Genomic DNA, 57,671 nt, shown 5'->3' on the forward strand with positions numbered 1-57,671 from the left:
GGCTTTATCCTATTTGATAATGAAATATATTCTGATGGGTATTATTGGATACTTAGGTTTATGATTGATGAGAGATTTCAAGGTAAGGGCTATGGGAAATCAGCTATACAGCAAGTCATTACTAAACTTAAGAATAGAAACGATTGCAAAGAAATTAGAGTATCTCATGTCTCACATAATATTGTAGCGAACTCAATTTATAAGAGTTGTGGTTTTCAAGAAACCGGAGAAGTAGAGGACTGTGGTGACCCAATATTAAGTTACAAAATATAAAGGTAGAAATCCTCTGCATGCTTATCATGAGGTCGAATAGATATGCTAGATAAATCGAAGATGCCGATTCCATCAGATAACATCGTATCTACGCTGCGGCCTATCGGCCTTGGTCTGCAAGAGGGATTTCTAGGATGCGGATTCAGCAGACAACCCTGCACCACCTAACCGCGTTGCGGCCAGTCGCTTTGCTCCTTTAAGGTGGAGAGGATTCGTAGATACCCAAACGTTAAGTGAAATCTCCCGTAAGACACTAGGAACCAAAAATAACTCTTTAGGTTATAATGAAAGCATAATAATGATTCAGAGGAGGGAAGTTCATTGAAGCGAGAAGATATTGAAAATAAATTGAGATCTGAAAAGCATTATTTGAAGGAACATTTTTATGTCGAGAAGATCGGGCTATTTGGTTCCTTTGCTCGTGATGAACAGACAGAAAACAGTGATATTGATTTGTTAGTTGAATTTTCTCGTCCTGTTGGATTTGAATTCCTGGAGCTGAAGCATTATTTGGAGACTATATTTAACCGCCACGTTGATCTTGTTACTCCTAATGCCATTAAACCTTATATGAAGGATGAAATACTTAGTGAGGTACAATATCAGTGAAACGGCCAATAAATTCATTAATGGACATTTTAGAGTCAATTCATCGGATAGAATCGTATCTCTTGAACGTTGGGTATGAGGACTTTTTATCAAATCAAATGCTTTTGGATGCAGTAGTACGAAATCTAGAAATAATTGGAGAAGCGGCTAGAAACATTAATGATGAAATAAAGAAAAAGTATCAGGAAGTTCCATGGAGGAATATGATTGGGCTAAGGAACATTTTGATTCATGAATACTTCGGTATTGATGAAAGCATCATTTGGGAAGTATCTACAAGAAATTTGCAAGAAATAAAACCGATAATTATGAAAGCTATTCAGGAAGTGGGAGACTTCACTTAACATAATATTCACGCTGCGATACCTTGCGGTCTCTTGGTTGTCAGATGAACAATCGAAGAAGATGCTCAGACAACAAACGACCCAGCCTAAGATAAGAGCTATCTAAGGCTGGGTCGTTTCGTGAATACGAGAACGTTATGAGAAATTCGGTGTGAATGGCTAAAGTTAAAACGGATCGATCAGTCATCGTTATGACTCCTCAGACTATTATGAGCATAGTGAATACTAAACTAAAGGAATGAAAATGATGAAGTTTTTAAGAAAAGAAAAGTTGCAAGCAGAAAAATATTTAGAATTAATTGATAATTTAAAACTGAAAGAATCCAACAACATATCTAGTAATATAGTAAAGCTAAATAAATTAAAGGGTCTTTTTACTGCTTATAACGTAGCTGATTTGCAGATAATACGAACTGAAGTTAGCTCTCTGGTAGAAGATTATAAACAAAATTCTTTATTCACTAGTATGATCACGATCATGTTAGCAGTTTTCACATTTGCTTTTACTATTGTAAAAGAACTATTGGGTTTATATAAGCTCACTGGATTATTCTCACCAATATTAATTTTACTTATCGGATATGTATTGATACAGATGCTTTTGATGTTTAAAAGTTATTCAAGAAGCTCAAAAAGTTTAAATCAATTATTGAGTATTATTGATTTAATAATAGAGGAACGTCGGAATATGGATATACTACATCAAGAAGCTTATAAGGATTTTCTCAACGAAGAAAGTTAAGGACTAATACAATAAAATAATAAGCATAATCGAAGAAGACCGAACATCTCATAACAAAGTATTCACGCTGCGGGCTGACGACCTTGGTCCGACCGAAGTTAGAACAAAGGAAGTGGATTCAGTCGGACAACCCTCCGAGCCTAAGTCTGGCGACCTGTTCACGTTGTTCACTTAAGGCTCTCGGGTTCGTGAATACAAGAACGTTATACGACAGTACGTAGAAAAATATTGAGTTGGAGGGTACATAGATGTCTGATGAAACTATAGAAAATTACAAAAAACTATCCAGTGAACTAAACAATCTAATTAAATCTGAGAAAGCAATCCCAACAATGCATGCATTCACAGAAATATATATAAAAGTAATAGAAACTTTGATTGAAAAAGGGATAAGTATTCAACCTTTTGAAAACTTCAGTTTATTGAAATTTAGAAGATCACTAACTCCTGAAAGTGACAGGGGTTGCGCACTATTAGCAGTAGCATTCCTCGATAACTTAATTCAAAAGCTACTACAGAAGTATTTTATAGATAACAAACAAGTTGTAGATAATATTTTTACAGGGACCGGAGCATTATCATCATTTTCTTCTAGAATAGAACTCGCATATTTACTGGGGTTAATTAGTCCAGATACTCGACGTGATCTTAACTTATTAAGAAAAATCAGAAATGAATTTGCACATTCAATGGAAATCCTCTCTTTTCAGGATCAAAGGATTGAAGCAAGATGTAAAGAATTGAAGAATAACATTCAAACTGATGAACAAGATGCTCGCAGTATGTTTGTAACAACAGTGTTTAGAATAGCTGGAATTATATTTGGTGAAACATTATTGATTAATAAAAAAAATCAGAAGGAAAATGAAGGCGTGGACAAAAGTGCTCAAATGATGACAGAAATATTATCAATGACACTTGATAGAGTGAATCAAATTGAAAATTCTGAGAAAGAAGATGAAAGTTGAATCAAAGTTCCGTCGTATAACACCATATTCACGCATCGGGCATTCGCCCTCGGTCCGGCACGAAGTTAGAAGTAGATTCTAGGAGGCATTTAAGTTTCGGGGAAGCTAGGGCAGCCGGACACATCCCACCACCTCACCGCATCGCGGCCGCCCTTCGGGCTTAAGGTGGTGGGACGTCGTGAATACAACAACGTTATCCGAAAGAACTAGGAATTTAATAAATATAGGCTGTTTTCGCATAGATTGTTTATTTACCGATACTAATAGGACCTTGCTATAATTGCGATCTAGGAGGCGGTAAAAATGTGAGAAAGTATATTTCAAGGTTTCTCGGAATTATCTAAATCAGAACAATTTAAGTTATATAATGCGATTAAGTTTCTATTGTTTCGGGCAGATCAAGGAGACGTAGCTAAAATAATTAAAGATATCCGTGAAAGTCGATTTCACGAAGGCCTTGCTTGTTTACATTGTGGAAGTGTCTCAGTTAAAAAGAACGGAAAATATCGAGGAAGGCAACGATACCTCTGTAAAGATTGCGGAAAAACGTTCAATGATATGACTAACACTCCCCTATCGGGCACCTATTACCTAAGTAAATGGATGGAATACTTTAAGATGATGGTTGAGGGCTATACGTTGCCTAAAATCACTTAAGTATTAAAAATTCATATCTCAACTGCTTTCTACTGGCGGCATAAAATCCTTAATGCTCTTAGGTCATTAGGCCACAGTACATTAAAAGGAATTGTCGAGAGTGATGAAATTTACTTTTTAGAAAGTCAAAAAGGCAAATAAGATATCTCCCACCGGGAAGCCCGTAAACGAAGTGGTGCAGCTACAAAAAGGGGCATTTCTAATGAACAAATATGTGTGCTTGTAGCCCAGGACAGAAATGGACAAGTAATTTCAGAAGTGGCCGGCACAGGAAGAATTAAAAGTACTGAGATAGACCGTGTAATGGGTCAATTTATAGATCATAACGCTTTGTTATGTTCTGTTAACGCAACTAATTATAAAAAGTTTGCAGCAGAAAAAGGGATAAAGCACGAAATTGTAAATATTCAAAAGGGAATTTATGTAAATGAGTCAATTTACCATATCTAACACGTCAAGGCCTATCACGCTCAACTCAAGAAATTTATGCAAAGGTTTCAAAGTGTGGCAACCAAGTACTTGGATAACTATCTTTTCTGGTTCAAATATATTAATCAAACAAAAACTATTGCCAAATCTGAACGGGTAAAACAGCTACTTTTAGGTTCTTGCCGGAATTCAAAACATTCTACAGTGGAGATGTTAAGACCAGCGTATAAAATCTGTTTTTGATGGTTTCTTTGGTGTGCAAAAATTTGATTTAAGCCGGCAACCTATTTAAGAGCTTATGTTAAAATTAGAATAATGGAAATAATCTTGTTTAACTAACGGGGCAGTAATATTGAATAGGGTAGGTATTTAGGCTTGTGCTAGTAAAATTCTTTTTCAGAATGGGAAGGTGTCAAAATGAATATTGCAGAGGAAATCATAATTTCTCCATTAAAGGATGAATTAATTGAGGACATTAATAAAACAAGTGATTATTTTAAAGTGTTTGGTAAGGTTGTACCCAGTTTTCAATCAGGAAAATGGTCTTTTGAAGAGAATCTATTTGATGAAACTAAAGAAATTCGTTTCCCAGATGATAAACTTGATTGGAGCCGATATATAAACCGTGAAGATAAAGCTCTATTTTTAGCTTATAAGAATAATAATTGCATTGGGCAAATTAGAATAATCAACGATTGGAATCGCTTCTGTTATATTGAAAATATCGCTACAAAAAAAGAATTTAGAGGATATGGAATCGGGAAGTTGCTCTTAACTAAAGCGGAAGAGTGGGCAAAACAAAGAAAACTTATCGGAATGTCTCTAGAGGCTCAAGATGATAATCTTGGAGCGTGCAGGTTTTATGTGAAACAAGGATTTATACTAGGTGGAGTTGACACATTGAAACAGTCATATAATCCAAAAATAGAAACCACTTTGTATTGGTATAAGTTATTCAAGTAAGGGGTGCTTTAGCTGAAGAAGCAAATCCTTAATTAACAAAAACTCGTAATTTTTCTAATGCGAGTTTTCTTTGTTATAGCCTTATGGTATAGCAACAATATTTACGAAAACAGCCTAAATATAAGAAGATTCAGAATGCTGAAAAGGCGGATATGTGGAATATTTTTAAGAGGCATTCCGGAGAAGCGGATGGAAAACCGACTCTAAGTAGGCACTTCGGAGAAGTGAATTGAAAGCGATTGAGGTTGACTTTTCAGAGGTGAATTAAGTGAGGTTTGTAAGCAATTCGCAGAAGTCAGTTCCATCGGATAACACCATATTCACGCTGCGGGAGCTGAGGCTCCCTTGGTCCGGACCGTGGAACTTCACAGAGGCAAAATCAGCCGGACAACCGCTGCGAGCCTAAGTCTAGCGACCCGTTCGCTGCGCTCACTTAAGGCTCTCGGGTTCGTGAATACAAGAACGTTATCGGAAATCATAATTATCAGGGAGGAAGAAATATGAAAAAAAAGAAAACATCAAACATTCTTAATGAATATAATGATAAGCAAGATCTGTATAAGGATTTTGCTAATAAACTCTCATCACTCATCAGGGACATTCTCTTAACTAATCACATTACTGTTCATTCTATAACTTGTAGGGAAAAACATTTTAAGAGCTTGGAAGGCAAGCTTCAAAAAAATACAAATAAATATAATAAACTAGAGGACATTACTGATCTTGCAGGATTAAGAATAATTACATATTTTTCTGATGAAGTTGATTTAATAGCAAGTTTAATTGAGAGAGAGTTTGAATTTGATGCTGAAAACTCAATCGACAAAAGAAAAATTTTAGACCCTGATAGATTCGGATATTTATCGATGCATTATGTTATTAAGCTTAAAGATAATCGCGCTTCACTGCCTGAATATAGTAGATATACTGATTGCTATGCAGAGATCCAAATTAGAACAATATTGCAACACACTTGGGCAGAAATTGAACATGATTTAGGCTATAAGAGTAAACTAGAGATTCCAAAAGATATAAGAAGAAATTTTTCTAGACTAGCTGGATTGCTAGAAATTGCAGACTCTGAATTTTTAAGAATCAGAAATGAGTTGGAAAATTATGAACAAAAGGTGTCAGAACAAATCATATTACAGCCAACAATAGTTTCTATTGATAAGGTATCGTTGGATTCGTTTGTAAATAATAATTCAAAAATTTACGAGATATCTAAGGAGATTGCACAAACTATTAATTATGAATTAAGGAACACCGCTGTATTATTAGATAGGTATATTGAACGCTTTCATTATTTAGGGATTGAATATATTTCTGAAATTGAAGCTTTATTAGATAAGTATAGTGCCACTATGATCAAGTTTGCTGATAAGTGGATTGATAAAGATCAAAAGGATGAAGATCAAGAGATTAGGTCAGTAGATTTAGGTATCTCACTTTTCTACTTATGTTATATCGTTGTCGCTGAAAAACAATCTTATGATGTTGCATTTGAGTATTTCTCGAAGTTTAGTATAGGTGATGATGACGAACGAGATAAGAACTCGAGAGCGTTGGTAGATATATACAAAGAAATTGTGGGTTGAATTATGACATCCGATAACAAAGTATTCACGCATCGGACCATTCGGCCCGGTTCGGCAGTGGGATTTCGGGGAAGCTGAGCAACCGAACACATCCATTCCCCTAAGATAAGAGCTATCTAAGGGGAATATACGTCGTGAATACAAGTACGTTATAGGAAATCAGCGCAAAACAACTATTAGATAATACATAGAGATTGAGTAACTATTAATATTGGTTATCAAGATAACTAGTTGGAGGCTCGCCCATGGAAATTGCAAATGAAGTAATCGAAAGTATGTTGATTAAGTTTAACTCGGAGAGGAAATGGACTCTCCAAGCGATTGGACAATTGTCAGAGGAAGATTTAACATGAGTGCCTAACTCTGAAAGTAATAGTATTACTAATTTAGTTGCTCATATTCGAGGTTGTGTTCATTCCAGAATAGAAACAATCTTTTATGATATTCCAGACACTAGGGACAGAGACAAGGAATTTGAACGTGGGCTCAAATATTCTAAAGAGCAAGTTTACAACATGACAAAAGAAGCATTTGATATAATCATTCAATATCTCGAACACCTCAAGTCAAACCCTGAATTGTTATTATCACAACCGTTTATCAATCGTCCACCTCTTACATATAGCCAGGTAAACAATGAGACAACCGTTCTAAATCTTATGATAGCAATGATTAGAGAAATGCATTATCATACCGGGCAAATAATATATGCAGCAAAGATTAGAAAGGGACAACTTGTATGGAATTATGACTAATATAAAAGTGTATGAATGTTAAAGTGTTTCGAAAAAGGCACTGACATCCTATAACAAAGTATCTACGCTGCAGGCCATTCGGCCCTTGGTCTGCTAGAAGTATTTCCGAGAAGTAATTCAGCAGACAACCCTACGAGGCTAAGTCCGTCGGACCCGGCGCATTCGCGCCTTAAGCCTCTCGGGTTCGTAGATACAAGAACGTTATGTGAAATACCGGAAACCGTTTATTTAAGAGGGTGAAACTATGCAGCAAGTGGATATAACCACAACTCTTGAAGAGTTGGAAGAGGAAAAGTGGAGTGAACCGAATTTTGCTTCTCGATTAGTTCTCCAAGGACATGAATTAAGAAAGAAACCTCTCTGTGAATTGAATAATGAAGATTTAAGGCTTTTGATCGGGCAACAGATGAGTCTAGATCTTCTTTTGCCTCTAGCTTTAGAGAAATTAATGGAGAACCCATTGAGATCAGGAGATTTGTATATAGGTGATTTATTTTGTTCGGTACTTAAAATAGGGCAAGAATATTGGGAAGAACATAGAGAATTAAAGAACGAATTAGATGAAGTGATCAGAACATATGAAGAGGAGAGAGAGACATTAGAAGATCACATAAACCAATATAGAAGTGATAATTTGTAAGTCGATTCAAGAAGTCCGGTACATCACATAACATAATATTCACGCATCGGACATTCGTCCTCGGTCCGGCATTCGCCGGACACCCAGCATATACTGGGTCGTGAATACAGGAGCGCTATGGGAAATTCATGCAAATCAAATGTGGAAGTAGGAAGAACAATGGAAGATAGTCTATTCTTTACAGATGAGTTATTAACGAATATGAATAAATTCTTTACTGGGGAAGTAGTTCTTTTAGGAAATTTGAACAATGTAGAAGAAGAACGAATTAAACTAATCTATCCTCTCCTAGTTTCAATAATTGATAACTCTAAGTCTATGTCTATATTAGGTGAATGCAATTTAATTAATGATATGTATAAGATAGCTAGGTCTTATGTTGAAAGAATGATTAACTTTATGTATTTACAGGTTTGCAATGAAGGTGAATTTAAATCATTCCAATTACATACAACCCAGTGGATCGTTCAATCGAAACAACAAGAGGCAGGGTTAAAGTTGACTATACAGGCAAGGACAATGTAACTCTTCCGAATTTAGATGAAGCATTAGAGCGATTTACAAGTAAATCAGGCAAAGAAATAACACACTGGACACCAGTTTCCTTAGATAAACGAATTGAAACTATTAGCGAAAGAACTAATATAGATCCCAGTATCATGATGATGTGTAAGCTAAATATTTATGAGGATGCATCGGAAGCATTGCATGGCACATTATATGGTTCACTATTTCACTTAGGGATTTTCCACCAGGAACAAAGTTATCGCATCCTAACGATTTATTACAACATTATAATTCTTTAAAGACTACAATTTATTGGACTTGTGGATTACTAACCGATGATTTATTTGCTTTACTTAACGAAAAGTACTCAAATTTAGAGGGACTGTATATTAAATCGAAAGAATATACAAACAGAGCAGTAGATGTAATGAAGAAGGCTGCGAAATACAATGAAGAAACTAAAAGATTTGACTGATATTTCGATGAAGGCTTGAACATCCCATAACACCGTATCTACGCTGCGGGCTGCGCCCTTGATTCGCAAGATGAGGTAGGCAGAGAAGTGGATTCAGCTCACAACCCTGCGAGACTAAGTCCTGCGGACCCAGTCGCATGCGCTCCTTTAAGCCTCTCGGGTTCGTAGATACATCAACGTTATGCGAAATCAATTTTAAAGGAGAATCGAATATAATATGGGTAAGAAATTAACTATATTTCTTGTTGATGGATCTGAAACAGGACCTAGAACAATTGAAATTGGTAACTGGTCTGGCAAAGCAGTATACTCGCAAAGATCATCACTTCCCAAAATTATAGAAAGGCAGGAATTCAATCGACCGGGTGTTTACATATTAAAATCAATGCCCAATAACGATAGTTATAACGAGCGAATGTACATAGGTGAAGCTGAGAACTTAAGAAAACGACTTAAACAACATTTAGCTGATTCTGATAGAGATTTTACAGAAATTGTAGCTTTTATTAGTAAAGATGAAATGCTTACAAAATCACATATTAAGTATTTGGAATCCAGGATTATTACTTTGGCCAAGGAGGCTAAGACTGCCGAAATTGATAATACCGTTCAACCAGAACTGACAACATTACCTGAGGCAGATATCTCAGACATGGAATACTTTTTGGATCAAATCAAGCTTATTTTTCCTGTAGTGAATTTTATGTTCTTGGTTCCTTCCACATTAAAGCAATCTGAGAATGCAACTGTTTTAGAGCAACCATCAAACAATAGTGAGATGGTTTACACAGTAAGAAGCAAGAAGGTAGCAGCAAAGTTAATTGAAACAGAAAAAGGCTATGTAGTATTATCCGGATCTCAAAGCAGTAAAACTACATCTAATTCTATTTCTGAAGGATGGATCAAACAAAGAAATAAGTTAATAGAAACAGGGGTGCTCATCGACGGAGGAGAGTTTTATATATTCAAGGATAATGCAATTTTTTCAAGTATTAGCGCAGCAACAGCTGTAGTATTAGGTCGGCAAGCGGCAGGTCCAGTAGAATGGGTTGATTCTGCTGGAAGAACGTTTAAACAAAATCAGGAGAAGAAATTTGAAGGGGAACTCAATGATGAAAATTGACATCGCATAACATAATATTCAAGTTGCGGCTCCTAACGGAGCCTTGGTCTGCTTGATGGCTTTCTAAGATGTAGCTCAGCAGACACATCCGACTACGTCGGACGTCGTGAATACGGGAACGTTATGCGAAACCCCTGTACAATTATTATTAGGAACTGTAAAATTTAACTATTGGGAGGGTCTGAAATGAATAAAAAGTACCTTATAAGTATTAAAGATTTGGTCTATTTAATTGTAATATTAATTGGAGTGATTATAACCCTGCTTACTATACGTCTTGGTGATAACGGATCAGTAGTAGATTATTTTGGATTCGCGGGAACCCTTATCAGTATAGTATTGGCTGTGGTTGCACTAATCTACGCTTTCTTTCAAAGTATTACTTATGGAAATGCAAACAGCAAATTGGAGGAATCAGCAAAAAAGATAGAGGAAGTCACTGATGATCTAAAGAAAGTTAGCAACATTGAAAATCTTACAAAAGATCTAACTTCTTCGGTAGAAGAAGTTAAAAGTAATATTCACCAAGCTATCGCAGGAATTAACGAAATGTCAGCAACTTTTCAAAATAATATTATTGAATTTCAAAGCTTAGTTAGTAATCTAGATATCATACATACTAGTGTTGTAGAAACGCGGCAGGATATTCTAACAAAATTAAATGTTGTTGGTAGTGAAAATACTAATAAAGAAACTCCAATAGTTGCAGTCAGGGAAGAATGGATAGGAATTATCGTTTCGGCAATGCACAGGTTTCATATATTGTATTTATTTTACTTGTCGCTTGTTCATGATAGTGGTGTGAGAACAAACTGGCAACAGTATGTGGAGTGGGCGTTAAATAATGATTTAGCCTTTTGGAACGAATTGTGGAAAAATGAACATGAAAAAGCGGACGAAGAAAGGGATACTAACAATATTCAAGTAGTTTTACAGAGAAATATTGGCGTACTCATGTCAATACACCCTAGCTTAGTGAACAATGGTTGGATAAAAGTTTCAGGTAAAATATACGATGTAGAGGTTAACGAATATAACGACATATTGAAAGAGAGTGTTAGAAAGCGAATAGAAGAGTTAGACTTAGACAAGTCATCTGAGATAATCGAACTAATCAACAATAATAAAATAGTAAAAGAATAGATAGTATTATTGGTCCCTAGCACTAGGGACTGTTTATATATTTGGTAGTGGTTCCATGAGGAGCGGGGCATCGCATAACACCGCATTCACGCATCGGAGCTAACGCCCCTCGGTCCGCAAGATGTATTTTCTAAAGTAGCCTAATCGGCGGACAACCCTGCACCGGCTAAGTCTTCGACCCGCGCTTCGCGCTTAAGCCGGTGAGGGTTCGTGAATGCCATAACGTTACGCGAAACCACCTAAACCAATTTAAAAACCAAGGAGAATCATCAATGATATGGGAGTCATCTTATTGGAAAGAGGATCTCTTGGCACTTTCAAAGAAAATTAGTACTAAATATCGAGTAACTCCTTTTTCTGAAGAATTAGCTGTAGAATTCGAAAAAGATATAATGATCGCTCTGTATTCTGTCCGGAAACTTGAAGAAGCCCGTAAATTATCTTCAAATACAAAAAGTATTCAATTAAAAGTAAAGTCATACAAAAACCTTAAGAATGTTACTCTTTTAAACTGGCATCGAATTGAAGAGTTGTTTGACTTAGATAATCCCATAAATGAAAAAATTCGAGCAAATCATTTTTATAATCAAATCATACATAGTTATATTTTTCTTATTTCCACGGATGAATCAGATTCAATTGATGGATTTTTCTTTTGTTCAGACAGAGTGCGTAATAAGAGACTGTATTATGTTGAATTAATTGAAATAGAAAGATTCGTATCATTTGTTGGAAATGATTATCCAACCAAACAAAGTTTTGATTACGACGAATCATTACAAGATTATACAGTAAATACACCAACATAAAGATCAAAATTAGTATTCGAAAGAAGAGGTGGCATCGGATAACAATATATTCACGCAGCGGGCCGGCTGAAGCCGTCCCTTGGTCCGCCCGAGGCATTTCGAGGAAGTGGATTCAGGCGGACAACCCTGCGAACCTAACCGCAGTCGCGGCCGGCAGCTGAAGCTGCCTTAAGGTTCTCGGGTTCGTGAATACGGGAACGTTAGGCGAAATTCGGGTACTATGCAGCATGATTCATTGAAGTGTATGTTTAATACTAGTATTAATACAATCAGCTAATTGATCGATTATATTGTCAAAGTCGAGTTTAAGTTCTTGTTCCCAGACTCGAATAAGAGTCCATTCTTTTTCTAGATAGTATTCAGTTACTTCTTTGTCTCGTTGGATGTTTCGAGTAATTTTCTTTTCCCAATATTCAGGATTTTTTCTGGGTTGCTTATAGTGAAGTGAACATCCATGCCAAAAGCAAGAATCAATGAAAATTACAATTTTATATTTTTTGATTGCAATGTCAGGTTTGCCGAATAAGCATGTTACATTTTTCCGGAATCGAATACCTTTTCTCCAAATCGCTTTTGAAACAGATTGTTCAAGTTTTGTATTTTTTCCTCTAATTGAACTCATGACTAGGAAATTCTCTTTATCGTTTCTTTTGCGAGGCATAATTACCCCCCCTATATCAATGGGAACGTTCGTTCTAATAATAACTTAACGATGCTAAAAAGGCAATCTTCATACGCCACACAGAGATGTCCCGAATATCACATAACACCGTATTCACGTATCGGGAGTATCGTCCCTCGGTTGTCAGATGTATAATCATGGAAGAAGCTCAGACAACAAACGAGCCAGTCAAGATAAGAGTTATCTATGGCTGGTTCGTTTCGTGAATACAAGAACGTTATCTGAAAGGAACGCAAGATTTTTAAAGACTTTACTAACTATTTCGTTTGTTCATGGAGGTCCAATCAATGTATGCTGTTGTTGCGAATGTGGTAAAAGACAATCAACTTAGAGTTGGAGCAAAAGTTTATATTTTATTTTGTCACGGAATGGCTGAGAATCCAAAAGTGTATCTAATGGCTAAAGGCGGAATACGAATAGAGAAATATATGCCGTATAAACGATTAAATAAATTCAGGACGCAGTGGCTTCCGGAGCATATTAGAGAAAGAGTAATCTGGAAGTATGAAGATAAAGGAGTAGCAGATCAAGTGGCAAAAAGACTTGAGTTGATGTGGACTAATGTTCGCTTATTTGATGAACAAGGAAATCAAATCAGAGAAGGTGTTCCTGCAAGTGAAGCCTTTAATATAGCTGAAAATATTAAATTCATTGATAAGACTTATAGATTTAATGAGGTTTATAAGCCCAAAATCATTAATAAGACTTTTAACAAGATATAAATAAAAATGAAAAAGAGAACATTTGATGCCAGTGAACTCGAAGAAGGCGTTCCCATCAGATAACAACATATCTACGCTGCGGGTTTCGCCCTTGGTCCGAAAGAGGAGGAAGGCATGGAAGCGGAAACAGCTCACAACCCTGCGAGGATAAGTCCGTTGGACCCGGCGCGTTCGCGCCTTAAGCCTCTCGGGTTCGTAGATACGGGAACGTTAGCTGAAGGATACGCAAATCTTATAGGTGAGGGTGATTCGTTTGAAGCAAGGACTCATTGTGTTGATGAACGGAACTTCAAGTTCAGGAAAGACTAGTATTTCTATGGAACTGATCAATCAGAAAAAGATTCTTTTTCATCATTTATCCATAGATGATTTTTTTTATAATTACAATGATTTTATCGATAATAAATTTCCAGATATTGAACCTACAAGAGAAGTGGATAATCAAGTTGTCGGACAAATACTTTTTGATCCCATAATCTCAGTGTATTATGCAACAATTAAACTGTTTTCAGAAATGGGTTTGAATGTAATCGTCGATACCGTAATCGACAATGACAAGCGGTTTAATGATTATCTTGATGTACTTTTTGATCATCCTACATTATTTGTAGGAGTACTATGCTCGAAAGAAGAACTCATAAGAAGAGAGCAAATAAGAGGAGATCGAGAGATTGGACTAGCAAATTCCCAGTTCAATAAAGTATATTGCTTTAATGAATATGACCTTGAAGTAAATACTGAAGACTTGGATCCAACAGAATGTGCCGAAAAGATATTAAGTTTTATTAAGTCCGATAAGGATTACTCGGCATTTAAGAAATTAAGTAAAAGAGATATTCGTGTTTCATAGAAGGCGAATCCATCAGATAACAACCTATTCACGAATAAGGGCTATCGCATTGCCCCTCGGTCGGCCCAAGGGTTTTCGAAGAAGCGGAATCAGGCGGACACATCTGCAAGGCTAACTGCACTCCGCGCAGCCGGTTTGGTTGGAGGTCTACGCCTCTCCAGATCCGCACCTTATGCCTCTCGACGTCGTGAACACACGAACGTTAGGTGAAATCCCCCTAAACCATTTTAATTACAGGAGATTCTATGAAGCGAACTATAATGATCAGTGATATTCATGGCTGCATAAATCAATTAAATCAATTGTTATCTCAAATCTATTACGATCCGAATAATGATCAACTTATTTTACTGGGTGATTATGTTGATAAAGGACCAAACAGTAAAGAGGTAGTTGAAAGAGTTATTGATCTGATGGGGAATCATAATGTAATTGCGTTACGTGGAAATCATGACCAACGATTGTTTGATCTAATTTATACCGAAAGTAGTATTGTTAGGTCCAAGTTCATAGAACACGGTGGCATTCAAACTATACAAAGTTATTGTGATATAAATACTGAAATCAATGAAGAGCAATTGAATAAGGCGATAGAAACTATTAGAACTCATTTTAAGCATCATCTTGATTTTTTAGGTAGCTTACCTCTATACCATGAAGACAATAACCACATTTATGTTCATGCTGGATTGAATCCAAACTATACAGATTGGAAGAAGCAACCTGAAAGGGATTTTATGTATATAAAGGACGAATTCATTAGATCAAATTTTGAAATAAACAAGAAAGTTATTTTTGGGCATACCAGGACAATTGATATACATGGAGTACCCGATATATGGTTCAGTGAGGACAAGATAGGAATAGATGGTGGGTGCGCATATGGAATGCAATTAAATTGTTTAATCTTTCAAAATGGAACATATACAACGGCACAGGTTAAGAGATCTTGAGATTAGTTCAGGATGCAGGGAACATCGCCAACACTATATTCACGTATCGGGACGACTCTGTCGCCCCTCGGTCCGGCAGTAGATTGATGTAATTCGGTGAGGCATTTCAGTATTACGCATCAAGTGAATTCAACCGGACACATCCCACTACCTAACAGCATCGCGGCCGCACTTCGGGCTTAAGATGTAGGACGTCGTGAATACAAGAACGTTATGTGAATATCGCTAATGTTAAAACCAAGGAGGAACAAACGGTGAGTAGAAGACAAATTCTAGCTAAACTAGCAGAAGAATTAGCTTCAAGACCATTGATAGGAAATAAAGATAAATACGGTCCAGATTTAGAACCAATTCTTAGATGTTTTCCAAGAGATAACCCGAATATTGGTTTCGATTGGTGTGCTGCATTTGTATATCATTGCTGTACTGAGGCAGGCGTGAAGTTACCAGTACGATATCCAGAGCCGGTTTCACGTAATTTTGCATGGGTAGAAGCTTGGTTGGAATGGGGACAATTATATAGTTTTTATCATCATAAAAGTGATCAGTCGTTCATTCCAGATCAAGGGGATCTTATAATATTTGATAACATTTTAGGGAATGGACAAAACGATCATATCGGAGTGGTAGTAAAAATAGAACAGGGTAAAATAATAACAGCAGAAGGGAATTATTATAATAAATCAGGAATATTTCAAAGAACTATAGAACAAATAAATGGATATATAAGAATTGACGATACCTATTAATAGATTTTGAAAGAGTATTCATAGAAGGCGATAACATCACATAACATTGCATTTCAGCATCGTCGCTGTCGCTCTTTGGTCGGCAAGGGGATTTTCGAAGAAGTGGAATCAGGCGACACCTTCAACCGGCTAAGTCTGGACCCGTTCCCTTTGGGCACTTAAGCCGCTTGAACGTCAGGAATGCCGAACGTTATAGGAAATCAACGCAATCGATGATAAGTCAAAGCCATCTCATCCCTAGTTGTGATTAAACAAACGTGAGATTAGTGGAATAAAGAGGAGGAAGACTGATCACGGAGATCATTATAATTTGTGAATTACGCGACCACGGCCAAGCTTAATGTATATACATTAAAAGAAGGGTGTAATTGTAGGGGAGAGTAGCTAATTGTGAGGAGATCCTACTTATTTTTACTTATTATGGTTATTTTTCTTTTATCGGCTTGTCAATCATCAGAACAATTAAAGCCGATAAAAGAAGAAACAATTGATTTCGATTTAAACACTGCAATTGAAATGGTTGAGAAGAAAGAAAAAATGATCATTGATTTAGCATTGAGAGATAAGGTGTCAAAACTGGAGTATAAGGAATTAGAGAAATCTTTTACCGAAGAGTTTGGAGACCATGCTAAGGGTATTTTATCTATACTATTTATCAATAATATGGACTCCGATCCGGAGTCAGATATGTATGTACACCAGAACACATTATACCCAACTGTCTTTCACAAAGGAATAACTATAACAAATGCGGTTATTTATAAGAGTTACTTCGAGAATGAGTTTTTTAATCAAACTAGATTAAGCATTAAGGAAGAATATGTTGGTGATGATGAGAACTTAAAGGATTGGAAAAGAGAATACATTTTTACTCCAAACAAAAATGGAGAGTGGGAATTAAATGGATTTTCTGGAGTGATGAATTTCTTAGGAGAAGATTATAATATGAATTATTTAGAGTTGAAGAGGTAAAAAGGGCCTTGGTCTGCAGAGATTAAAAAACATAAAAAGGAGGATCATATGAAACGAATAGACGTTGCGTATTCTTTGATTACAGACAAAGACAAAACAAAAATCCTCATGGTGAAGAATCATAAAAACGGTACTTGGTCATTACCAGGTGGAGGCGTTGAAGAAAATGAGACCTTAGATGCGGCTGCAATCCGCGAAGCAAAAGAAGAAACAGGATATGATATTAAAGTCCACGGTGTAGTGGCTATCAATGAAGCAATATTAACAAAACATGATGAACACGTAGTGTTTATTACTTTTAGAGCTGAAATAATTGGCGGACAACAAGAGATAACTAGACCAACCGAAATTAGTCATGTTGAATGGGTAGATATTGATAGAGCAGATGAATTTATGCCTTATTATCAAGAAGGATTAAAAAATATTGCAAAAAACGAGATTGAAATCAAGTATTTTAATGAAGGAAAAGTTTAAAGGAATTGTAAGTAAATCGAGGAGGACATGTCCCTTAGATAACATCATATTCACGCATAGAGCCATTCGGCTCTCGGTCCGGAATGAGGGATTTCGGGGGAGCGGGATCAACTGGACAACCCTGCACTGGCTAAGTCCGTCGGACCCGGCGCATTCGTCCCTTGGTTGTCAAAAGTTCAGGCATAGAGGAATATACAGATAACACACGACCCGGCCCAAGATAAGTGCTATCTAAGGTCGGGTCGCGTCGTGAATGCAATAAATTTCATTGTTGGCAAAGGAACTTACTTGGTTGCTTATCATAACGAGGGTTATACTAATATTAATGAAGCCTATCTTAGGCTGCTGCGTTATGTCGAGCATCATAGCTTGGTTGTAACAGGCTATTTCTACGAGGATCTCCTTCTGGATGAATGATCTATTGTAGATGTAGACTACGTACAGATTGAAGAATAGGAACAGCTTGAATCGAACAAAAAAGTGGTGATTGAATTGGGGTAACCGTTAAAGATTTACTGCAGCTGCCTTCATTTAGAGGAGCTCAGGTGGTCACTGGAACAAGCAGGCTGCATCAGACCGTTTCCTCTTTATCTGTTTTAGAGGTAGCGGATGTCAATTTCTTCTCGCAAATTATTCAAACCGTTCAAGAAGAGTGGTATGCCGAAGAGCTGGTCATTAGCTCTTTTTATTCCATTAAGGACAGCGTGGAACAGCAATGCAAAACGGTTCAATATTTGCATGACCTTGGTGAAGTGGGATTGATTTTGTACTATGTTGGCATTATCATGCCAGATATAGCCGATGAAGTGCTCGAGCTGGCCGAATCACTGAATTTTATTATCATTTGCATGCCGAGAAACGATTACTCTCTTAGGTATAATGAAGTCATTTATGAAGTCATGGAGGCGATCGTAAGCAATCAGAATGTGAATGAGCATTTCGTGAATGAATCACTGGAAAAGGTCTCGCTGCTGCCGGAACATTTGCGGAGCGTGGAAATTACCCTTAAACTGCTGTCGGACCGGATGAAAGCGAACATCGTTCTGACAAACAGCAACTTGGATATCATCAATCGTGTCATGTGGCCGCGCAATTCATCGCTCGATGTTGCGAATCTAATTCGGTCCATGGCGCCTTCTATTTTGAACGGCAGAATGGGAGAAGGAGAGCTGGACTCGTCCTGCTTTGTTGAATACAAACGTGTTCATCAAAAAAACGGAGAGGTCCTCTACCTGTTTCTCATTAAAGAGAATACGAAGCTGCCTCCGAAGACGATGGATCAAATCAGCGAGGTGGTGCAGGTGGCCATCAATTTGTGGGGAGATAAGCATAACGAGGTCAGCGAATACGCTTTGGTTAAAGCCATCGTGAATGATGAAAGCGAAAAAATGCGCAGATTGGCCAGTTTACTCTATATTGACGTTTCCGCCATCCAAATGATGTGGCTCGTTTACGTTCGGGATTTGTCGGAGGAAAGAAGGATAAGGGAAGACTTAAAAGCGCATCTCTCGCAATATTATAAAACCGCGGTCATTCAAACGATCGATCACTGTGTTGTCGTTTTGCTAGGGAATTGTTCATATAAATACAATGAGTTTGAAATCGCAGCGGAATATATCGAAACCACGAGTCTCACCGCTGACATATCAAGCATCGTTTATTCTCCGAGGATGCGGAACACACAGGACGTACGCCGAATGTACCAGCTCGTAAACGGAGTCTCGAAAGAGGTTCACCGCATCTATCATAACCGCAAACTATTCACCGCGGCTGAAGTCCGTTCCATGAAACGGGCCATAGACCTCAGCAAACAAGGGGAAGAGATCACTGAAGAATGCTTGTCCGTCATAGAGCCAATTATGGACGACCCTGACGCATTGAAAACCCTGATGACTTTTCTTCTGGATGCGAAGGGGAATATGGATGACTGCAGCAAGCTGTTGTTCGTCCACAAAAATACGGTGAAATATCGCATTAAAAAAATTTGCGAGCTCATAGGATATGATGTGACCATCAATTCGGAATCGTACGATGTTTATACCGCCTGCATGGTCTACCGTCTCATCCATAACTAAAAAGTTCCGATGTTTTGTCCAATAAGACAAAAACATCGGATTTTTTTTTGTTTTCTGAAAAAGACGTTGACCTACTTCATCTTTTACAATAAGAAAACAATATTCGAACGAACAGGATTGGGGGGATCATATGAAAGCCGTTAAAGAGCATCAATCCTGGTTCAGTCTCGGGATCATCTGGGCTGGCGCGGTCATCAGCATCCCGAGTTTGTTGGTAGGGAATGCGCTTATTGCAGGCATGGGACTATCGAAGGCATTGCTTGTCACGTTAGCAGGTTATTCCATTATTGTGCTGCTCATGATTTTGCAGGGTATTCAAAGCACGGATTTAGGAAGGCCGACGGTTCAGGTTGCAGGTCAGGTGTTTGGCAAAAAAGGATCTCGGGCGATTCTTTCGATCATCCTCGCCATTGCGTGCCTCGGATGGTTCGGAATTCAGGCGAATGTGTGCGGTGCGGCCTTGGCCAATTTGTTAGCCGTAGGTGGAATGAGTGTCCCGGTTCCGCTGGCTTCTCTCATCTGCGGTCTTGTGATGGTGGTCTCGGCGATATATGGCGTTAAAGTGCTGCGCGTCATCAGCTATATCGCCGTTCCTTTATTGGTGGGAATCAGCATATTTGGTCTTATCGAAGCTTTGACCGGTGACTCCCTGCAGATCATTCAGCATTATAAGCCTGAGGGAGCTATGAACTTTACGGACGGGCTGGCGATAACGCTGGGTTCATTTGCCCTGGGTGCAGTCATCGCAGGAGATTATTCGCAATTTTCAAGAAAACGGTCCGATGTCCTGAAAGCCGCTCTATTCGGGATTGTTCCGGCAGGCTTGCTGATGATCGGTGCAGGAGCTGTCCTGACGATTGCTTACCAAGCCAGCGATATTACAGCAACCTTTTTGAGTATCACGACTCCGTTTGTTGGCGGCGTGGTTTTGATCTTGGCTACGTGGAAGACGAACCTTGTGAACGCTATTTCAGGCGGCTTTGCTCTCATTAACGTGTTCAACGTATCGAAGGAAAAAGAGAAATGGGCCGTCGGCATCGCGGGAACCATTGGGACCGTATTGGCCGTCGTCGGTATACTGAACTATTTTACTCCGATCATGTCCATCCTGTCGGCCATGATTCCGCCGGTTGCAGGCGTGATGATTGCATCTTACTGGGTACTTGGCAAAGGGGATAAGAGCCGCTGGCATGAAGTCGAAGGCGTGAATACACTGGGTGTCGTTTCCTGGCTATTGGGCGCGGTTATTGCTAGTACCCCTGTTGTGTTATCCTTGTTCCCAAGCTTGCCGCAAGTACCGAATCAGCCGTTGATCGGGATTGTCATTTCTTTTGTCGTGTATTATGCAGGCTATCGTTTATCGGCTCAGAAGACAGTTATATTGGAGGAATAATGAATGAGATATTTAGATAAAGCAGCTGTTGAAAACATCGCCGTCGGCGCAGCATTTCTGGGAACCGGCGGAGGGGGAGACCCTTACATCGGAAAATTGATGGCTCTCTCGGCCATTGAGAAGTTTGGACCTGTAAAACTATGCTCAGTCGATGAGATTAAGGATGAGGACTTTTTCATTCCGGCCGCAATGATGGGGGCGCCTTCCGTATTAGTGGAGAAATTCCCTAAAGGGGACGAGTTTGTTAAGGTGTTTCAAAAATTAGCGAATTACTTGGGAAAAGATCAGATCGCCGGCACGTTTCCGATGGAAGCGGGAGGCGTCAATTCCATGATTCCCATCGTCGTTGCAGCGCAGCTGGGATTGCCTCTGATCGACTGTGACGGTATGGGGCGGGCGTTCCCGGAGCTTCAAATGGTGACGTTTAACCTGGACGGCATTCCGGCGACACCGATGGCGATTTCGGATGAAAAAGGGAACATCGGCATCTTTGAGACCATTGATAATAAATGGACGGAACGGCTCGCCAGGGTGGCCACGGTTGAAATGGGCGCCAGTGCTTTAGTAAGCCTGTACCCGGCAACGGGTGCTCAAATAAAGCAAAGCGGCGTTCATCATATTGTGACCCTCTCCGAACAGATTGGAGAAATCATTACATCGAAGAATCGGGACGCGGGCGATAAGCTTCAAGAACTGCTGAACCTTGTGTCCGGCTATGAACTTTTCCAAGGTAAAATCGTGGATGTCATCCGGGAAACCAAGGGCGGATTTAATCTTGGACGAATGCATCTCGAAGGAATCGAGGCGTTTAAAGGCGGAGAGATGAAGGTTCATTTTCAAAATGAAAACCTGGTTGCCGAAAAGAACGGTCAAGTCGCTGCGATCACCCCGGATTTAATCTGTCTGGTCGATTACGAAACCTTGTTGCCAGTGACCACGGAGAGCCTGAAATATGGGAAGCGCGTACGGGTGGTCGGACTGCCTGCACATGAAAAGTGGAGAACGGAAAAAGGGATCCAGACGGCAGGACCAAGATACTTCGGGTATGATTACGATTATGTTCCTATTGAGGATTTGGTGATGAAAAAGGCGGTGGTTGAGAATGTATAGAATCGGGATCGATGTAGGCGGCACCAATACGGATGCCATCATTTTGGATGAGAATTATCATCTGGTTCATGCGGTGAAATCACCAACAAGCCTGGATATTAAAGCGGGTATTGAAACCTCGCTCCGGAATTTACTGCAGGAATCGAAAATTGATAAAACCCAAATAACGCATGCCATGTTAGGTACAACACAGTGCACGAATGCCATTGTTGAGCGCAAAAAGCTGGCCCAAGTCGGCGTCATTCGTCTGGGTTACCCGGCAACGGCTTCCGTTGCTCCGTACACGTCCTGGCCTGAGGATATGGTTCAGAAGCTGTCGGGTAAATATGCTCTCGTTCATGGCGGATATGAATATGACGGCCAAGTGCTTGGAGAAGTCGATGAAGCTGAAATTACAGCCCTTTTAGAGGAATGGCGGAGCAGTGTCGAGTCCATCGCAGTCATCGGGGTGTTTTCATCCATTAAAAATGATCAGGAGCTCCAGGTTCGCGATCTCATCCATCAAGTGTATGGAGCGGGATTCCCTGTTTCCTGCTCTTCCCTGATCGGTTCTGTCGGTTTAATCGAACGGGAAAATGCGACCATACTCAATGCAGCCTTGTGTAAGGTTATTGAAACGACGACCCAAGGATTTGTGCAGGCGTTAGAAGAAGAAGGCATTACAGACGCAGCGGTGTTTTTATGCCAGAATGACGGTACCTTAATGTCGATAGATTTCGCTAAACAATTTCCGATCCTAACCATTGCATGCGGGCCAACGAACAGTATACGCGGTGCCTCTTATTTGGCGAAGATCAAAGATACGATGGTTCTCGACGTGGGCGGGACGACATCGGACATCGGGGTTTTGCAGGACGGCTTCCCGAGAGAATCCTCGGTTGCGGTCGAGGTTGGCGATATTCGCACGAATTTCCGCATGCCGGATATTATCTCCGTTGGGCTGGGCGGCGGAAGCATTGTGCGCTCGGAGAACGGCAAAATTACGGTTGGCCCCGACAGCGTAGGATACAAGATTGGACAGGAAGCGCTGGTCTTTGGCGGGCATACGCTGACTACAACAGACATTGCCGTTCGGCTGGGTCTCGCGGATGTCGGGGATAAGAGCTTGGTAGCGCATCTGGATGAAGACTTCGCTAAAAATGTGCAAGCTGAAATTGCAACCATCATTGAGCAGGCCATTGATAAAATGAAGACATCGTCGGGAGACGTTGAGCTTGTTTTGGTAGGCGGCGGCAGTGTCGTTATACCGGACACGATTCGCGGGGTATCCCATATGATTAAGCCTGAGAACGGGGGCGTAGCCAACGCCATTGGCGCTTGTATTGCCCAAATCAGTGGACAATATGAACAAATTTATATCTATTCCACAGAGCCCCGTGAGGAATCATTAAGAGATGCGCAAGAAAAAGCCGTGAAGCAGGCGGTGCTGGCTGGCGCTGATCCGGCTACGGTGGAACTCGTGGAAGTGGAAGAAACCCCGCTGGCTTATCATCCGGGAAATGCAACGAGACTGAGAGTGAAAGTCGTAGGAAACATGAAGTAGAAGAGAGGCTTCACATGAGTTTATACAACTTGTGTGAGGCTCTTTTTTTTGTTAGCGGTGAGGTGCAATGTGATGAGTGGAAAAGAGAGATTTCACTTTTAATTGAACAATACGAATTGGGAAGCTAATATAGTTATGATAAATGTGTATTAAGTTAACCGTAAGAACCCTAAGTGAGAAGGTAATCCAGTGCAAGGATTTCCAGCAAGCGGCTGCTGATGGTTGAGCTTAACCTTAGAAGGGATGGAAATGAAGTGGTCGTGTACTGGCTAAGTTTATTGTTGTTCACCTCACTCGGAAGTTTTATTTTGTGGATTTTCCTCTACAAAATTGTATGGAGAACTTGGAAAACTCGAAAAATAAATCAACGAAAAAAGAGTATGAGAAAGGTTATCAAACGGACGTTTTTCGGAAAGGTGAAACATGTTATCGGGGTTGGATTATCTTATGTTTTTATGTTTGCTCTATTTATTGGCATACCTATCTTTTGTTTCTATGTTGCAGTTCCGACTTGGTTAGACCTACCTGCTGTGTTTACAGGTAACTATGCCGAAGTGACAGGTCATTTAACTAACAATGTCACTGTTGATATGTCAGGTAAGTCATGGGGTTACCCATACTATGCTTATATTGATGGAGAATTCTATTATTCTCTAGTACCGCTTGATTCTTTTGAGGATCTAACAATTACTGTGAATTATCTACCTCACACGAAAGTAATTGTGGACATACTGTAACTGCTCTTAACGATCAGCTGTTTTTGATGAATTGTGGGAGGGAGCAGATAACACCATATCTACACGGTGTCGCTAACGCTCCTTGGTCTGCCCGAGGGTTTTCGGGGGAAGATGACCTCAGGCAGACAATTCTGCGAGGATGGTGCAATAGGAAAGACAGTTGAATCTTGGGTGGGCATGGTTTCCCTTCGAAAGGAGGTGAGGCCATAGAAGTAAAGGATGCTTTGACGATCATGTTTTTATTTGGATCGTTTATTCTTGCCCTTTTAACATACATCAATTTTAACAACAAGAGAAAGTAAGAACCTCCCCAAGGTTAGAGCCAGAGGTGGGTTTTTGGTCCTTTTTAACTCAGAAGGGATGACCCATCCAAGCCAATTGTTGAGCCGAGTGTTAGCCGCACGCAGCTTCTTTCAAAGTAAGATAACACAATTGGAAAAGAAGTGAACAGGAAATGGATTAAAGAATATTGAAGCATAATAAAGACGACAAAACTAGAATAGAACAGCGTATTACAGGCGTGTTAAGACGTAATACAACATAATGAAAGACAAGCGATTGGCAGAGGAGCAGAATCAGTGGACAAGAAGTAAAAGAGGTGAGTACAAATGAAGGTAATAACACTATGTGGATCGACAAAATTTAAAAAAGAATTTGAACAAGCCAATAGATACTTAACCCTTAAAGGGAATATTGTTTTTAGTTTAGCTTTTTTTGAGCAAAGCGAAGGAATCGAGATTACCAAGGAACAAGCAGAATTGTTTGAAGAAATCCATTTTCGTAAAATTGACATGTCAGATGAAATATTTGTTATCGATGTTGGTGGTTACATTGGTAGTAGCACAAGAAAAGAAATTGAATATGCAATTGAAAAAGGAAAGATAATTAAGTTCTTTTCAAAAAGCGAATTAGTAAAAAAACGGCAAGACAAACGAATTAATCCGAAATAATATTGGTGGTAATCAGAGAAGTCGCTATCATCTCATAACAAAGTATCTACGTTGCGGACCGTTCGGCCCTTGGTCTTCAGAGGTTGGGTCAGGCAGAGATAACCCTGGAAGGCTAAGTGGCGAAGCCACCCAATCGCTGCACTCCTTCAAGCCTTTCGGGTTCAGGAATACAAGAATGAGGCAACGATAATACCCGGTTTGAAACCATTCCAACTGTTCGTCATTCGTATAGCTGCTCAATGCTTTTAATCGAGTAAATGCAATCAACCAATAGCTAAAAGTAGAAACTTGATTTCAAGTGAAACTTTTAATACTACAAAATTAAAAAGATGGGAAAATGTTGAGTTTATATGGTGATGAAGAAAATTTATAAACTCTGACGTAAGGAGAGAAAGAACATATGGGCAAGAAGAAAAAAACCTTACCGAAAAATTTTGATGAACTAATTAATGCAGGCGATATATCAGCATTAAAAGAGGTATTTACCCGATGCGAATTTGATGCCCGAGGCGGTTACAGTAAATCAACAGCCTTGAGCTTTTACGAAGTACCGAATGAATTGGTTCGCTGGCTCGTGGAACAAGGTGCTGATATAAATGTTAGAGATAATTACGGAGCAACGCCTTTACACAAACATGCAATGAGTTGGTGTGGTGATACGGAGTTGCTGCTTGAATTGGGTGCAGATATAGAAGCCACTGATTATCAAAACGAGACACCTTTATTTGCCGCCGCAGGTTCATTTAAAGCAAAAGCGGTTCACACGTTGGTTACTAAAGGCGCAAATATCAGCGCAAAAAATAAGATGAGACAGACTCCATTAGAAAAAGCTTTGGCATTGTGCAGGAACGCGGATATTGTCAATATGGCGGAAGTTGCCGATATTTTGCTTAACGCTGGAATAACTGTAACGCCGGAAATGAAAGATTCTATTAAGCGAATCGGAAGTGACTTTGAATTTCACAGAGAAGGATTTAATAAAGAATATTTGAATCAAACCGATGAGGCACTTTTACGTCTATATGAGCTATTTGATGTTACTCCAGTAGAGAAGCGAAAGACGCACGACGGCGCCTCTTCAATAACAGTATCAACAAAGGGATGGCAGGCACAACATAATGAACTCTGGAATTTACTTATCCCTTCAAAAGGACATGCGAAAACCATACAGGGTGAGGTTATCCGGATTACTGGTAAAGTATCGTACGAAATTTTAGATAATGGCGGTATTAACTGGGATAATCAATTTTTTAAAATTCTCAATAGTTTAATTCATTACTTTAGCTTGGGTACACCATTAAATCCCGCTTCACTTCAGGAGGCAGTAACATTAGCGAAAGAACTTCACAACGGAAATGGTAGTGATGAACCTGCGAGACTGTGCGAACTAGCAGTGCATTGGGTACTAAGCAATCCGAATCCTATTACTCTGGAACAGCCTGACTATAAGCGATAACAAGGGGAAATTATTTTAATTCAATACAATAAGAAATGTAAAGAACGGAGTGAAATGAAATAACTGATGAAGTGCGTTGTTGAGTAACAAGACAATCATATCTGATAACACTGTATTTACGCGGCGGTGCTTACGCTCCTTGGTCTGCCAGAGGCATTTCGAAGAAGGGTGATTAACAATTTGATTATAAAAAATAAATGGATTCTTTGCACAAACCTTCGTTCAGATCAAGAAGTTAGCAAAGGTGACTCATTAATTATCTACGATGATTTAAAGATCAAAGGTATACCACGGAAGCAACTGCGCAAGACACTTTGCAGATCATACAGCATGGTAAAACAAGAAGACATAGTGATTGATACAGACAATGATCGTATCGACAAACCACAGTACTAAACAAACTTAGAACGGAGGAAGATAATAAGTACGAATATATATTTGTTGACGCTAAATTGGGTGGTTTTTTTTCAGAAGCAACACATCAACAGACAATTATTGAATATGCAAGAGAGGGTTGGCGGTTAGTCCAAGTACTTCCCACTAAGTATGATGGAAATGGAAAGCCAACTCATTACGAGATTATATTTGAAAGACCAGTACAAAAGAGTTAAAGATTGAAAGTTTGTGAAGTGTTAGCATCTCAAAGAGGGAGTGATGGGACGTCGTGAACACGGGAACGTTAGCTGAAATTACCTTAGATTAAATAAACTTAAAGGTTGATTCTATATGGATTTACAATTTAAAGATAGTCTGAAAAACACGTGTACTGTCCTTTTGATATATGTTGGAAACGCAATATAGACCGTGGTGACAGAACAGAAGATCAATCAGATTGGCAGAGTAAAATAATGGATTGAAAACATTAACTATAGTTGCTCTGTCAATACCAGTTTGAATACATCAGAAGAATGTGCTGAAATTGGCCTCCTCCAATTGCCGGGCGGCACTTTCCATTTTTTCTGCCGAAGGGCTGACGCTTCACCGAGTTCAGGGAGGTCCGTGTCCGCACGAAGTGCGTCTTTCTCGTTTCAGCGGCTTCAAAGGTTCGGAACAGAATATGTACTTTTTTTAAAAAATAATGGTTACAGTAGGTATTCGCTTCGCTCTTGTTCCAAACTAAAAAATAATGTTCCGGTGAGCATATTATTTTTGAACGAGAAACTCCAGCACATGGGTAAATACTGTTTCAAGAACTTCTTTCTTTACCAAAAACAGATTTCCTTGTATTACATTTTAAAGAGAGCGTCCTTCAGCCATCTACATGGCTGAAGGACGCTCTCTTTTAAGTTCTAAATATTCCGATAATAAAAACTTTCATTATCAATTTTAATCGCTTACATTCATGACTAACTCCCTCTGTTTGCGCAGAAGGTCATTTAATGGTTACTTGTATACAAAATGAGCGGGAGAAGAACTTGGAATATTTTGTGGAAGACTCTTGTCTTAATTCCACTCTAATTAATTATTCGTGAATCAGCTCAATCTATTGGAAGGTCGTCTGCTTGTAAGGAGGGAGTAATTATCGTACTGCCTCTTTTTGGCTTTTGTAATTGCTCCGACAGTCATAGAAGAAGTAACCAGTAAATTACCAAAATCCGGTCGTTGACGAATAGATATATTATTAATTTTATGGTGCTTATAGATATGAGGGAAATGCTAGATCGTGTACGGAATGATGGTACTGTAGTGCAACCTTACTTTCTTTACTCAGTTTCTTCCCCAAGTAAATACCCCACAGAGATTTCCAAAGCTTTGGCGATCATCACGACTTCATAGTCTTGAACGAGACGATCTTGACCCTCCAGACGTGAGAGACTGGTCTGACTGATATCTAGCCCTAATGTTTGCAATCTGGCGAGGAATTCTCTTTGCTTGATCCCTCTACTTTTCCGGATAGCTATCACTCGGGATCCGATAATATTTTTGTTCCCAGGTGGTTCTTGTCTATGCTTCATCAGTAACACCCCTCATTTCATCCAAATTGTAAGAGAAATTACGGTTGTTTTAATGCGAATATCGAATTAAAATAAAATAAACCGATAATCGCATTAAAAAGACTGCTCCTTCTAGCATTAACAAGAGAAGATGAATTTTAGACCCATCGGAGGTGTGGATGGATGAGCCGGTTGCACAACTTATTGGAGGAGGAACGGCGAAAGCTGAATAAGCTTGGAGAAGAGTCAGTGAAGCAGTCGATTCCGTTATCCGATAACCCTGAGGTTCTGGCACAGAGCCGAAGGGTCGATGAACTGGTAGCCCGATATGAAGACATGAAAGCGAGACGTAATCGGGTTGCACGATGAGTACTGTAAATGAGAGGTAGGGGAGGCAAAACAATGGAATTTCCACCGTGGTTTCAACAAGCGGTTCAAAGCAGACTGGATGAAGTGTCTGCACGAATCGAACATGATCCTGAATTAAGTCAGGTATGTGGGGAAGCAGACGAGGCGTTTGAAGCGTTGTTTGCAGGCAAGGACGTGAAGCGGATGCCTGAATATGCAGAGTGGGAGAATCATCATATCATAAGCAAAGGGATACAGAATGAGCTGCTGTACATGCAAGGGCTACGGGATGGCATTCAACTCACTGTATCCTTTCTGAGTCATTCGATGAGATCAGATGGAGAAAGCGAAAAGCCGAATGTCCATAAAGCGAAACAACCTTGAATTGAACTAAAATAAGCCGAAGTCTCAGTATTACACGCTTCGGCTTATTTTATGTTCTTCCTTATTTTGTCCCTTACTTCATTTATTATCTCTACTCACCGACTTGAACCACTCATACACTACTTGGGTGATCTGGTCACCGCCATTGGATTTTTCCAATGGGTAACAAATTGATATGATGTATTATATTACGTAGCAGCCTTACCAATGTGTACGAAATAGATTTGAAATAAGCTTTGAAATAAAAGAAGAAATAAACAAGACAAAATGGAATAAAGAATAGGGTGCTTTACTCAAAAGGTCCATCGTATAACATCGTATCTACGCTTCGGGGGACAAGAGAAGTGAATTCAACTCACAACCTTGTGAGGCTAAGTCCGTCGGACCCAGTCGCTGGCGCTCCTTTAAGCCTCTCGGGTTCGCAGATACAGAAGCGTTATACGCAATCGCCTAAAGCAAAAGCATGATAAAAAAGAAAGGCTCTGTTAAATTTAGTTGTTGATAATCGACTTTTGGGAACTAATGTTCTATAATTGAACCGACTACATTAGGGTTGGTGATGATTGTGAGGGCAACTGATATCCTTAAAGCCATTCAAAAACTAAATCCAGCAGAGAAACACCGTTTACGAGAATATTTAATTGATGCACTTACTGAATCAAGTTCGACTAGAACTGTTCTTCACAAAATATCTGAGCGTAAAAACAAGATTGGTTATCAATGCCCAGATTGCGAATCGGAGCATATTGTTCGATTCGGTAAATATACAACAATCGTTGATGGCGAAGAAGTTAAAAAGCAACGCTATCGATGTAAGGCTTGTAAAAAGACATTCACTGACCTCACAAATACTGTTCTTTATCGAACTCGTCACCTTAACCAGTGGATTAAATTTGTTGAGTGTATGATTGAAGGTTATTCTCTTCGTAAGTCCGCTGATTTAATCGGGAACATCACTAAACGTCACTTTATTTTATTGGAGACATAAACTATTATCATCGTTAAAAACAAATGGAAATACCAAATTTCGAAGGTATCGTTGAAATGGACGAGACCTATTTCCTGTACTCGGAAAAAGGACAAAGAAAAATTAAAGATAGAAAGCCTCGCAAACGTGGCGGTTCTGCAAAGAAGCGTGGTATAAGCAATGAACAAGTATGTGTATTGGTTGCAAGGGACCGTGACAAGACCACTTTTTCGCAGATATTGGGAATGGGTAGGTTAACGAAATACCAGTTAGACAAAGCCATCGGGCATAAACTTTCAAATGAAAATGTATTATGTACAGATTCCTGGCGTGCATTTAAAACATACGCTGCTGACAAAGGCATAGATATTTACCAATTCAAGTCTGACGGTAAAATTCGTACAAAAGGGCTTTATCACATTCAGAACGTTAATAATTACCACAGAAGACTCAAGGGGTGGATGCAACGATTCAATGGTGTTGCAACCAAGTATTTAAACAATTATCTTACGTGGTTCCAAGTGTTAGAAAGCATCCAACACCAAAGAAATGAAGTAACAATGAATGACTTGAATATTAAAGGGAATTTAGTACAGAATTCAGCAACTTTTGATAAAATAAGGTTAACTAAATTTGCTGTATAAACACTGATACTTATTATTATTTCTCTTAGAGAGTATATTTTTTGTTAATGCAAGATATTTTTTATTCAAGAAGTAAAATACGATATTATCTAATAAATTTGAGAAATAAATAAACTAAGAGGTAGATTTTAGCTTATTTAAGGGGGGATTATATGGAGGTTTTTGGAATTATAGGATTCACTTTCGGAGCTATGGGATTTATTTTTGGACTTATTGCTTTTACAACGGCATTGACTAATAGTAATAAAGTAAAAGAACTTGAAAAGAGGATTGATGATTTAGAGGGAAAATCATAAACAATCATTCAAGTAAAGGGTGCTTTAATTGAATTAAGACATTATTAAAATTAAGAACTTCTAATCTCTGGGAGTTCTTAATTTTTTATCTTATATCAACACTAAAATTTAACAGAGCCAAAAAGAAAAGAAGATATACTTATGTGGGTTCCTTATGAAACAATAAGAAAACATCCTCCAGATTTTCTTGTACAGTATCGTTTTTATACACGAGCATTTTGCATAATTCAATTTTCGATTCGAAGTCAAAGTCTGGCCGCATCCAAAGCTCCGTTTTTGAGATTTGGGTTATAAATGGGCAGACGGGCAGAATTTCGGTGAGGCTTAAATTTTAAGCAGCGTTTTGAACGCGTTGCTTCGCGATGGCAAGTGCAGAGGCAAGTAACACAATCGCATTCAAATATTGGTGGGTCGTCACTTTGTGAATCCCGAAAACATGGAGTTGGTCTGCGGTTAAATAGGTCTTCATTCGAGAATTACAGCGTTCCACACTGGTTCGTTTATTGTAAAGTTCCTTCCAGCCTCGGCTTTCTCGATGAGGTAGTGCATAGCGCCTGAGATCCGTTTGACTGTTGATTTTGACGACCACTCCATAATTGGAGGATGAACAAGCGGCCATGCCTAAAGGGCAATCCACTTGACCTGTCGCATGCGGACAACGGAATTTCAAATGTGCCTTCTCCTGCCCCCAATACGTCATGGGAAAGCCCATCGAACAACGGGGTGTGCCTTTGCCGGTGATCCCCGCGGGCGGTTCCTTTTCATTTCGTGGATTCAGCGGGATAATGGCTTGTGCCTTGACGTTCCGGGCTGCCTCGTAGTTTTTCATTTGGTCGTAACCCGCATCCAGCATGAAGAATTTCGCTTTGGATTTCGCAGCGGCAAGCGTCATGAGAGCAGGCCCTTCATCTCCGTCGTTTACATGGGCAGGCGTTACCTTGAGCGCCATCGGAAGTTCACTTTTGGTATCGACGGCCAGATGCAACTTATAGCCAATCCATTTGACTTTGTTGCCAAAGGTATCAAACTTCGCTCCCCAGTTGGCATTGCCGGTGAGTTCGCTTTTTCGCTTGGGTTCTTTTTTCTCGTAGGCGTGAATGGCTGCGCTGTCGATGGCAACATGAGTTCCGTCGATGATTCCAGCTTCTTGGCACTGAACCACAAGCTCCTCAAACAACTGTTTTGCAAGGTTTTTGTGAGTCAACTCGGCAAAGACTCGGCTTAATGTAGAAATGGAAGGGGCAGAGAGATCCAGCCGAAGTCCACATTGGTAACGGAAACGAAGGTCAAACTCCAGTCTGCGCTTTGGACCGGTGAACGTATCGATGTTCACTAAGGGAGCAGCGAGCAAGGCGCGAAGAATACCTTGACGACAGTGTCCATCCGTTCCTCGGGGTGAGGAATTTCTCAATTCTTTCGCGTAAGGTCGTAGGTCCAGTGCGCTGAAAAAGATAGGCAATCGCTCTTTCGATTCGATTTTTTGAAGCTCCTCAAAGGAAAATAGACTTTCTTGGAGAATATACAAAAAGGGGCTTCCTCCTCTTGAGTGTTTTGGTGTCGTTACCAAAAAACTTCTTCAAGTTGGGGTGAAGTCCTTTTTTGTACCCAAAATTCCTTTGTGTATCAAGGGCTTAGATTAATGCAAAATGCTCACACCTGAAGAAGGTGGTAGACGAAATCTTTTTTCTCAAGGATATGGACAAATTCTTATATAGAAGATCATTGAAATTAGCAAGCTTGCTCAAAGAAGAAGTAACTAAGAACGTTATCTGAAATCGTCGGGATAAAAATATGTTTAAACGCCAGGATCTCAAGATATTAGTTCAAATAGAATATAACCATAGTCAGAATTTATATTATTAATGTTCGCAACTTTTGTAATTAATATATTGGGCGGTGTGAATATGGAAGTACGTGAAATTGAAGTAAATGATTATCCTGAGGTAGTAACATTATGGATTAATGTGTTAGGAAACCGCAAGGTTAATCTTGATAATTTTTCCGTAACGCTAGAGAGAATGAATAAAGATGGGAACTATAAAACATTTGTAGCATTATTTGAAAATAAAGTTGTTGGTTTTATAACAACGGTACAGGCGTTATCATTTGGAGATGAAATTGGTTACTTACACATCCAGGGTCTTGCTGTGCAAAAAGAACTTCAGAATAAAGGAATAGGAACAAAACTGCTTAAATATGTGGAGGATTATTCCAAAAGGAAAGGGATTTCAACCATAATCTTATGTAGTGGATTCAAACGCACAGATGCCCATGCCTTTTATGAACATAATGGTTATGACAAAGATTCATACTGCTTTGACAAAGGTCTTTGACTTTGTAGAAGAGAATTTGTTTAACAGGCTTTTCAGAGAAGTTAATAACGATTATCAAAGAATCGACGACTTCAGGTAACATCGCATTCAACGCTGAAGGCCGCTTGGTCCGGGAGAGGCAATTGGAGGAGCAGATTGTGAAGTAAGATCATTTATATTACGTGGAGGCAATCATATGAACAAAACTATCAGCAATATACATAACACGAATAAGATTTATTGGGACGAGAATGGTAATGATTTTTTAGAAGCAATTGTACTGCCTTATTACGGTTGTAATACTTTAACGGAAAATGAATTAAACTTATTTGGTGATGTAGCAGGCAAAAAACTTTTAGATATTGGATGCGGCAACGGTGAATCTCTTAAATATCATGGCAGTAACAAGGCCGCTGAGCTATGGGGAATAGATATTTCTAAAAACCAAATTGAGAAGTCAGCGAAATGCCTTTCAGAAAGTGGCTATACAGCTAAGCTGATTTGTGGGGCAATGGAAGAGGAACACGGACTACCATCCGATTATTTTGATTATGTTTATTCAATTTATGCAATTGGATGGACAACGGATTTACAGGGTACATTTAATAGGGTTGCATCATATTTGAAAAAGGATGGCGTATTTATATTCAGTTGGTCGCATCCTATCCATATGAGCGTGGCATTTGAAGAAGGAAGAGCCTTTTTTAAAAATAGCTATTTTGATGAAACATGGTCTGAGCGAGATCTTGACGGGAAAAATGTTTTACTTTGCTCCCGAAAAATATCAACTTACGTGAACGCCTTGGCGAAGGCAGGTTTTGTAATTGAGCAATTGATTGAACAGACAAACGACGAAACTTTGCAATTAACAGGCGAACTTAGTGATTGGAACAAAAAATCGCAAATGGTTCCGTTAACAGCAATTTTTAAAGCAAGGAAGCTGTAGTCGGGTGATATCATACTTGCAAATGGCTAGTACGAGATAACTCAGACGACACACGAGCCGACCTAAGATAGGTGCTATCTAAGGCCGGCTCTCGTCGTGAATGCGGGAACGTTAGAGGAAATTATTGCAACATTTGAAGCAACAATAATTCATTAATAACCAGGAGAACAAAATGAAGAGAATAATGATAATTGGATCTGGAGGATCAGGGAAATCTACATTTTCAAGTAAACTCTCTGAAGTTTTAGGGTTACCATTGTATCATTTAGATGCGTATTATTGGAAACCTGGATGGATTGCAACCCCTAATCATGAGTGGGATGATTTTCAAAGAGAGCTTATTCAAAATGATGAATGGATTATTGATGGAAATTATAATAGAACATTAGATATTAGAATTTCGAGAGCAGATACCATAATTTTCTTTGATTTACCTCCGTGGATAACTACTTATAGAGTCATTAAACGAAGAATTAAATACCATGGAAGAACGAGACCTGATTTGAATGAGGGATGTCCTGAGCAATTAGATTGGGAATTCATTAAATGGGTGTGGAATTTCAGGAAATATAAAAGACCAGGAATACTCGAAAAATTAAAAAAATATGAAAAAGAAAAAAATATAATAATACTTAAAACACCAAAGGAAGTAACTAACTTAATTGATCAATTAAAAAGTGAATTCGAAGAAGGCAACAACATCCTCTAACATTGTATCTGCTCATGGGAGCTGACGTTCCTTGGTATGCAGGAGGGATTTCAATGAAGCATATTCAACAACCCTGCGCTGGCTAAGCGCGGTCGCGCCCGGCTTCGCCTTAACCCAGTGAGGGTCATGGATACTGAAACGTTATAGGAAATAGCCAAAAAAACTTTATATAAGGAGGAGCAATGAAACAATTTGAATTAGTTAGCCTTGACATGTTTCAAACACGCAGCGGATTCACTATTGCTTAAGATTAGAATTATGTGGGGTAAAGTTTACTTATGTTTGATGCAGGAGGTTCTGATATGAAAAAAACAATATTGATTTTTATGATATCTTCGCTAGTGGCACTCACAGGATGCAAACAAACCCATGATATAAAAGACAAAGCATTAAGCAAAGAAACTCAATCAGTTCCAGCTGAAACCAGTAAGGCATCCCTCGAGAAAAAGACAAAGGATATACTAAACCAACTTGAAAATCAAGACTTTTTTATTCAAGGTGAACATCTTAGTAATGCAGATGACGAAACGATTATAGAGTTTGGGAAGGCTTTTGTAAACTTATTTAACGGTGCAGTTGCAGAGCAAGAAAAAGTATTATTTGAAAAATATATTTCGAACAAGAACCTACGAAAATTCGCAGATAAAATGTTGGAGATAACGCAAAAACAGGATTTACAAAGTGGAAATTCTATAAATTACGGGTTGAAAAATGAGTTTAAACAAGCCAAGTTACAACATACAGAAGATAACTTTTGCTATCTTGAATTGGCATTTCAATTTGAAGGTTCAGGAATGGGAAGTAAAATGCTGATTACCGTCGAAAACAAGTCTTTAAAGATTGTGGATTTCTACTTTGGAAGTAAGGACGGCGTGGATACGTTTGCCACAGGTCATCCTGCGGAAAGAGAGATGAGCAACCCGAATTTATGGTTGGACGAGGAATGGCTAAAGAAGGTTTTTGATAAATTGGAGGATTTTGAGGCAGGTTTGACTCTTGATGTCACTACGTCATCGCTGATGTTCTCGTCACTAAAAGGCTAGGGCGTTTCGTGAATGGCTAACGGAGTAGATTACTTCAGTTATAATTGAACTTTATCCCCTAACGATTGGAAATGCACGGTATAATTTATTTAAGGCCTTTGACAAGCATAAGTATTTCATTGTGTCGTAAATTTTTTATTTTATGGGGGATTGAAATGGAAATTGTTTTTAGAAATTTCGATAATTCTTATTATGATAAAGTTTGTGAATTTTTGATTGAATTATCAAAGGATGATCGTAATCATATAAATTGGAATTGGGCAAGGTGGGAATGGATGTTTTTTCATCCTGACTTTAATAGTGACTTAATGGATAAGATTGGCTTGTGGTATTGTAATGACGAGATAGTAGGAATAACAACTTATGACCATTATTTCGGCGAAGCATTTTTTGCAACTAAACAAGGGTATAGAGAATTGGGAAAAGATATACTGGAATATGCCATTGCTACTTTTAGTAATGATAAAGGCCTTGGGATTGCGGTGAATGATGCGGATACTCACACTCTAGACTTATTACGTAGCAAGAAATTTGTGAAGAATGATCAGACTGAAAATGTACTAGAACTTGAACTAGAGAATGTTAGTCTTGAATACATAACTCCTGAAGGCATAACAATGAAAAGTCTCAATATTAAAAATGATTTATATAAGCATCAGAAATTACTATGGAAGGCATTTGACCACGAAGGACTTGTGCCTGTTGATGAAATTACTATTTATAAGCAACAAAAAATGTTGTCAGCAGCGAATTTGAATCCATTCTTACATATTGTTGCAGAAAATGAAGATGGGGAATATGTTGCATACTGCGGCTTATGGTATAGTCAGAAAACGGATTATGCTTACGTTGAACCAGTATGTACGATTCCAGAGTACCGGCATATGGGACTTGGTAAAGCGGTGGTTTTAGAAGCCTTAAAAAGAAGCTGTTCCTTAGGTGCTAAGAAAGCATACGTTATTTCTGACAATCCTTTTTATAAGTCCATAGGATTTCATCAACATTCGCATTATACCTTCTATTGGCATAACATCTAATAGTTTAATCTTGGATTTATGGTTGTTCATCTTTTTATATTTAGTATAGCTTAATTAGATTTGTGTCATTGTTATAGGGAGTTTGGGAAAACCATAAATGATAAATTCAGAAAACGAGGAAGTGAAAGTTTCACAATGCAGCATCAAATCATAAATACTGAACTAGGTGTAATCTCAGGTCGAGATGCAATCTACCTAGATAAGTTGAATTTTACATCTACAAATGAGGTAGAACTAATTGGAGAAATAAATGCAAGTCTCTGTTCACAAGTGAATGATGAAAAATACATACCATATAAGTTCATAGTAAAGGGAATTTACTACTTCAATATGGTTGAACTAGACATAAGTTATACAAATGTATTGAGAGACGTTGAAGTGAATTCAAGTTTGATTGAAGTAATTGGATCAGATCTACTGACAACAATTAAAGAAGTCAGAGGGCTTAACCTTAGACATCTCATTATCTGTACATATGATGAGATTTTTGAAATAGCTTGTAAAGAGTTTGAAATGAAATTCAACACAAACGATTAGTAACTTGCCCTTCGAGGAAGCATATACGAGGCTAAGTCCGTCGAACCCGGTGGCTAAGCCCCTTAAGCCTCTCGTGTTCGTAGATACAAGAACGTTATCACGACAGAATCGAATGCAACAAGAGCCGAATGGCTCTCAATCCAATGATATATGTAATTCGTTATGCAGATGAAGTGCGTCCTTAAAACCTTGCAAATAAATCTCACGTTCTAAAATAGCTCGTAGAGAAAGGTCTGCATCATCGTAAAGGAATAGGGTCTTCTGTACATTCTCTGGTACTCCTTCATGTAACTGCTTAAAGTAGAGTTTCCGTTCGGATGAGAACTGGTTGTAGGTGGAGTTGTTTTTGATAAGCTCGCCATATAAAGACTCGATTCGATTACGAATCAGGGAATCTAGTAAGATTTCTTTATACAAAATTGAATAACACCACATTCTTTTAACTTTACGAAGTAAAATTCAACTTATTAAATTTTATTTTGACACATCGAACAATCGAGTCAAGATATATCGAAGATGTTTTTGATTAAGGAAACATACTTTCATATAATTAAAGAAAAATTCGCTTTGTGTGTGAAAGGATTATCATATGATTAGTTACAAACCTTTTCAAAAGTTGCTGATCGACAGGGAAATTAAAAAGCAGGAATTACTTAAAATGACGGGGATTTCATCTGCTACAATGGCGAAGCTTAATACTAATGAATATGTTTCGTTAGAAGTCATTGATAAATTATGCAGCGCTTTAGGTTGTCAGCCAGGAGATCTGCTAGAACATATAGCGGAGCACTAAGTGAACGGAATAAAGAGAAAGGTCCGGCCAATAGGAATATGGCCGGACCTTCTTCGTTGGTTATTATGACACTTGGTAATTTTAGAGGTTCAATTCGGTTCTATATGAACATGTACGTCATAAACGCCGTGTGTTTCTTTTAATTCATGTTCCACCTGGTCAGAAATATCATGGGCGACCCGGATATCCAGATTCGACCTCACCAGGATGACGATGTCGACAACCGTGTTGCTGCCGTAATTCCTTGCCCGAATGTCCTTGACACCCTTAACGCCAACCACTTGTTTTACGGTTTCTTTGTAGTCTTTGACAATGTTTTCATCGAAGCCATCGGTTAAATGATGAGAGGCATCGCGGAATATATCCCAAGCGGTTTTACATATCAGGAAGCCTACCAATACGGCGGTAAGCGGATCGAGCCACGGCAGATGAAATTGAGCGCCGATGATACCCACAACCGTACCGATGCTTACCCAGGCATCCGAGAGATTGTCCTTTGCCGATGCCATTACGGCTTGACTGTTTACTTTGGTTGCCAGGCGCTTGTTATAGCGGTAGACCAAGTACATCACAATGGCGCAGACAATGCCGGTCCATGCGGATATGAGATCAGGCGATTCATGGTTTCCTTCAAACATGGAAGAGACGGCCCCGAACAAGACCTGGATCCCGACGGCCATCATAATAAAAGAGGCGATCAAAGAGGCTACCGTTTCCGCTTTCCAGTGACCGTATGGATGATCCCGGTCCGCAGGTTTTTGCGATAATCGCAGTCCGATCAATACAGCAATGGACGCCACGATATCTGTAGCATTATTTAAACCGTCCGCCCGCAGGGCCTCGGAGTTCGCGGTGTACCCTATCCATAATTTAATTGCAGATAAACAGATATAAGCAATGATACTGATGATGGCACCTTTTTCACCCAATTTTAAATCATGATAACGTTGTTGTTCCAAATCTAGCCGACTCCTTCCGCACGTCCCAAAAAATAGTACCTGACTATATTACCAAGCAGAGCAGGGGTGGGTCTAGAGCAACGTTTTTTCCTATCACTTAATAAGTGACAAGGGGCAAAAAGAGTTGCACCAGACTAAGAAAGATAGAGTGACGCTAGGATTTTAAGCACATCAAAATAGCGGGCGAGATCATCTCTCGGCACCGCTATGGATTGATACATATGTTCTTACATGATCTTGTTCAAATGAAGCATATATTCACCGCGGTTTAGCGGGTTGACTTGTCTCCGTTTATTCTCAGGGACGGTGGCTTGCACCTTCACGTAGCCTCCTGGTTTTACGGAGAGCATGCCCTCACCGCTAGTTAGAGAATGGACTTCGGCTTTCAGCAAGTCGGTCGTCCGTACGGGGATGGTACCATGAATGTGTACGGCATGATTGTGGAATGTGGGTTCCTGATAGGTCCCTTCCAGTGCCGCCAATCTGGATAATGCTTTGCTCAAACTGGTTTCCGGAAGAATGAATTGGATCACGTTTATGGGCTCATATACTTCCGTTCCGGCTTTGTTGAGCGCAGCCATGAGGACGAGCGGGGTCAGACTGCGAAAATCCTTTGCCGTCGATACCGGACTTGCGTAGCCGGTATGCGTCAGTGTCACGATCACATCGGTCACGGACCAGCCATACAGCCCCTCTTGCAGCACCTCAATCACGGTGTCTTTAATCGCTTTCTGAAAGGATAAGGGGAGGGAGCCCAGTTCCACTTCCAGTCGATACTGGAGTCCGGTTCCTCTCTCGCCAGGTTCGACTCGTAAGCCAACCGTTGCATAAAAAGGACACTCGCCCATATATTCAACAGCCTCTCCGGTCGCAACAGGCTTCTCGATACAAATGACCCGAGGAGCTGAAAATACAGCTTCGATGCCGTATTGCTGCTGGATGGTTTCCAGCAGAATTTCTTGCTGGACTTTGCCGAATACGTGGATGATATGTTCCTTGGTATTAGTATCCTGTATATATTGCAGGAACGGATCCTCTTCGGTAAGATCGCTTAAGGCAGTGTGAAGTTGATGCTCCTCCGCAGGATTCTTGGCTGACACTTGGACTTGAATCGGCGGCTTCTGAAAGTGGACCCGCTTCATCCTGTCGGAAACCGCACCGATGACGTCGCCAACCTTGAGTTCATCGGTAATGAGAATCGCAATGTCTCCGGCATCGATCTGATTCACCGCAATGGATTTGCCATGGTCCAAAGCATGTAGGTGTTTCACCTTGAACATGGTGGTGTTTCCGTTCTGCGTGATCACCGTAATCTCGTCTCGCGCCTGGATACTGCCGGCGAACAGCCGGAGGTAGACGTTACGTTCCCCATTCGGAAGTTTGATGACTTTGAACACCAGGCCGGATAACGATTCATGCTGAAGCTCCGAGGCGTCATTAACGGGGAAACATTCACCAAGCGCATGAAGCAGCGGCTCGATGCTGATCCCTTTGGCTGCTGATCCTGCAAATAGGGGATAAGCTTTACCTTGCTGGGTTTGCCTGTGTAATTCCTCCTGCAACCGTTCGCGAGATATGGGAATATCCTGAGCATAGTCGTTCAGCAGATCGTCATTGGCCAGTGCCAACATTTCGACCCACCCGGCGTTATGGGGATCGGCCACATCCACCCGAACGGCTGCGCTGCCTTCCTGAGTTACAGAGCTCATCTCGCAAATATGTTCATCCAGCAGATTACGTATCATGATAGAGACTTTCTCGTAATTCGCGCCCATTCGATCGATCTTGTTCATGAATAGAAGTGTGGGAATCCCTTGTTCTTTCAGTGTTTGCATGAGCACCCGCGTCTGGGCCTGTACGCCCTCAACCGCGGAAATGACCAGAATGACGCCATCCAGCACACTTAGTGAATGCTCGACCTCCGAGATGAAATCGGCATGTCCCGGCGTATCGATCAAGTTGATTTTTAGATCGCCCAGCATGAACGATACCGCAGCGGACTTTATCGTGATGCCTCGTCTCCGTTCAATGTCCAGCGAATCCGTGATGGTATTGCCTTGGTCAACGGAGCCCGCTTGATCAATAATTCCGGATCTAAACAGGATTTGCTCCGTTAGTGTGGTTTTACCGGCATCAACATGGGCCAAAACCCCAATATTCAATATTTTCTTCATATATAATAACCCTCATTCGTTTCATTGTTAGTTGTCCTTTCCGTTGGTTGTTATAGTTGAATTGCCGCATATAGAATCGCCTCCATGAAAAATAAAGTTACTTCTAGTTTATCCATTAAGAGATATTCGGAATATGTAATAAATGCTTATAATCATTCATTATCTTGTTCTCTATCTGGCAACGTGCAGCGTCATATTTGAATTTACATATTTAATACCGTGAAAAATGGTCGGCATTGGATTAGGATAAAGGCATACACCATATATGAAGGAGTCTTGCATTTGATAACACTTCATGCCATAGATAAGGACAATTGGGAGGATTGCATCCGTCTTAAACCGAGACCTGAACAGGAGAAGTGGATTGCCCCCAATCTATACTCAATAGCGGAAGCTCAATTCATGGAGGGCTTCGAAACGCGTGCGATCTACCATGATGAAGAGATGATCGGATTTGTAATGTATGGTCTGCACCCGCACGATGATAACTACTGGATATACCGGTTTATGATCGACGGTAAGTTTCAGGGACTGCATTATGCCAAACCCGCGATTCGTTTGGTTCTCGAGGAGATTCGGACCTCGCCGGATACAACGGACGATGTTATGCTATGTTACAAACCCGAGAATGAGCGTGCAAAAAGGCTATATTCCGAAATTGGATTTAAAGAAGCCGGGTATGCCCCCTGGGGAGACGTGATGGCTAAATATCGTTTTATAAAATAGGCTATAAATAGAAGAGCCGTGCATTCAGCCATTTCCTATGGCAGAACGCATGGCTTTTTAGCTCGATTCTTTGTGGGGGCGGATGAATTTGGACTGTACACGAGTGTTTTTTTCATCAAAAGCGGAGGTTTGCTAAGAGAAAGGAAGTTTGGTTCCTCACAAGACGTAGCTCCGAAGTCAATTGCATGTTGGTATGAAGGAGAATATGCTATTATACCTAAATAGCAAAGTTGCTCGGAATGGAGGGGACTACGATTCGAATATTAGCGATTAGCGACATTCATGGCTGCTACGATGAGTTTAATCAGTTATTGTCTGACGTGCAGTACAATCCCGTTAAGGACAAGCTGATCTTGCTCGGGGATTATGTGGATCGCGGATTAAGAAGCAGGGAAGTCATTGAGCAAGTGATGGAATTGCGGGATGATGGTGCCATCACTCTTCGGGGGAATCATGATCAGATGATGCTGGATGCCATTTTGCTTGATACGGATGAAGTGAACTCACGCTGGATTCGGAATGGAGCTCGACATACGATTGAAAGCTACTGCGGCGCCAATTTTTTTGAGGGTGAAATGGATCGTGCCAGATATAACGAAGGTAAAGCCTATATTAAAAAAAAGTTCGAGCATCATCTATCCTTTCTCGATACGCTGGCTCTCTATTATGAAACAGACACCCACATATTCGTACATGCAGGGATCAATCCGGGGGTTGATGACTGGAAGTTGCAGCTTCACCATGATTTCATCTGGATTCGCGATCCGTTCTTTAATTATCCAACAGGCCTTAACAAAACCGTGGTGTTCGGGCATACGCCAGTTATGAACTTGCATGATTCGGAAGGAATTTGGTTCTGTGAAGAAGGAGACAAAATCGGTATAGATGGAGCGTGTGTGTACGGTAAACAGCTTAACTGTCTGGAAATCACGGAAGAGCAGGAATACCGAACGCATTCTGTTCGGTTCATGCAAAGTGATGTGAACGTAGAGGAAGAGCAATGAAATGAACGAATACATACTCTCGATAGGAGGATCTGTCCATGTTAATTATGAATGAAAAGATAAAAGCTCGCGAAGTACAGCTGACCGGCCTAAACGGCGAAGATCTGGGAGTCGTCTCCAGGGAGGAGGCGCTTGCGCTGGCGAAAAATCACAAAGCCGATTTGGTGTGTACCTCGCTATTCAGCAGTCCCCCGCCCTGCAAGCTCGTAAGCCGAGGGCAGGCGAAGCAGGAGGCCGTGAAAGAGAAGAAAGGCCAGACAGCTTCATCCGGTCCGATGAAAGTAAAGGAATTCCGCTTGTCCGTACATATTGAAGAGCATGATTATGACACCAAGCTGTCGCAAATGCATAAGCTGCTGGAGGCGGGCAAAGCTGTCCAGCCCGTTATTCGCATTCAAGGCAAGGAGGGCGAAGCCGCTCGCAAGCTGCTTGAGCGACTCGTTCATGATCTGGCTGAGGTAGGCTTGAAGGAGACGGGCATTCAGGTCAGCGGCAAGCAGGCTACCGTGAAGCTGCTGCCGATCTAAGCTGACGGAACGCATTTTCAGGCGTTTCATTTTAGTGAAGTTCCATGGTTTACTTTTTTATATTTAGATGATACTATGGATCAAATTGTAAACGCCATGAAGAGAAGAGTAGATGAACAGGAATCCCCACAGAGAGCTCCGGTAAGCTGAAAAGGAGTTGGAAGCCATTCATTGAACCAAGTCTCTGAGCGGCGCATCGGAACTTATGGATAAGGGATGGTGCGACAGGAGCTCCTGTTACAGAGCTAGGGTATAAGCGATCGCGTGATGGCCGTACCTGATAAGGCTGGTATCGAGAGATATCGGCGAATAGGGGTGGCACCGCGAAACCAATCTCGTCCCCAAGACTTATGTCTTGGAGATGGGATTTTTTTGTTTTTAACGGAGTTACGGCAGAACAAACAACGTAAGGAGGAGTCAGGTATGAGCGAGGACAAAAACAGGACAGAAGAAGTGGTGGATTTTTTGACCAAGATGATCAAGGAGGATGTAGAGAATAGTGTGTACCACAGGCCGGTGGCTACGCGATTTCCGCCGGAGCCCAACGGTTATCTCCATATCGGCAGCGCCTATGCGATTTACATCAATCATTCCATCGCCAGCCGGTTTCATGGTAATTTCAATCTTCGGTTCGACGATACGAATCCACTGAAGGAAGATATCAAATACGTGCATGCGATTCAGGAGGATATCGAGTGGCTTGGACTTAAGCCGGACGCTTATTTCGGGTCGGATTATGCGAATCAAATCGCTGAAGCGGCCAAGAAACTCATAGCTAAAGGGAAGGCTTACGTCTGTGATCTCACGCCTGAACAAATGACGGAATACCGGGGGGCGCTAACCGAAGCTGGCATCAATAGCCCTTTTCGGGAGCGCAGCATTGAGGAGAATTTGGCGTTATTTGAGCAAATGATCGCAGGGGCATTTCAACCGTCGGAAAAAGTACTCCGAGCCAAAATCGATATGTCTTCCCCTAACATGAACCTGAGAGATCCAGTCCTGTATCGAATCATTCATGCGGAGCATTACCGTACGGGAACAACGTGGTGTGTATATCCGATGTACGATTTTGCCCATCCGATCCAGGACTGGATCGAAGGAATTACCCATTCGCTATGCTCAGCCGAGTTTAAAGATCATCGACCGTTATACGAGTGGGTGCTTACGGAGCTTGAAGTGACGGAGCCTCCGAAGCAGCGGGAATTCGGAAGATTGAATATCTCGGGATACGTTACGAGCAAGCGATATCTGAGGGAGTTGGTGGATGGAGGCTTTGTCGACGGATGGGATGACCCCAGACTACCTACGTTAAAAGGATTACGGCGGCGAGGTGTGACACCTGAGGGTATCCGTCGTTTCCTGGGAGAAATCGGGGTGTTTCGCGGCAACAGCCTGGTGGACTCGGGCATGCTTGATCATTATATCCGTCAAGACTTGAAGGAACGGTGTTATAACGCGATGGCCGTCATGAGGCCGCTGAAGGTGATCATCACGAATCTTTCAGAAGATTGCACCGAGATGTTTGCCATACCGAATCATGAAAGTGACGAAACATTGGGTGAGCGGGAGGTTCCTTTTTCACGAGAGCTGTACATCGAGCGAGAGGATTTTATGGAGGAGCCCGTTCCCGGATTTCACCGGTTATCCCCTGGCAAGGAAGTGCGTTTGAAAGGAGCCTATTTCATCAAATGCGAACATGTCGTGAAAGATCCAGCAACGGGGGAAATCATGGAGATCCACTGCACGTATGATCCATTAACGAAGAGCGGGAGCGGATTTAATGACAGGAAGGTGAAAGCAACACTGCATTGGGTGTCTGCGAAGCACGGGATCCCGGCGGAACTTCACTTGTATGATAAGCTGCTGAAGGAATCAGCCGAGTTATCAGAATCGGATAACGTTTGGGAGGATCTGATGAATCCCGAATCATTGATTCGAATCGAAAACGCCATACTGGAGCCTTCCATGCTGAAAGCGACGATGAACCGTACGTACCAATTCATCAGACACGGATATTTCTGCGTGGATTCCAAATATACGACAGAACGCAGACTGGTGTTTAATCGTATTGTTCCTTTGAAGGATTCATGGAAGAAGCCGATCCGAAAATAAAATACAGTTGCTATAACCCCAAAGTGCTTAAAGTCGTTGAGTATGAAGCGTTTGGCTAATACCAAAAAGCCGGGAGCAAGTTAGCTGCCGGCTTTTTGGTGTTATTAGTAAATTATTATCTGTTCTACCCTATATATTGAGCGTTAACGCGTCCAATGTCCCGGTCGAGATAAGAATGGAGGCAGTTTGGTGCTGGTGTCTCCTTTTGCTGCGTTAACCTGGAATTGAGTAAGGAAGAGGCTGGTTGCTAGATTGGCACCGCTAAGGTCTGCGTCCCTGAAATCGGCACCGATCAGATCAGCAGCACGCAGATCGGCCCCTCTGAGGTCTGCGGCAATGAGATAAGCTCCTCTCAGATTGGCGTATCTTAGGTCTGCTCCTTTAAGCTTAGCTCCCATTAAGTCAGCACCGCGCCCCCCGATCTTTTGACGCACGGGTGGCCCTTTATGCTTCTTGCGCGCATCATCCCGCACAAGTTCACTGGTTCGGAGAAGCAGCTGATTCACTTCTGCCCGATGAGCTGCCACATCCAGCTGTAACAGGGATTCGGGAGAAAGCTGAGTCAATCGACTCGTCTCTTGCAGCGACAATCTCAGATCGGTATGAATGTCTTGAGCCGGTTGCAAAGTCAGGGCTTCGTTCAGATACCATAACAGCTCGTGAAGCTGTCGCATGATCGGGAATACGTCGAACATTTCTTTTGCCGTCCCAGGAGCCTGCCGCCAGTCGCGTCCGTTATAGGTAATCTGTGAAACCATTTGACCTGCTCCGAAGCAGTCGTAAACGGTGCAGCCTCTCATACCTCGCTGCCTCAAGCTGCTGTGCACACCGCAGCGGAAGTCGGATTGCAGATGGTGGCAAGGGGTTCCGCCGTCTTTGTCCATGGCAAAATCCGTTGAGGCGGCGAAGGGTAAAGCGACACAGCATAATCCAAAGCAGCGTTCGCAATCTGCTTGTAATTCTTGTTTGTCTAGCATAATGTTAGAGGAGCTCCTTCCAGTCGGTGTTACGTCAATAAAGTGACATCTAGTTATATTTTAAAACAAAATGATCATAGAGTCATAGATGCAATCTTGGTTTAAATGGTTTTATACCTTGTGAAGGGATAACATCAGAAACCCCAGATGCTATAATGCACCTTAAGCTGCCAAGGAAATTCCGGCAGCTTTTTGTATGTTACATGCCAAGCCAACCGATAGTATATAATGATATTCGTGTCTTTGGTCATCGCTTGATTTGGAATTCTCTTCATTTCAGGACATATGTCCTTTCCTGAGCTTGGGGAATTCACTTTTAATAGTATACAGACCTATAGAAGAAGGAGTATGTATCGTGAGAGGAATCTTATTTGCATTCATTGGCGGTGCCTGTATTACGCTGCAAGGAGTGGCCAATGCCCGAATTAGTCAGGATATGGGCACCTGGCAAGCTGCTACGGTTACGCAGTTGACCGGATTTATTATGGCACTCATTATTCTTCTGTTCGTCCGCGACGGAAGCAGGCAAGGATTCGGACAAGTAAAGCCGCTCTATCTAATCGGGGGAGCCTTGGGGGCACCCATTATATTCAGTGAGGTGACCGCGATTCAGAACATCGGTGTCACATTAACGATATCCGCGTTATTGATCGCCCAGTTATTCTTAACGTTTCTGATTGATAGCAACGGATGGTTCGGCGTGGTGAAAAAGAGAATGAGCTTGCCTCAATTCATCGGGATCGGGATGATGATCGCCGGTGTTGTTATTATCAAATTATGATTGGAACCAAGCGGTTCTTGAGATGGAGTGTTCGGGAAAGGAGAGAGGGACGTGAAGGAAATTCATAATGCGGAGCTCATGCAGCATTTTCTGCTGAGCAACCAGATCCAGTCCGTATTTCACGATGATTTAATGCCTTATCTGGTGTTATATCACTATGATCAGGGCGACATCGTCTGCACGCAAGGCGAGCCGGCCGAGATGCTGTACATCCTGGTTCAAGGGAAGATTAAAATCTTCACGACCTCTGCGGAAGGTAAAGCGCTTGTGCTATCTTTCAAAACACCGCTTGAGGTGATCGGAGATATTGAATACATTCAAGGCAATCCGTTGATCAATACGGTACAGGCCGTATCGCCTGTCTATATGATCGGCGTGCATTATCGCTGGCTTCGCAAATATGGACAGGAGCATCCGCCGCTGCTTCAATTTTTGCTGCGGATCATTACGCGGAAATTTTATATTAAATCCAATTTCTTGAGTTTCAATTTGCTGCATCCGGTGGAGGTACGACTGGCGAGCTATTTATTGTCCGTTTCGGAGGGGGAGTCGGATACGTTCGCTACCAATAACCCGGCCGCGTTCAACCTGACCGATATCGCGAATTTACTTGGAACCAGCTATCGGCATTTAAACCGGGTGATTCTGAAATTCAGTCAGGAAGGACTGATCGAGCGTCACAAAGGGTACATTCTGATTAAAGATCGGGATGCGTTAACGCGTGTAGCCGGAGGTAATATTTACGAAGAATAACACACGGTGATGATGAAACATGAAGGAAGGAGATGGAGCATGTTAGCAGGATTGGTATTGGCACTAATCGCAGGTTCATTGGTTAGTTTGCAGAACATTTTCAATAATAGAGTTAATGAGAAAACAGGCTCCTGGTCTACAACGACGTTGGTGCTAGGCATGGGCTTCGTGGCTTCGTTCGGCATGAGTCTTGCTGTAGAAGGCAAGGGGACGTTCACCCTTCAAAACATGCAGCCTTGGTACTGGATTAGCGGGTTGATTGGGGTCGGCGTGGTGATTTGCCTGGTTCAGGCGACAAGGCTTCTGGGTGCCACATTCGCCATTTCGGTTGTCATGACCTCGCAGCTCGGCTTCGCGCTGTTGTGGGACTCCTTGGGATGGTTGGGGCTCGAGAAGGTTCCGTTTACCATGAATCAGCTGATCGGTGTTCTTGTCATTGTCGGGGGGATCCTGGTATTTAAATTAGGCGGAAAACGGGAACAACAAGAGACGGCGTAGCATGAAGTTTATAACATGAGGGGAGGAATCCATATGATAACGGAGATTGACAAAATCGCCTGGATCCACATCGCGGATGGGCGCATATTGGGCGCTCGTTCCAAAGGAAAGGATACGTACTATCTGCCGGGAGGAAAACGGGAACCGGGAGAATCCGATATCGACACGCTGGTGCGGGAAATCAAGGAGGAGCTGTCCGTTCGGATCAAACCGGAGACCGCGGCGAATGCAGGCAGCTTCCGGGCTGGCGCTCACGGCAAATCGGAGGGTGTTCGAGTAACGATGTCCTGTTACACAGCGGAGTTTGAAGGAGAGCTAAGCCCGGCTTCGGAGATCGAAGAATTGGCTTGGTTAACGTATAAGGATCGGGAGCGGGTCTCTGAGGTTTGCCAGATGATCTTCGATCATTTGCATGAATTGAAGAAGCTGGCTGACTAAGCCCCGCAAGGGGAAAGCAGCCTGTATCCAGGGTGCCAACCTGCTGAGCACTATATCATGCATGCTGATCCAACGGAAGGATAAATCAATACATCCAAACACCGAAAAAAAGACGCTCCTGCGGGAGCGTCTTTTATATTTTAGAACAAATGTTCGTTTTGTGGAGCATCTAAATTAAATCGGACAATATTCGGCTTTCATATTATTAGTATAACTTAGCGCTCATTATAAGTCTATATTTTTCCAGGGGAATGTTTTATAGTTTGTAATACCCGGCCGGGGAACTTGCTATATCGTAAGCTTTATAACTTGTGCTGTTCGGATAGAGAGAGGGAGTCTTGTGCAAATACGATTATGGGATAACAATTTAAAGGTTCGATTATTGGGTGAAGCGTTGTTCAATATGCTGTTTTGGATGTACTTTCCCTTTATAACGGTTTATTTCGGAGCGGCTTTAGGCAATCATATCGCCGGAATCCTCATGACGGTTCCTCCGATATTCAGCATCATCGGCAGCTTGCTCGGCGGTGCTTTAGCTGATCGGCTGGGACGTCGCCCCATCATGCTGCTTGGCGCGTCGCTGCAGACGGCCATGTTTGCGCTGTTCGCGTTATCGCCTTCGCACTGGATCGATTATGCCGCTTTTATCGGCATCGGATTCGGGGGAGCCATCTATAGACCTGCCAGCTCCGCGATGGTTGCCGATCTGGTTCCGGTTCAAGAACGCCGGCAGGTATTTGCAACGTTTACGACTGCGAACAACTTGGGTGCCGTGCTTGGTCCGGCACTTGGAGCCATTTTCTTTTTTCAGTATCGGCAAGAGCTTCTGTGGTCTTGTTCTTTCGTATTGCTGATCTATTTTATCGCGATTTACTTCATCGTTCATGAAACCCTACCGGGGCCTGCCAAAAGTGTAAAGGCAACGGGGTCGATTCTTCAGGTATTCAAGGAACAGTGGAGTGGATATGGCATCATTTTTCGAGATAAAGTGTTTCTGGTGTACATACTGGCGGGGGTTTTTGCCCTTGTGGCCATCATGCAGCTGGATCTGTATTTGGCGGTATATGTGATCGATTATGTACCAACCCAGGCGCTGTTCTCCTGGAACGGACATTCGCTTATGCTATCGAGCACGGAGATATTAGGGTGGGTGCTGGGGCTCAATGGTCTCTTGTTTGTTCTCTTTATTCTCCCGGTCACCAAGTGGTTTCGGAATTGGAAGGAGCGTGATGTATTCGTACTATCTTCCTTGTTATCCGGAGTAGGTACTTTTGCACTCGGACTGAATACGAACATCTGGTTCTTATTCTTTGTAACCATTATTTTCACTTTCGGCGAAATGGCTCGTTCTCCGGTGACGCAAAGCTTTATTAGCCGTTATGCTCCAGAGCATGCAAGAGGACAGTATATGGGAGCTGACAGCTTACAGTTTACGATCGGAAGATTTCTGGCTCCGATGACGGTATTTCTGTCCACTTGGCTGCCGCCTATGGGTATATTCAGCATCATCTTGCTATCGGCATTAATCAGTGTGGCGCTGTATATCCTGCTATTTCGAATGTATGTAGAAGAAAAAAGCGCAGCATAGCTGGCCTATATTATGAGAGTAGAGGGCAAACTCGGTTGTAATGCAGCCGCACGCTTGCTCTCTTTTTTATTAAGATACTGAACGTGCCTGAAGTCTTTAAAGGAAAAAATTTGAAATCTCCATTTACAAACCGATGGTCGGTATATATAATGAAGTTACGAATTTCGGAAGGTTGGTGAAGTTGATGATACCCTTTGTCGCGATGTTGGTTTCGCTTCTTTTGTTTCGGACGCTGGGCTTCGCAGGTTGGGAGTATGTAAATGACTGGGTCATTTCGCTCAGGTTTGCGGTTGCGGTCATGTTCCTGGTAACAGCTTCTGCCCACTGGGGAAAACGACGACCTGATCTGATCGCCATGATCCCGCCGGGAATACCGAGAGCTGCTTTCTTGGTTACCATCACCGGGGTGCTGGAGATTGCGGGCGCTATTCTAATCCTTATTCCGGCTACCACAGCCTTGGCATCTACAGGTCTGGCACTCATGCTGGTAGCCATGTTTCCAGCCAATGTATACGCAGCGAATCGCCATTTGTCACTCGGCGGAAAGCCGGTCACTCCAATCGGGCTGAGAACGGTTCTGCAAATCGTGTTCCTGGCCGCCGTTCTCATGGCGGGCTGGCTTCCGCCTCAGGGGTAACCAACTTATCATCAAGGAGGAGTTATTAGATGAAGCAGGAAGAAAGGCGAGAGCAAACCAAGCGAATACTGCTTGAAGCCACAGAAGAATTGATAAGGGAGAAAGGCTGCAGCCAAACCACCCTTAATGACATCATGAAGCGTTCCGGCTTGTCCAAAGGGGCCATATTTCATTATGTTTCAAGTAAGGATGAGCTGTTTGTCCACGTATTACGAGCTAAGCTTGCCGAGCAGAACGAGCAGTTCATGAGCGAAGTGAACAAGCAAGGGGACATCAAACAGTTTGACGGACCGATGAATACCATTACCAACAGCATGTCGAGACTGGAAAGCCGTGACGATGTGAGCAACCTGATCTTAATGTACCTTATTGGCAAAAGCGATCAGCCCGAAATCGCCGACATTGTGGCTGGTTTCTATAGGGAAGCGACAGCAACTTCGAAGAAATGGATTGTTACAGGCCAGGAGGCAGGGGTCATACCGGAATCCATCGATGCGGAACGGACGGCTGAGCTGTTCGAGCTATTGTCGTTCGGACTGCGGATGCGGGGACTTATCGGCGTAAATAGTCATGTATTCGGCACGAAGGAATATGCGGATTTCATCATCGACATTCTCCGGCCCGGGCACAGGGAAGAGAGGAAGGATGGCTTATGACATTGTGGTTATTTCTGCACATCGCCGGATGTGTGTTATTCCTCGGCAATATCATTACGGCGGCATTCTGGAAAGTAAGAGCTGATCTGAAAGGGGATCCGGCAGAAATCCATAACACGGTTAAGAATGTCATGTTAGCCGATATGGTATTTACCCTGCCAGGTTTGCTGCTGATCATCATATCAGGCGTTGTGATGGCTGTTCAAGCCGGATATGGAATGGATGGAATGAGCTGGCTGATGGCTTCATTGATTCTGTTTGGTATGACGGGGATCCTGTGGGCTGGTTTATTGATTCCGCTGCAAAAAGGGATGATTCGGCATAGTAAACAATCCATAAGGGAGGGGGTCATTTCGGGGGGTTATAAAAGAGCATCGGCGTATTGGGCGGTAGGCGGGACGATAGCCACGCTGCTGCCGGTCGTTATTTTATATCTCATGGTCAGTAAACCATTTTGAAGCGAAGAGAACGATCGATCTGATTGCCTAACGTGGTCAGGTCGTTTTTTTGATTTGCGATTCATCCGACAATGGAAACATAGGGCTTAAGAAGTGCCACCTCTTCCCACCTGCAGGTGCATATTTGACCATCGTCTGCATACGATTAGCCGAGAAAGCTCTGAATAAGGGAGGGTGCTCAAATGTCCGTTAATGATCAGCAGCTGGCACAAATCGCTATGGCCTATCTGCCGCACGGTGCTGAACTTGTACGAATCGATAGGCCTGCAGAACATCCTGCAGTTGTCGCAGTCGACATCACGGGAGATCACATCCCAGAGATTGTCGGTGTGTCCCGATTGAATCATGAGCTTTATTTATTTGTGCTGCTTTACCGCAATGGCGGATATGAGGTCGTTGCCAACGTCTTGGGGCAGGGATATGGGGTTACTTCATTGACGGCGGCCCCTGTGTTGAACCCAAGTATGAATCAATTAATCGTAGGTTGGCAGCTCGGTTCCATCTGGTCAAAATTGTCGATCTACGCTTGGACGCCAGAGGGCCTTCAAGATATCGCACCTGCTGATATATATTACAGTTATATCGATATTGCGGATATGCCGGGTGCTTCGGGTCCGGATGGTCAGGCTGAAATCGCGCTTTGGATTCACGATACAGGCGAAGCTTATCGAGTCGAGGTCGTCAGATGGGGCCAAGGGGCGTTAGTGACTGCACCGGATGTATACCCCTATTATTTCCCTGTCGTTGTAAGGTACTACGAGAGATTGACGCAAGAACATCCGGATTATTCTTATTACTGGTATTACATGGCGGATGCACAATATCGGGCCGGGATGCCGGAGGCTGCCCTTGTGTCAGTCCGCAAAGCACTCACGTTCGCCGAACCTTACCCGGCGCGTGACACGCTGCTTGAACTTGAGAGGCGGATAAAGGAGATGCTGGCAAGCAGAGGGCAGCCACAACAGCATGTCGGGTTATTTCCGGCATCCGTGAAGACGACGGACGGAACGAAGTGGGGATACATTGATCGCAGCGGAAGGATGGTCATTCAACCGAAGTATGATGATGCACAGGATTTTCAGGACAATGGTCTTGCCATCGTAGGTATGAAAGGTAAGTATGGCCTCATTGACAGGTCTGACCGTTTCGTAGTGAAGCCTATATATCAGTCCATCAGCCCGTTCTCGGAGCATCGAGCGACCGTGATCGATGATCAAGGTTTTAAGATGATTAACGAACAAGGGGAAGTGCTGACACCACGAGGATATCCGTATATAGCAGGGCTTAGAGAAGGAAGGGCGGTTTATTATGTAACCGATAATGGCAGTGGAGATGGCGCGAACAGCCGATACGGCTACCTCGATTCAGCGGGCCAAGAGGTGATCTCAGCCCAATATGAGGAAGCGAATGATTTTGTCGATGGCAAAGCAGTTGTGAAAATAAAAGACCATCATTACGCGCTCATTGATCTCCATGGACGCCGATTGGCCAATTATCCATTCGCCTACGTCGGACCGCCTGGTGAGGGCTTGCTGGCCTTTCAGAAGGATAGCACTGGCAAATACGGTTATATCGATGAACAGGGAAACATCGTCATTCCGCCGACCTATACTTCGGCTTTTCCTTTTCATCATGACAGAGCGATTGTTAACACGGCAGAAGATTACAAGTCGAAGTATGGCGTCATTAATAATCAGGGTGAGTGGGTAATCCAGCCGGGATATAACGATATCCGGGACTTGAATGAAGACCGGTTTGCGCTTGGGCGTGCGATTGATCCTGAACAGCCGTATATTGGTTCGATGTATGCCATTGCAGATTGGGCTGGGAAGAGGTTATCTGATTTTGTATATCGGGAAGTATCTGATTACAAACACGGCTTGGCCTCGGTTTATGATGCGAAACAGACGTATTTCATTGATCGAACCGGCAGAGCGGCCCCGGGGTATCCTCGAGTGAACGGCAGCGGTTCGCTTACGCTGGAACCAGGGGGGCTAATTAAGGCCCTGGTCGATCAGCGTCTGTCTTACCTGGACCGGTCGGGTCACGTCATATGGAAGCAGAATGCGGTGATTCCGCTGCAACCACCTTATAAGGTAATGGAAGAAAAGTATAAACCTAATCCGGATTACTTAGTCTACTATCCACAGATCGACGGAATGAGGGATCAAGCAGCTCAGCACACGCTGAATACGAAACTTAAAGAAATGTCACAGGTGAAATTCATTCCTCCGAATCAACAGCTTGATTATACGTATACAGGCGATTTTGACGTCATTTTCTACAAGCAGAAACTGCTTGAACTGGAGTTGAACGGTTATAACTATCCCTCTGGTGCCGCACACGGCATGCCAACGGAGGTATATGCCATTATCAATCTGGAGAACGGCAGGATGTATGAATTGAAGGACTTGTTTAAGCCGGGCAGCGATTATGTGAAGGAGCTCAGCCGCATCGTTGGCGAGCAGATTCAAGAGGATCCGCATTATTCGTACGTATTTCCGGATAGCTATAAGGGAATTGCAGCAAACCAACCCTTCTATGTAACCGAAGACGCGTTACATCTGGTGTTTGCACCGTATGAGATCGCCCCTTATGCAGCGGGTTTTCCGACGTTCACGATTCCTTTTTCACAGATCAAGGACATAATCGATACCGAGGGTGAGTTCTGGAGGGCGTTTCATTCCTAACCTTCCTTCTTCTAGAATTGAAGCCGTGACGAATCTTTCCATATGACCGAACAAGGTTTAGAATAGATGAAAACTCCCCTTACATACGGCAACTGGAAGGAGGTTTGGTTATGGCAGATGGTGTTGCAGGCAAAAAAGATTTTCTTATCACATGCGAGGAGGATTGCGGGAACGCACCGAAGAAGGAGTTGCTGAAGAAACTCCACATCGCATTGGCTGGCATGGATGCACAATTTATGAATGAGAATTTCACGGATGGGATTCAGATGAATTACGTTGGGGAACGAATCCTTCAAGGGAAGGATCAAGTGAGTGAATCGTTATGTCAGGTGAAGTGTGGCAAGACAGCCGAACTGCATATTCATCATCTGATAACGCATGGCAGCACCGGTGCAGCGGAGGGAATCCTTGTATTCGATGACCGGAAGCGCCTGGCATTTTGTAACGTATACCGGTTCAGCAGCAGCGCCAAAATCGCCAAAATTAAGGAGATCACTTCTTATATAATTCCATTGTCTGAATGATCACGGCGTAGAAAGGACTCTTATTTGTGGTAACATTTTTTCTTCTTATTATTTATTTGGCCTTTATCAGTTTAGGGCTTCCGGATTCCTTGCTCGGGGTCGCTTGGCCGGCCATGCAGCCGGATATCGGTGCTGCCTTCGAATCCGCAGGATTGCTATCCATGGTCGTAACCGGAGGTACGATCGTATCCAGCTTGATTAGCGGGAGCGTGATCGAACGCTTCGGGACGGGTATGGTTACGCTTGTCAGCTGTTTGTTGACAGCGAGTGCGCTGTTCGGTTTTGCGTATGCGCCATCGCTGTTCTGGCTCATTCTGTTGGCGATTCCGCTTGGTTTAGGCGCAGGGGCCGTCGATACGGGACTGAACCATTATGTGGCAAACCATTATAAGGCCCACCATATGAGCTGGCTGCACTGCTTCTGGGGTGTGGGCGCAACGTTAGGGCCGATTATCATGTCCTATTCCATGGGGGCTAACAATGCATGGAGATACGGATATTATACCGTATCCATGCTGCAGTTCGCTCTGGTCTTCATCCTGCTGATCACACTCCCGCTTTGGAGGATCGTGGCAAGTCAGCATCGGCAGCCCGAAGGCATGCTTGAAGAACAAACGGGAAATGAATCAACGAACAGCGATGAAGCTATTGTCCAGAAGCACGGAAAGCCACTCCAAATCAGAGGGGTAAAGATAACCCTGTTGGCGTTTTTGTTCTATTGCGGAGTGGAAGCGACCGTCGGTTTATGGGGAGCGAGCTTTCTCGTAGGAACCCGAGATCTGCCTCCGGAAACAGCAGCAGTATGGGTGTCCATGTATTATGGAGGCATCACATTCGGCCGATTCATTACAGGATTCGTAACGCTGAGGTTGAACAATCGGACGCTCATCCGTGCAGGGCAAGTGACGGCCATTGCCGGTGCAGTCCTGTTGTTGCTGCCGCTGCATTCCTATCTTTCTCTCATCGGACTCATTGTTATCGGACTCGGGCTTGCACCCATATTCCCTTGTTTGCTGCATGAAACACCGGCCCGCTTCGGCAAAGCTCAATCGTCCAGAATCATGGGCTATCAGATGGCTGTTGCCTATACCGGCACCACGATTTTACCCCCACTGTTTGGTATCGTTGCAGCTCAAATATCGATAGGTTTATTACCCGTCGTCATTCTGTTGTTTGCCCTGATCATGCTGCTCAGCTCCGAGAAGGTGAACCGAATCCTTTATCAAAGCAGGAAAAGCGAGGCTTGATTAGAACCGGCGAACATCATATTTGAACATTAATGGATCATCGTAATATGCAAAATATCCCTTGAATGACATTTCCACTTTAGTGACAAAATGTACTAAGGTGGTGAATGTGAAAATGCGGATAAACAGGATGATCCTCGTAATGCTGTCCCTTGTACTGATCACGGTAATGGGATGCCGACATCAAAAACCTGCCGAACAGGATTTGCTGCGGGTTAAATCCGAACAAGGTCCTACACATAAGAAAGTCATATTCCTGATGGTCGACTCA

Annotated in this window: 62 protein-coding genes, 2 pseudogenes and 1 other annotated feature (1 of these 65 running past the window's edge); of the genes and pseudogenes, 57 read left to right on the plus strand and 7 right to left on the minus strand. The window is 41.9% G+C overall.

The features are described 5' to 3' along the window. The 14 genes and pseudogenes from CRG97_RS13390 to CRG97_RS13455 all read left to right on the plus strand — a co-directional run. Nucleotides 1-273, plus strand: a 273-nt coding sequence (locus tag CRG97_RS13390; RefSeq protein WP_202618919.1) for a GNAT family N-acetyltransferase, incomplete at its 5' end; no start/stop codon positions are given. A gap of 321 nt (nt 274-594) precedes the next feature. Then, nucleotides 595-882: a nucleotidyltransferase family protein gene (locus CRG97_RS13395; RefSeq protein WP_098743515.1), complete on the plus strand. Its 288-nt coding sequence runs from the start codon at nt 595-597 to the stop codon at nt 880-882. Beyond that, nucleotides 879-1,226 carry a HepT-like ribonuclease domain-containing protein gene (locus CRG97_RS13400; RefSeq protein ID WP_082361133.1) on the plus strand — a complete coding sequence of 116 codons (348 nt, stop codon included), beginning with the start codon at nt 879-881 and terminating at the stop codon, nt 1,224-1,226. Before CRG97_RS13395 ends, CRG97_RS13400 begins: the two co-directional genes overlap by 4 nt. 244 nt (nt 1,227-1,470) lie before the next feature. Beyond that, nucleotides 1,471-1,968: a hypothetical protein gene (locus tag CRG97_RS13405; RefSeq protein WP_153047494.1), complete on the plus strand. Its 498-nt coding sequence runs from the start codon at nt 1,471-1,473 to the stop codon at nt 1,966-1,968. A 248-nt stretch (nt 1,969-2,216) separates the two neighbouring features. After that, on the plus strand, nt 2,217-2,936 hold the full coding sequence (locus CRG97_RS13410) for an MltR family transcriptional regulator (RefSeq protein WP_098743521.1): 720 nt from the start codon (nt 2,217-2,219) through the stop codon (nt 2,934-2,936). 315 nt (nt 2,937-3,251) lie between these two features. Then, nucleotides 3,252-4,265: pseudogene (locus tag CRG97_RS13415) on the plus strand (IS1595 family transposase). Nucleotides 4,266-4,439: 174 nt separating this feature from the next. After that, complete coding sequence (locus CRG97_RS13420) at nt 4,440-4,985, plus strand: GNAT family N-acetyltransferase (RefSeq protein WP_098743524.1); 546 nt, start codon at nt 4,440-4,442, stop codon at nt 4,983-4,985. 500 nt (nt 4,986-5,485) lie between these two features. Then, nucleotides 5,486-6,583, plus strand: coding sequence for a GTP pyrophosphokinase (locus tag CRG97_RS13425; RefSeq protein WP_098743527.1), 1,098 nt, complete (start codon nt 5,486-5,488; stop codon nt 6,581-6,583). 353 nt (nt 6,584-6,936) lie between these two features. After that, nucleotides 6,937-7,338 (plus strand): DUF1572 family protein, encoded by a 402-nt coding sequence (locus CRG97_RS13430; RefSeq protein ID WP_098743529.1) that lies wholly within the window; start codon nt 6,937-6,939, stop codon nt 7,336-7,338. 244 nt (nt 7,339-7,582) lie between these two features. After that, entirely contained in the window at nt 7,583-7,978 is a 396-nt protein-coding gene (locus CRG97_RS13435; protein ID WP_098743532.1) for a contact-dependent growth inhibition system immunity protein, read from the plus strand. Nucleotides 7,979-8,095: 117 nt separating this feature from the next. Beyond that, on the plus strand, nt 8,096-8,503 hold the full coding sequence (locus CRG97_RS13440) for a hypothetical protein (protein WP_153047495.1): 408 nt from the start codon (nt 8,096-8,098) through the stop codon (nt 8,501-8,503). Between the two features lie 674 nt (nt 8,504-9,177). After that, complete coding sequence (locus CRG97_RS13445; protein ID WP_098743539.1) at nt 9,178-10,083, plus strand: GIY-YIG nuclease family protein; 906 nt, start codon at nt 9,178-9,180, stop codon at nt 10,081-10,083. Nucleotides 10,084-10,269: 186 nt separating this feature from the next. Further along, on the plus strand, nt 10,270-11,226 hold the full coding sequence (locus tag CRG97_RS13450; RefSeq protein WP_098743542.1) for a hypothetical protein: 957 nt from the start codon (nt 10,270-10,272) through the stop codon (nt 11,224-11,226). 272 nt (nt 11,227-11,498) lie between these two features. Then, entirely contained in the window at nt 11,499-12,035 is a 537-nt protein-coding gene (locus CRG97_RS13455; protein ID WP_098743545.1) for a hypothetical protein, read from the plus strand. A 232-nt stretch (nt 12,036-12,267) separates the two neighbouring features. On the opposite strand, the gene CRG97_RS13460 is transcribed toward CRG97_RS13455, so the two are convergent. After that, on the minus strand, nt 12,268-12,696 hold the full coding sequence (locus CRG97_RS13460) for a very short patch repair endonuclease (RefSeq protein WP_098743548.1): 429 nt from the start codon (nt 12,694-12,696) through the stop codon (nt 12,268-12,270). A 308-nt stretch (nt 12,697-13,004) separates the two neighbouring features. Between CRG97_RS13460 and CRG97_RS13465 the strand changes: the two genes are divergently transcribed. From CRG97_RS13465 to CRG97_RS13535, 16 genes are all read left to right on the plus strand, one after another. Further along, on the plus strand, nt 13,005-13,439 hold the full coding sequence (locus tag CRG97_RS13465) for a hypothetical protein (protein WP_098743551.1): 435 nt from the start codon (nt 13,005-13,007) through the stop codon (nt 13,437-13,439). A gap of 253 nt (nt 13,440-13,692) precedes the next feature. Continuing rightward, the gene (locus tag CRG97_RS13470) at nt 13,693-14,289 is read left to right on the plus strand and encodes a chloramphenicol phosphotransferase CPT family protein (protein ID WP_098743554.1); all 597 of its coding nucleotides are present in this window, start codon (nt 13,693-13,695) and stop codon (nt 14,287-14,289) included. 245 nt (nt 14,290-14,534) lie between these two features. After that, entirely contained in the window at nt 14,535-15,242 is a 708-nt protein-coding gene (locus tag CRG97_RS13475; RefSeq protein WP_098743557.1) for a metallophosphoesterase family protein, read from the plus strand. A gap of 254 nt (nt 15,243-15,496) precedes the next feature. Continuing rightward, nucleotides 15,497-15,991 (plus strand): CHAP domain-containing protein, encoded by a 495-nt coding sequence (locus tag CRG97_RS13480; RefSeq protein ID WP_161952930.1) that lies wholly within the window; start codon nt 15,497-15,499, stop codon nt 15,989-15,991. A gap of 390 nt (nt 15,992-16,381) precedes the next feature. Then, nucleotides 16,382-16,963 (plus strand): hypothetical protein, encoded by a 582-nt coding sequence (locus CRG97_RS13485; protein WP_098743563.1) that lies wholly within the window; start codon nt 16,382-16,384, stop codon nt 16,961-16,963. A 48-nt stretch (nt 16,964-17,011) separates the two neighbouring features. After that, nucleotides 17,012-17,437: an NUDIX hydrolase gene (locus tag CRG97_RS13490; RefSeq protein ID WP_098743566.1), complete on the plus strand. Its 426-nt coding sequence runs from the start codon at nt 17,012-17,014 to the stop codon at nt 17,435-17,437. A 249-nt stretch (nt 17,438-17,686) separates the two neighbouring features. Then, on the plus strand, nt 17,687-17,854 hold the full coding sequence (locus CRG97_RS33075) for a GyrI-like domain-containing protein (RefSeq protein ID WP_161952931.1): 168 nt from the start codon (nt 17,687-17,689) through the stop codon (nt 17,852-17,854). A gap of 128 nt (nt 17,855-17,982) precedes the next feature. Next, nucleotides 17,983-19,512 (plus strand): PucR family transcriptional regulator, encoded by a 1,530-nt coding sequence (locus CRG97_RS13495; RefSeq protein ID WP_237566383.1) that lies wholly within the window; start codon nt 17,983-17,985, stop codon nt 19,510-19,512. A 130-nt stretch (nt 19,513-19,642) separates the two neighbouring features. Then, a complete protein-coding gene (locus CRG97_RS13500; protein ID WP_098743572.1) occupies nt 19,643-20,905 on the plus strand; it encodes a cytosine permease in 1,263 nt (420 codons plus the stop codon). A gap of 3 nt (nt 20,906-20,908) precedes the next feature. Then, nucleotides 20,909-22,015, plus strand: a complete 1,107-nt coding sequence (locus CRG97_RS13505; RefSeq protein WP_098743575.1) for a DUF917 domain-containing protein — start codon at nt 20,909-20,911, stop codon at nt 22,013-22,015. Then, nucleotides 22,008-23,558, plus strand: a complete 1,551-nt coding sequence (locus tag CRG97_RS13510) for a hydantoinase/oxoprolinase N-terminal domain-containing protein (protein ID WP_098743578.1) — start codon at nt 22,008-22,010, stop codon at nt 23,556-23,558. Before CRG97_RS13505 ends, CRG97_RS13510 begins: the two co-directional genes overlap by 8 nt. Nucleotides 23,559-23,776: 218 nt before the next feature. Further along, nucleotides 23,777-24,295: a hypothetical protein gene (locus CRG97_RS13515; protein WP_098743581.1), complete on the plus strand. Its 519-nt coding sequence runs from the start codon at nt 23,777-23,779 to the stop codon at nt 24,293-24,295. A gap of 206 nt (nt 24,296-24,501) precedes the next feature. After that, nucleotides 24,502-24,597 carry a competence inhibitor ComI gene (gene comI, locus CRG97_RS33590; RefSeq protein ID WP_237566440.1) on the plus strand — a complete coding sequence of 32 codons (96 nt, stop codon included), beginning with the start codon at nt 24,502-24,504 and terminating at the stop codon, nt 24,595-24,597. Between the two features lie 306 nt (nt 24,598-24,903). After that, nucleotides 24,904-25,245 carry a hypothetical protein gene (locus tag CRG97_RS13520; RefSeq protein WP_098743584.1) on the plus strand — a complete coding sequence of 114 codons (342 nt, stop codon included), beginning with the start codon at nt 24,904-24,906 and terminating at the stop codon, nt 25,243-25,245. A gap of 400 nt (nt 25,246-25,645) precedes the next feature. Further along, on the plus strand, nt 25,646-26,701 hold the full coding sequence (locus tag CRG97_RS13525) for an ankyrin repeat domain-containing protein (protein WP_098743588.1): 1,056 nt from the start codon (nt 25,646-25,648) through the stop codon (nt 26,699-26,701). 434 nt (nt 26,702-27,135) lie between these two features. After that, complete coding sequence (locus tag CRG97_RS13535) at nt 27,136-27,312, plus strand: DUF4177 domain-containing protein (RefSeq protein ID WP_098743593.1); 177 nt, start codon at nt 27,136-27,138, stop codon at nt 27,310-27,312. Nucleotides 27,313-28,404: 1,092 nt separating this feature from the next. On the opposite strand, the gene CRG97_RS13540 is transcribed toward CRG97_RS13535, so the two are convergent. Continuing rightward, the gene (locus CRG97_RS13540) at nt 28,405-28,656 is read right to left on the minus strand and encodes a helix-turn-helix domain-containing protein (RefSeq protein ID WP_098743596.1); all 252 of its coding nucleotides are present in this window, start codon (nt 28,654-28,656) and stop codon (nt 28,405-28,407) included. Nucleotides 28,657-28,818: 162 nt separating this feature from the next. Here CRG97_RS13540 and CRG97_RS13545 point away from each other — a divergent pair, with 162 nt between their 5' ends. From CRG97_RS13545 to CRG97_RS33260, 4 genes and pseudogenes are all read left to right on the plus strand, one after another. After that, nucleotides 28,819-29,004, plus strand: coding sequence for a Spo0E family sporulation regulatory protein-aspartic acid phosphatase (locus CRG97_RS13545; protein ID WP_098743599.1), 186 nt, complete (start codon nt 28,819-28,821; stop codon nt 29,002-29,004). A gap of 33 nt (nt 29,005-29,037) precedes the next feature. Beyond that, nucleotides 29,038-29,367: a hypothetical protein gene (locus tag CRG97_RS13550; RefSeq protein ID WP_098743602.1), complete on the plus strand. Its 330-nt coding sequence runs from the start codon at nt 29,038-29,040 to the stop codon at nt 29,365-29,367. A gap of 565 nt (nt 29,368-29,932) precedes the next feature. After that, a pseudogene (locus CRG97_RS13555) lies at nt 29,933-30,978 on the plus strand (IS1595 family transposase). A 152-nt stretch (nt 30,979-31,130) separates the two neighbouring features. After that, nucleotides 31,131-31,274, plus strand: coding sequence for a hypothetical protein (locus tag CRG97_RS33260; RefSeq protein ID WP_202618920.1), 144 nt, complete (start codon nt 31,131-31,133; stop codon nt 31,272-31,274). Between the two features lie 331 nt (nt 31,275-31,605). Here the strand turns inward: CRG97_RS33260 and CRG97_RS13560 are convergent, their stop codons facing one another. After that, a complete protein-coding gene (locus tag CRG97_RS13560; protein ID WP_098743605.1) occupies nt 31,606-32,799 on the minus strand; it encodes a transposase in 1,194 nt (397 codons plus the stop codon). Nucleotides 32,800-33,178: 379 nt separating this feature from the next. Here CRG97_RS13560 and CRG97_RS13565 point away from each other — a divergent pair, with 379 nt between their 5' ends. The 6 genes from CRG97_RS13565 to CRG97_RS13590 all read left to right on the plus strand — a co-directional run bounded on the left by CRG97_RS13565 (nt 33,179) and on the right by CRG97_RS13590 (nt 37,858). Next, a complete protein-coding gene (locus tag CRG97_RS13565) occupies nt 33,179-33,607 on the plus strand; it encodes a GNAT family N-acetyltransferase (protein WP_237566385.1) in 429 nt (142 codons plus the stop codon). Between the two features lie 175 nt (nt 33,608-33,782). Continuing rightward, nucleotides 33,783-34,532 (plus strand): class I SAM-dependent methyltransferase, encoded by a 750-nt coding sequence (locus CRG97_RS13570; protein WP_098743608.1) that lies wholly within the window; start codon nt 33,783-33,785, stop codon nt 34,530-34,532. Between the two features lie 172 nt (nt 34,533-34,704). Continuing rightward, nucleotides 34,705-35,241: a DNA topology modulation protein gene (locus tag CRG97_RS13575; RefSeq protein WP_098743610.1), complete on the plus strand. Its 537-nt coding sequence runs from the start codon at nt 34,705-34,707 to the stop codon at nt 35,239-35,241. Between the two features lie 302 nt (nt 35,242-35,543). Continuing rightward, entirely contained in the window at nt 35,544-36,284 is a 741-nt protein-coding gene (locus CRG97_RS13580; RefSeq protein WP_098743613.1) for a hypothetical protein, read from the plus strand. Between the two features lie 155 nt (nt 36,285-36,439). Next, a complete protein-coding gene (locus tag CRG97_RS13585; RefSeq protein ID WP_098743616.1) occupies nt 36,440-37,321 on the plus strand; it encodes a GNAT family N-acetyltransferase in 882 nt (293 codons plus the stop codon). 135 nt (nt 37,322-37,456) lie between these two features. Further along, on the plus strand, nt 37,457-37,858 hold the full coding sequence (locus tag CRG97_RS13590) for a hypothetical protein (protein WP_098743619.1): 402 nt from the start codon (nt 37,457-37,459) through the stop codon (nt 37,856-37,858). Between the two features lie 135 nt (nt 37,859-37,993). Here CRG97_RS13590 and CRG97_RS33595 read toward each other — a convergent pair whose 3' ends face one another. Further along, complete coding sequence (locus tag CRG97_RS33595; RefSeq protein ID WP_098743621.1) at nt 37,994-38,293, minus strand: hypothetical protein; 300 nt, start codon at nt 38,291-38,293, stop codon at nt 37,994-37,996. A gap of 154 nt (nt 38,294-38,447) precedes the next feature. On the opposite strand from CRG97_RS33595, the gene CRG97_RS13600 reads away from it, so the two are divergent. Beyond that, complete coding sequence (locus tag CRG97_RS13600) at nt 38,448-38,651, plus strand: helix-turn-helix domain-containing protein (protein ID WP_098743624.1); 204 nt, start codon at nt 38,448-38,450, stop codon at nt 38,649-38,651. Nucleotides 38,652-38,740: 89 nt separating this feature from the next. Here CRG97_RS13600 and CRG97_RS13605 read toward each other — a convergent pair whose 3' ends face one another. Both CRG97_RS13605 and CRG97_RS13610 read right to left on the minus strand, forming a co-directional pair. Beyond that, nucleotides 38,741-39,610 (minus strand): cation diffusion facilitator family transporter, encoded by an 870-nt coding sequence (locus CRG97_RS13605; RefSeq protein ID WP_098743627.1) that lies wholly within the window; start codon nt 39,608-39,610, stop codon nt 38,741-38,743. A gap of 227 nt (nt 39,611-39,837) precedes the next feature. Then, nucleotides 39,838-41,784, minus strand: a complete 1,947-nt coding sequence (locus tag CRG97_RS13610) for an elongation factor G (RefSeq protein WP_098743630.1) — start codon at nt 41,782-41,784, stop codon at nt 39,838-39,840. Nucleotides 41,785-42,066: 282 nt separating this feature from the next. Here CRG97_RS13610 and CRG97_RS13615 point away from each other — a divergent pair, with 282 nt between their 5' ends. From CRG97_RS13615 to CRG97_RS13630, 4 genes are all read left to right on the plus strand, one after another. Further along, nucleotides 42,067-42,510 carry a GNAT family N-acetyltransferase gene (locus CRG97_RS13615; RefSeq protein WP_098743632.1) on the plus strand — a complete coding sequence of 148 codons (444 nt, stop codon included), beginning with the start codon at nt 42,067-42,069 and terminating at the stop codon, nt 42,508-42,510. Nucleotides 42,511-42,749: 239 nt separating this feature from the next. Further along, on the plus strand, nt 42,750-43,514 hold the full coding sequence (locus CRG97_RS13620) for a metallophosphoesterase (RefSeq protein ID WP_098745074.1): 765 nt from the start codon (nt 42,750-42,752) through the stop codon (nt 43,512-43,514). A 38-nt stretch (nt 43,515-43,552) separates the two neighbouring features. Then, nucleotides 43,553-44,041 carry a translation initiation factor IF-3 gene (gene infC, locus CRG97_RS13625; protein WP_098743635.1) on the plus strand — a complete coding sequence of 163 codons (489 nt, stop codon included), beginning with the start codon at nt 43,553-43,555 and terminating at the stop codon, nt 44,039-44,041. 87 nt (nt 44,042-44,128) lie between these two features. Then, nucleotides 44,129-44,387, plus strand: a binding site (T-box leader). Nucleotides 44,388-44,464: 77 nt separating this feature from the next. Further along, nucleotides 44,465-46,153 carry a glutamine--tRNA ligase/YqeY domain fusion protein gene (locus tag CRG97_RS13630; protein WP_098743637.1) on the plus strand — a complete coding sequence of 563 codons (1,689 nt, stop codon included), beginning with the start codon at nt 44,465-44,467 and terminating at the stop codon, nt 46,151-46,153. 143 nt (nt 46,154-46,296) lie between these two features. Here the strand turns inward: CRG97_RS13630 and CRG97_RS13635 are convergent, their stop codons facing one another. Further along, a complete protein-coding gene (locus CRG97_RS13635; protein WP_098743640.1) occupies nt 46,297-47,130 on the minus strand; it encodes a pentapeptide repeat-containing protein in 834 nt (277 codons plus the stop codon). Nucleotides 47,131-47,485: 355 nt separating this feature from the next. Between CRG97_RS13635 and CRG97_RS13640 the strand changes: the two genes are divergently transcribed. The 12 genes from CRG97_RS13640 to CRG97_RS13695 form a co-directional block, all read left to right on the plus strand. Beyond that, entirely contained in the window at nt 47,486-47,911 is a 426-nt protein-coding gene (locus CRG97_RS13640; protein WP_071224242.1) for a DMT family transporter, read from the plus strand. A 51-nt stretch (nt 47,912-47,962) separates the two neighbouring features. Further along, complete coding sequence (locus tag CRG97_RS13645; protein ID WP_098743642.1) at nt 47,963-48,664, plus strand: Crp/Fnr family transcriptional regulator; 702 nt, start codon at nt 47,963-47,965, stop codon at nt 48,662-48,664. Nucleotides 48,665-48,703: 39 nt separating this feature from the next. Beyond that, nucleotides 48,704-49,162 (plus strand): DMT family transporter, encoded by a 459-nt coding sequence (locus tag CRG97_RS13650; RefSeq protein ID WP_098743645.1) that lies wholly within the window; start codon nt 48,704-48,706, stop codon nt 49,160-49,162. Nucleotides 49,163-49,195: 33 nt separating this feature from the next. Next, entirely contained in the window at nt 49,196-49,600 is a 405-nt protein-coding gene (locus CRG97_RS13655) for an NUDIX hydrolase (protein WP_098743647.1), read from the plus strand. Between the two features lie 340 nt (nt 49,601-49,940). Next, nucleotides 49,941-51,188: an MDR family MFS transporter gene (locus tag CRG97_RS13660; protein WP_202618921.1), complete on the plus strand. Its 1,248-nt coding sequence runs from the start codon at nt 49,941-49,943 to the stop codon at nt 51,186-51,188. A 184-nt stretch (nt 51,189-51,372) separates the two neighbouring features. Next, nucleotides 51,373-51,825 carry a DoxX family protein gene (locus tag CRG97_RS13665; protein WP_098745080.1) on the plus strand — a complete coding sequence of 151 codons (453 nt, stop codon included), beginning with the start codon at nt 51,373-51,375 and terminating at the stop codon, nt 51,823-51,825. Between the two features lie 29 nt (nt 51,826-51,854). Beyond that, a complete protein-coding gene (locus CRG97_RS13670; RefSeq protein WP_098743650.1) occupies nt 51,855-52,481 on the plus strand; it encodes a TetR/AcrR family transcriptional regulator in 627 nt (208 codons plus the stop codon). Continuing rightward, nucleotides 52,478-52,939, plus strand: coding sequence for a DUF2269 family protein (locus tag CRG97_RS13675; protein WP_098743653.1), 462 nt, complete (start codon nt 52,478-52,480; stop codon nt 52,937-52,939). Before CRG97_RS13670 ends, CRG97_RS13675 begins: the two co-directional genes overlap by 4 nt. A 182-nt stretch (nt 52,940-53,121) precedes the next feature. Beyond that, nucleotides 53,122-55,629, plus strand: coding sequence for a WG repeat-containing protein (locus CRG97_RS13680; protein WP_098743656.1), 2,508 nt, complete (start codon nt 53,122-53,124; stop codon nt 55,627-55,629). Nucleotides 55,630-55,739: 110 nt separating this feature from the next. Next, nucleotides 55,740-56,153, plus strand: coding sequence for a hypothetical protein (locus CRG97_RS13685; protein ID WP_098743658.1), 414 nt, complete (start codon nt 55,740-55,742; stop codon nt 56,151-56,153). Nucleotides 56,154-56,179: 26 nt separating this feature from the next. Beyond that, nucleotides 56,180-57,400 (plus strand): MFS transporter, encoded by a 1,221-nt coding sequence (locus CRG97_RS13690; RefSeq protein WP_098743660.1) that lies wholly within the window; start codon nt 56,180-56,182, stop codon nt 57,398-57,400. A gap of 142 nt (nt 57,401-57,542) precedes the next feature. After that, on the plus strand, nt 57,543-57,671 hold the beginning of the coding sequence (locus CRG97_RS13695; RefSeq protein WP_481856191.1) for an alkaline phosphatase family protein. It continues 1,458 nt past the right edge of the window; only the first 129 of its 1,587 coding nucleotides appear in the window; it begins with the start codon at nt 57,543-57,545; the stop codon falls past the right edge of the window.

Source organism: Paenibacillus sp. EZ-K15 (genome assembly GCF_002573715.1).
Lineage (GTDB): Bacteria > Bacillota > Bacilli > Paenibacillales > Paenibacillaceae > Paenibacillus_AQ.

Bases quoted from the DNA above. Each gene is read 5' to 3' on its own strand.
- CRG97_RS13490 (WP_098743566.1), top strand. From the start codon at position 17,012: ATGAAACGAATAGACGTTGCGTATTCTTTGATTACAGACAAAGACAAA.
- CRG97_RS13520 (WP_098743584.1), top strand. From the start codon at position 24,904: ATGAAGGTAATAACACTATGTGGATCGACAAAATTTAAAAAAGAATTT.
- CRG97_RS13440 (WP_153047495.1), top strand. From the start codon at position 8,096: ATGGGAAATTCATGCAAATCAAATGTGGAAGTAGGAAGAACAATGGAA.
- CRG97_RS13545 (WP_098743599.1), top strand. From the start codon at position 28,819: ATGAGCCGGTTGCACAACTTATTGGAGGAGGAACGGCGAAAGCTGAAT.
- CRG97_RS13585 (WP_098743616.1), top strand. From the start codon at position 36,440: ATGGAAATTGTTTTTAGAAATTTCGATAATTCTTATTATGATAAAGTT.
- CRG97_RS33260 (WP_202618920.1), top strand. From the start codon at position 31,131: ATGGAGGTTTTTGGAATTATAGGATTCACTTTCGGAGCTATGGGATTT.
- CRG97_RS13685 (WP_098743658.1), top strand. From the start codon at position 55,740: ATGGCAGATGGTGTTGCAGGCAAAAAAGATTTTCTTATCACATGCGAG.
- infC (WP_098743635.1), top strand. From the start codon at position 43,553: ATGTTAATTATGAATGAAAAGATAAAAGCTCGCGAAGTACAGCTGACC.
- CRG97_RS13680 (WP_098743656.1), top strand. From the start codon at position 53,122: ATGTCCGTTAATGATCAGCAGCTGGCACAAATCGCTATGGCCTATCTG.
- CRG97_RS33595 (WP_098743621.1), bottom strand. From the start codon at position 38,293: ATGTGGTGTTATTCAATTTTGTATAAAGAAATCTTACTAGATTCCCTG.
- CRG97_RS13450 (WP_098743542.1), top strand. From the start codon at position 10,270: ATGAATAAAAAGTACCTTATAAGTATTAAAGATTTGGTCTATTTAATT.
- CRG97_RS13565 (WP_237566385.1), top strand. From the start codon at position 33,179: ATGGAAGTACGTGAAATTGAAGTAAATGATTATCCTGAGGTAGTAACA.
- CRG97_RS13445 (WP_098743539.1), top strand. From the start codon at position 9,178: ATGGGTAAGAAATTAACTATATTTCTTGTTGATGGATCTGAAACAGGA.
- CRG97_RS13515 (WP_098743581.1), top strand. From the start codon at position 23,777: ATGGTTGAGCTTAACCTTAGAAGGGATGGAAATGAAGTGGTCGTGTAC.
- CRG97_RS13610 (WP_098743630.1), bottom strand. From the start codon at position 41,784: ATGAAGAAAATATTGAATATTGGGGTTTTGGCCCATGTTGATGCCGGT.
- CRG97_RS13425 (WP_098743527.1), top strand. From the start codon at position 5,486: ATGAAAAAAAAGAAAACATCAAACATTCTTAATGAATATAATGATAAG.
- CRG97_RS13405 (WP_153047494.1), top strand. From the start codon at position 1,471: ATGATGAAGTTTTTAAGAAAAGAAAAGTTGCAAGCAGAAAAATATTTA.
- CRG97_RS13635 (WP_098743640.1), bottom strand. From the start codon at position 47,130: ATGCTAGACAAACAAGAATTACAAGCAGATTGCGAACGCTGCTTTGGA.
- CRG97_RS13475 (WP_098743557.1), top strand. From the start codon at position 14,535: ATGAAGCGAACTATAATGATCAGTGATATTCATGGCTGCATAAATCAA.
- CRG97_RS13650 (WP_098743645.1), top strand. From the start codon at position 48,704: ATGTTAGCAGGATTGGTATTGGCACTAATCGCAGGTTCATTGGTTAGT.
- CRG97_RS13410 (WP_098743521.1), top strand. From the start codon at position 2,217: ATGTCTGATGAAACTATAGAAAATTACAAAAAACTATCCAGTGAACTA.
- CRG97_RS13570 (WP_098743608.1), top strand. From the start codon at position 33,783: ATGAACAAAACTATCAGCAATATACATAACACGAATAAGATTTATTGG.
- CRG97_RS13590 (WP_098743619.1), top strand. From the start codon at position 37,457: ATGCAGCATCAAATCATAAATACTGAACTAGGTGTAATCTCAGGTCGA.
- CRG97_RS13465 (WP_098743551.1), top strand. From the start codon at position 13,005: ATGTATGCTGTTGTTGCGAATGTGGTAAAAGACAATCAACTTAGAGTT.
- CRG97_RS13670 (WP_098743650.1), top strand. From the start codon at position 51,855: ATGAAGCAGGAAGAAAGGCGAGAGCAAACCAAGCGAATACTGCTTGAA.
- CRG97_RS13435 (WP_098743532.1), top strand. From the start codon at position 7,583: ATGCAGCAAGTGGATATAACCACAACTCTTGAAGAGTTGGAAGAGGAA.
- CRG97_RS13455 (WP_098743545.1), top strand. From the start codon at position 11,499: ATGATATGGGAGTCATCTTATTGGAAAGAGGATCTCTTGGCACTTTCA.
- CRG97_RS13500 (WP_098743572.1), top strand. From the start codon at position 19,643: ATGAAAGCCGTTAAAGAGCATCAATCCTGGTTCAGTCTCGGGATCATC.
- CRG97_RS13510 (WP_098743578.1), top strand. From the start codon at position 22,008: ATGTATAGAATCGGGATCGATGTAGGCGGCACCAATACGGATGCCATC.
- CRG97_RS13575 (WP_098743610.1), top strand. From the start codon at position 34,705: ATGAAGAGAATAATGATAATTGGATCTGGAGGATCAGGGAAATCTACA.
- CRG97_RS13525 (WP_098743588.1), top strand. From the start codon at position 25,646: ATGGGCAAGAAGAAAAAAACCTTACCGAAAAATTTTGATGAACTAATT.
- CRG97_RS13540 (WP_098743596.1), bottom strand. From the start codon at position 28,656: ATGAAGCATAGACAAGAACCACCTGGGAACAAAAATATTATCGGATCC.
- CRG97_RS13620 (WP_098745074.1), top strand. From the start codon at position 42,750: ATGGAGGGGACTACGATTCGAATATTAGCGATTAGCGACATTCATGGC.
- CRG97_RS13675 (WP_098743653.1), top strand. From the start codon at position 52,478: ATGACATTGTGGTTATTTCTGCACATCGCCGGATGTGTGTTATTCCTC.
- CRG97_RS13630 (WP_098743637.1), top strand. From the start codon at position 44,465: ATGAGCGAGGACAAAAACAGGACAGAAGAAGTGGTGGATTTTTTGACC.
- CRG97_RS13655 (WP_098743647.1), top strand. From the start codon at position 49,196: ATGATAACGGAGATTGACAAAATCGCCTGGATCCACATCGCGGATGGG.
- CRG97_RS13580 (WP_098743613.1), top strand. From the start codon at position 35,544: ATGAAAAAAACAATATTGATTTTTATGATATCTTCGCTAGTGGCACTC.
- CRG97_RS13420 (WP_098743524.1), top strand. From the start codon at position 4,440: ATGAATATTGCAGAGGAAATCATAATTTCTCCATTAAAGGATGAATTA.
- CRG97_RS13600 (WP_098743624.1), top strand. From the start codon at position 38,448: ATGATTAGTTACAAACCTTTTCAAAAGTTGCTGATCGACAGGGAAATT.
- CRG97_RS13505 (WP_098743575.1), top strand. From the start codon at position 20,909: ATGAGATATTTAGATAAAGCAGCTGTTGAAAACATCGCCGTCGGCGCA.
- CRG97_RS13550 (WP_098743602.1), top strand. From the start codon at position 29,038: ATGGAATTTCCACCGTGGTTTCAACAAGCGGTTCAAAGCAGACTGGAT.
- CRG97_RS13460 (WP_098743548.1), bottom strand. From the start codon at position 12,696: ATGCCTCGCAAAAGAAACGATAAAGAGAATTTCCTAGTCATGAGTTCA.
- CRG97_RS13665 (WP_098745080.1), top strand. From the start codon at position 51,373: ATGATACCCTTTGTCGCGATGTTGGTTTCGCTTCTTTTGTTTCGGACG.